At 72.3% G+C, this 41,418-nt stretch carries 36 protein-coding genes and 1 tRNA gene; 20 read left to right on the forward strand and 17 right to left on the reverse strand.

The window, feature by feature from the left end:
- Window positions 1–178: 178 nt before the first annotated feature.
- Both AB0I32_RS16765 and AB0I32_RS16770 read right to left on the reverse strand, forming a co-directional pair.
- On the reverse strand, window positions 179–1,228 hold the full coding sequence (locus AB0I32_RS16765; protein ID WP_357507931.1) for a mechanosensitive ion channel family protein: 1,050 nt from the start codon (window positions 1,226–1,228) through the stop codon (window positions 179–181).
- A 217-nt stretch (window positions 1,229–1,445) separates the two neighbouring features.
- Window positions 1,446–1,679, reverse strand: a complete 234-nt coding sequence (locus tag AB0I32_RS16770) for a PTS glucose/sucrose transporter subunit IIB (RefSeq protein WP_357452972.1) — start codon at window positions 1,677–1,679, stop codon at window positions 1,446–1,448.
- A 153-nt stretch (window positions 1,680–1,832) separates the two neighbouring features.
- On the opposite strand from AB0I32_RS16770, the gene AB0I32_RS16775 reads away from it, so the two are divergent.
- Together AB0I32_RS16775 and AB0I32_RS16780 are read left to right on the forward strand one after the other, a co-directional pair.
- Complete coding sequence (locus AB0I32_RS16775; RefSeq protein WP_357507933.1) at window positions 1,833–2,216, forward strand: globin; 384 nt, start codon at window positions 1,833–1,835, stop codon at window positions 2,214–2,216.
- A 25-nt stretch (window positions 2,217–2,241) separates the two neighbouring features.
- Complete coding sequence (locus tag AB0I32_RS16780; RefSeq protein WP_357507935.1) at window positions 2,242–3,198, forward strand: acyl-CoA thioesterase domain-containing protein; 957 nt, start codon at window positions 2,242–2,244, stop codon at window positions 3,196–3,198.
- On the opposite strand, the gene AB0I32_RS16785 is transcribed toward AB0I32_RS16780, so the two are convergent.
- Window positions 3,195–3,845 carry a hypothetical protein gene (locus AB0I32_RS16785; protein ID WP_357507937.1) on the reverse strand — a complete coding sequence of 217 codons (651 nt, stop codon included), beginning with the start codon at window positions 3,843–3,845 and terminating at the stop codon, window positions 3,195–3,197. The genes AB0I32_RS16780 and AB0I32_RS16785 overlap by 4 nt on opposite strands.
- Window positions 3,846–3,969: 124 nt before the next feature.
- On the opposite strand from AB0I32_RS16785, the gene AB0I32_RS16790 reads away from it, so the two are divergent.
- On the forward strand, window positions 3,970–4,464 hold the full coding sequence (locus AB0I32_RS16790; RefSeq protein ID WP_357507939.1) for a thioesterase family protein: 495 nt from the start codon (window positions 3,970–3,972) through the stop codon (window positions 4,462–4,464).
- A 6-nt stretch (window positions 4,465–4,470) separates the two neighbouring features.
- On the opposite strand, the gene AB0I32_RS16795 is transcribed toward AB0I32_RS16790, so the two are convergent.
- From AB0I32_RS16795 to AB0I32_RS16830, 8 genes are all read right to left on the reverse strand, one after another.
- Window positions 4,471–6,198 carry a GTPase gene (locus AB0I32_RS16795; protein ID WP_357507941.1) on the reverse strand — a complete coding sequence of 576 codons (1,728 nt, stop codon included), beginning with the start codon at window positions 6,196–6,198 and terminating at the stop codon, window positions 4,471–4,473.
- Window positions 6,195–8,201: a dynamin family protein gene (locus tag AB0I32_RS16800; protein ID WP_357507943.1), complete on the reverse strand. Its 2,007-nt coding sequence runs from the start codon at window positions 8,199–8,201 to the stop codon at window positions 6,195–6,197. Before AB0I32_RS16800 ends, AB0I32_RS16795 begins: the two co-directional genes overlap by 4 nt.
- 55 nt (window positions 8,202–8,256) lie before the next feature.
- Window positions 8,257–9,144 (reverse strand): hypothetical protein, encoded by an 888-nt coding sequence (locus AB0I32_RS16805; protein ID WP_357507945.1) that lies wholly within the window; start codon window positions 9,142–9,144, stop codon window positions 8,257–8,259.
- 146 nt (window positions 9,145–9,290) lie between these two features.
- Complete coding sequence (locus tag AB0I32_RS16810) at window positions 9,291–10,244, reverse strand: phosphotransferase (RefSeq protein ID WP_357507947.1); 954 nt, start codon at window positions 10,242–10,244, stop codon at window positions 9,291–9,293.
- A 209-nt stretch (window positions 10,245–10,453) separates the two neighbouring features.
- The gene (gene ettA / locus AB0I32_RS16815) at window positions 10,454–12,136 is read right to left on the reverse strand and encodes an energy-dependent translational throttle protein EttA (RefSeq protein ID WP_357507949.1); all 1,683 of its coding nucleotides are present in this window, start codon (window positions 12,134–12,136) and stop codon (window positions 10,454–10,456) included.
- A gap of 129 nt (window positions 12,137–12,265) precedes the next feature.
- Window positions 12,266–12,820 carry a single-stranded DNA-binding protein gene (locus tag AB0I32_RS16820; RefSeq protein WP_357507951.1) on the reverse strand — a complete coding sequence of 185 codons (555 nt, stop codon included), beginning with the start codon at window positions 12,818–12,820 and terminating at the stop codon, window positions 12,266–12,268.
- Between the two features lie 53 nt (window positions 12,821–12,873).
- Window positions 12,874–14,454: a GTP-binding protein gene (locus AB0I32_RS16825; protein ID WP_357507953.1), complete on the reverse strand. Its 1,581-nt coding sequence runs from the start codon at window positions 14,452–14,454 to the stop codon at window positions 12,874–12,876.
- Entirely contained in the window at window positions 14,451–16,130 is a 1,680-nt protein-coding gene (locus AB0I32_RS16830) for a GTPase (protein ID WP_357507955.1), read from the reverse strand. Before AB0I32_RS16830 ends, AB0I32_RS16825 begins: the two co-directional genes overlap by 4 nt.
- A 297-nt stretch (window positions 16,131–16,427) precedes the next feature.
- Here AB0I32_RS16830 and AB0I32_RS16835 point away from each other — a divergent pair, with 297 nt between their 5' ends.
- Entirely contained in the window at window positions 16,428–18,845 is a 2,418-nt protein-coding gene (locus AB0I32_RS16835) for a glycoside hydrolase family 95 protein (protein WP_357507957.1), read from the forward strand.
- A gap of 61 nt (window positions 18,846–18,906) precedes the next feature.
- Here AB0I32_RS16835 and AB0I32_RS16840 read toward each other — a convergent pair.
- Window positions 18,907–18,980, reverse strand: a tRNA-Arg gene (locus AB0I32_RS16840).
- Window positions 18,981–19,105: 125 nt separating this feature from the next.
- Between AB0I32_RS16840 and AB0I32_RS16845 the strand changes: the two genes are divergently transcribed.
- The 9 genes from AB0I32_RS16845 to AB0I32_RS16885 all read left to right on the forward strand — a co-directional run bounded on the left by AB0I32_RS16845 (window position 19,106) and on the right by AB0I32_RS16885 (window position 27,802).
- Window positions 19,106–19,990 (forward strand): alpha/beta hydrolase, encoded by an 885-nt coding sequence (locus AB0I32_RS16845; RefSeq protein WP_357507959.1) that lies wholly within the window; start codon window positions 19,106–19,108, stop codon window positions 19,988–19,990.
- Between the two features lie 113 nt (window positions 19,991–20,103).
- Window positions 20,104–20,802, forward strand: a complete 699-nt coding sequence (locus AB0I32_RS16850; RefSeq protein ID WP_357507961.1) for an RraA family protein — start codon at window positions 20,104–20,106, stop codon at window positions 20,800–20,802.
- Window positions 20,803–20,862: 60 nt separating this feature from the next.
- Window positions 20,863–22,008, forward strand: coding sequence for a winged helix DNA-binding domain-containing protein (locus tag AB0I32_RS16855; RefSeq protein ID WP_357507963.1), 1,146 nt, complete (start codon window positions 20,863–20,865; stop codon window positions 22,006–22,008).
- Window positions 22,009–22,197: 189 nt separating this feature from the next.
- Window positions 22,198–23,808, forward strand: a complete 1,611-nt coding sequence (locus tag AB0I32_RS16860) for an ATP-dependent DNA ligase (RefSeq protein WP_357507965.1) — start codon at window positions 22,198–22,200, stop codon at window positions 23,806–23,808.
- A gap of 23 nt (window positions 23,809–23,831) precedes the next feature.
- Window positions 23,832–24,281: a DUF6597 domain-containing transcriptional factor gene (locus AB0I32_RS16865; protein WP_357507967.1), complete on the forward strand. Its 450-nt coding sequence runs from the start codon at window positions 23,832–23,834 to the stop codon at window positions 24,279–24,281.
- A complete protein-coding gene (locus AB0I32_RS16870; protein WP_357507998.1) occupies window positions 24,164–24,664 on the forward strand; it encodes a helix-turn-helix domain-containing protein in 501 nt (166 codons plus the stop codon). Before AB0I32_RS16865 ends, AB0I32_RS16870 begins: the two co-directional genes overlap by 118 nt.
- 52 nt (window positions 24,665–24,716) lie before the next feature.
- Complete coding sequence (locus tag AB0I32_RS16875) at window positions 24,717–25,100, forward strand: TIGR03618 family F420-dependent PPOX class oxidoreductase (protein ID WP_357507969.1); 384 nt, start codon at window positions 24,717–24,719, stop codon at window positions 25,098–25,100.
- 168 nt (window positions 25,101–25,268) lie between these two features.
- On the forward strand, window positions 25,269–26,576 hold the full coding sequence (locus AB0I32_RS16880) for a hypothetical protein (protein ID WP_357507971.1): 1,308 nt from the start codon (window positions 25,269–25,271) through the stop codon (window positions 26,574–26,576).
- A complete protein-coding gene (locus tag AB0I32_RS16885; protein WP_357507973.1) occupies window positions 26,573–27,802 on the forward strand; it encodes a sulfotransferase in 1,230 nt (409 codons plus the stop codon). The genes AB0I32_RS16880 and AB0I32_RS16885 overlap by 4 nt, the downstream gene beginning before the upstream one ends.
- 11 nt (window positions 27,803–27,813) lie before the next feature.
- Here AB0I32_RS16885 and AB0I32_RS16890 read toward each other — a convergent pair whose 3' ends face one another.
- From AB0I32_RS16890 to AB0I32_RS16910, 5 genes are all read right to left on the reverse strand, one after another.
- Window positions 27,814–29,475: an ABC transporter ATP-binding protein gene (locus AB0I32_RS16890; RefSeq protein WP_357507975.1), complete on the reverse strand. Its 1,662-nt coding sequence runs from the start codon at window positions 29,473–29,475 to the stop codon at window positions 27,814–27,816.
- Window positions 29,472–30,314, reverse strand: coding sequence for an ABC transporter permease (locus tag AB0I32_RS16895; RefSeq protein WP_357507977.1), 843 nt, complete (start codon window positions 30,312–30,314; stop codon window positions 29,472–29,474). The genes AB0I32_RS16890 and AB0I32_RS16895 overlap by 4 nt, the downstream gene beginning before the upstream one ends.
- Complete coding sequence (locus AB0I32_RS16900; protein ID WP_357508000.1) at window positions 30,311–31,252, reverse strand: ABC transporter permease; 942 nt, start codon at window positions 31,250–31,252, stop codon at window positions 30,311–30,313. The genes AB0I32_RS16895 and AB0I32_RS16900 overlap by 4 nt, the downstream gene beginning before the upstream one ends.
- A 38-nt stretch (window positions 31,253–31,290) precedes the next feature.
- Complete coding sequence (locus tag AB0I32_RS16905) at window positions 31,291–32,946, reverse strand: ABC transporter substrate-binding protein (protein WP_357507979.1); 1,656 nt, start codon at window positions 32,944–32,946, stop codon at window positions 31,291–31,293.
- A gap of 151 nt (window positions 32,947–33,097) precedes the next feature.
- On the reverse strand, window positions 33,098–33,817 hold the full coding sequence (locus AB0I32_RS16910; protein ID WP_357507981.1) for a GntR family transcriptional regulator: 720 nt from the start codon (window positions 33,815–33,817) through the stop codon (window positions 33,098–33,100).
- Between the two features lie 61 nt (window positions 33,818–33,878).
- Between AB0I32_RS16910 and AB0I32_RS16915 the strand changes: the two genes are divergently transcribed.
- The 7 genes from AB0I32_RS16915 (at window position 33,879) to AB0I32_RS16945 (ending at window position 41,268) form a co-directional block, all read left to right on the forward strand.
- Entirely contained in the window at window positions 33,879–34,418 is a 540-nt protein-coding gene (locus AB0I32_RS16915; RefSeq protein ID WP_357507983.1) for a YbhB/YbcL family Raf kinase inhibitor-like protein, read from the forward strand.
- 222 nt (window positions 34,419–34,640) lie between these two features.
- Window positions 34,641–35,861, forward strand: coding sequence for a toxic anion resistance protein (locus AB0I32_RS16920; RefSeq protein WP_357507985.1), 1,221 nt, complete (start codon window positions 34,641–34,643; stop codon window positions 35,859–35,861).
- Between the two features lie 20 nt (window positions 35,862–35,881).
- The gene (locus tag AB0I32_RS16925; RefSeq protein ID WP_357507987.1) at window positions 35,882–36,460 is read left to right on the forward strand and encodes a hypothetical protein; all 579 of its coding nucleotides are present in this window, start codon (window positions 35,882–35,884) and stop codon (window positions 36,458–36,460) included.
- On the forward strand, window positions 36,457–37,833 hold the full coding sequence (locus tag AB0I32_RS16930; protein ID WP_357507988.1) for an AAA family ATPase: 1,377 nt from the start codon (window positions 36,457–36,459) through the stop codon (window positions 37,831–37,833). The genes AB0I32_RS16925 and AB0I32_RS16930 overlap by 4 nt, the downstream gene beginning before the upstream one ends.
- Window positions 37,830–39,152 (forward strand): hypothetical protein, encoded by a 1,323-nt coding sequence (locus AB0I32_RS16935; RefSeq protein ID WP_357507990.1) that lies wholly within the window; start codon window positions 37,830–37,832, stop codon window positions 39,150–39,152. The genes AB0I32_RS16930 and AB0I32_RS16935 overlap by 4 nt, the downstream gene beginning before the upstream one ends.
- Entirely contained in the window at window positions 39,149–40,168 is a 1,020-nt protein-coding gene (locus tag AB0I32_RS16940) for a glutamate ABC transporter substrate-binding protein (RefSeq protein WP_357507992.1), read from the forward strand. Before AB0I32_RS16935 ends, AB0I32_RS16940 begins: the two co-directional genes overlap by 4 nt.
- A complete protein-coding gene (locus tag AB0I32_RS16945) occupies window positions 40,165–41,268 on the forward strand; it encodes a hypothetical protein (protein ID WP_357507994.1) in 1,104 nt (367 codons plus the stop codon). Before AB0I32_RS16940 ends, AB0I32_RS16945 begins: the two co-directional genes overlap by 4 nt.
- Window positions 41,269–41,418 lie beyond the last annotated feature (150 nt).

The following is a 41,418-nucleotide window of genomic DNA, read 5'->3' on the forward strand; positions in this document are numbered from 1 at the left end:
GTCGCCAGCTCCGGCGGCACGGCGGCGCCGTCTCCGGTGGACCCAGGCATCGGTTCGTCGGTCACAAGGAAAGATCTTGCCATCTACCGGCGCTCACCGGGCGCAACGCGGGCGTGTCCGACGAATTGGCAGATGGCACGGGCAGCCGGCACGTTCGGGAAAACGGCTCCGGGCCGGGTCAGGCGGGGCCCGGACCGCCGTCCGTACCCTGCGAGGCGACCCCGTCGAGCGGCAGTGGCGCCGAGCGCGCGACGATCCCGGCGTTCAGCAGGGCCGAGTGGGCCGCGACGCGCAGCGCCCGGGCGACCACCCACTGCTGAGCGGGGCGCACCTGGGCGAACAGCGTGAAGGTGAGGCCCGCCTGGTCGACGGCGTCCACGCCACGCACCGACGGCGTCTCCAGCAGGCTGTCGGACAGCTCCGGGTCGTTCTTGACCCGGTCGACGGCGCGGCCGAGCGCGGTGCGGACGGCGTCGACGTCGGTCCCCAGCGGCACCTGCACCGAGGCGACCGCGCGGCTCCACTCCTGGGTGCGGTTGCCCGCGCGCAGGATCTCGCCGTTGCGGACGTACCAGAGGGTGCCGTCGAACGCGCGGACCTCGGTGAGCCGGAGGCCCATGGCCTCGACGGTACCGACGACGTCGCTCCCGAGGTCGACGTTGTCCCCCACGCCGAACTGGTCCTCGATGAGGAGGAGGATGCCGGACAGGAAGTCCTTGACGAGGCTCTGCGCGCCGAAGCCGATGGCGACGCCCGCCACGCCGGCGGTAGCCAGCAGCGGTGCGATGTCCAGCCCGATGGTCTGCAGGATGTACAGCATCATGATGGCGCCCACCACGATGTTGACCGACGAGTTCAGCACGGAGCCGACGGTCCGCGCGCGCTGCGCGCGCCGTTCGGCCGCCCGCGGGTTGGCCACGGTCAAGGCGTCGGCGAGGGCCTGCGGCGACATCAGCATGTTCTTGCGGCGCCGTTTTGCCTTCGCAGGTGCGGTGCTCGGCACGCCACCCGTGGTCGTACCGACGGGGTCGGCATTGCGCTCGACCACCGATCGCGGCTTCTGGCCGATGGCGATGCGCTCGGTGAGGGACGTGATGACGCGCCGCAGGACGTAGATCGTGATCAGGCCGATCGCGACGGTCAGGATCACCCTGAGCGGTCTGTCCATGAACCAGGACCAGAAGTCCTCGGCACCGTTGAACAGGGAGGTAGCAAGAGACTCGAACACGGTCGCAAACCTACTCGGTTCCGGGCCGCGGTCCGGACATCCCTGGCGGGGCACAGCGGACTCCTGCGCGACCTTCACAGGCCGTTCGCGTCGCGGTCGCGGACCGCGTCGAGATCGTGAGAACGGTCACGGGCCCGGGTTTCCCCGGGCCCGCTCCGTCACGCGGACGAGCTCACCATCGAGCTCGCCGTGTCATACCCCTGGCATCCGTACAGCGTCAGACTCTGAGCGTCTCGAGCTCCGCCGCGAGGCTGTCCGCCTCCGGCCCGACGATCACCTGGACCACCCGCCCGGACCGGACCACGCCGAATGCACCGGACGACTTCAGTCCGGACTCGTCCACGAGCGACGGATCGCTCACCTCTACCCGGAGCCGAGTGATGCACGGCTCCAGCTCGACGACGTTCGACGTCCCTCCGAGTGCCGCAAGGATCTGGTCAGCCTTGGTCATGTCTCAACTCCCACCGTGCGTCGCTGCAGGTCTCCGACCAGCCTATCGCCCCTGGCAAGCGATCCGCCCAGGCAATTGTCACCTTGCTCACACGAGACTCAGTTTCACGCGGCTGCCATCGGGCTGTCACAGTCGAGTGGCAGGATGACGGACGTGACACAGGAATCCTTCTTCGACGCCGTCGGCGGCCACGACACGTTCGTGCGCCTCGTCGACGCGTTCTACGACGGCGTCGCCGACGACCCGGTACTGCGCCCCATGTATCCCGAGGAGGACCTGGGGCCGGCCAAGGAGCGTCTGACGCTGTTCCTCGAGCAGTACTGGGGCGGGCCCAACACGTACTCCGCCCAGCGCGGGCACCCGCGGCTGCGCATGCGGCACATGCCGTTCAAGGTCAATCCCGACGCGCGCGACCGCTGGCTCGCGCACATGCGGACCGCCGTCGACTCGCTGGGCCTCGCGCCCATCCACGAGTCGCAGCTGTGGGACTACCTGGAGCGCGCCGCCTTCAGCATGATCAACACCTTCGAAGACTGACCGGACCTGAAGGAGACGCCCGCCCGTGGACGCCACCACCCCTGATCCGCTCGCCGGCAGCACGCCGGACCGCCAGCCCGACGCGCTCGACCGCCTGCTGCAGGTGCTCGACCTGCGGCACCTCGAGGGCTGGGGCCCGCGCGGTGAGGAGGACGTGCTGCGCGGCGACAGCATGCCCGGCCCGGCCAACCGCGCCTACGGCGGCCAGGTGCTCGCGCAGGCCATCCTGGCCGCGGACCGCACCGTCCCGGAAGGCCGTCTGATCCACTCGCTGCACGGCTACTTCCTGCGCGAGGGACGGGTCGAGGAGCCCATCGACTTCGCTGTCGAGCGGCTGCGTGACGGGCGTTCGTTCAGTGCGCGACGCACCCACGCGATCCAGTTCGGCAAGCCGATCCTGTCGATGATCGCGTCGTTCCAGGACGACCAGCCGGGCTACGAGCACGCGATGCCGATGCCCGACGACGTCCCGCCGCCCGACGAGGTCGGCTCCGCCTTCGACGAGCTGGCCAGCCTGCCGGAGGGCGTCGCCGTACGGGCCCAGTTCTGGACGGACTCCGCGTTCGAGCTGCGGCACGTGGGCGGCTCGCTGTACCTGCGCCCGGACGCCGCGGTAGCCGACGGGGGCACGCCGCCCGCCACGCAGATGGTCTGGATGCGCACGCGCCGTCCGCTGGAGATCAAGGAGCAGGCGATGCACCGCGCCCTGCTGGCCTTCGCGTGCGACCAGCTCATGCTCGAGCCCGCCCTGCGCGCCGCCGGCAAGTCGTGGCAGGACGTCGGCGCCTCCGTGCCGATGGCCAGCCTCGACCACGGCATGTGGTGGCACCGCGACGTGCGCGTGGACGAGTGGATGCTGTTCGTGCAGAGCGCGCCCACCGCGCAGGGCGGGCGAGCCCTGGGGACGGCCAAGGTCTACACACAGGACGGCGCCCTGGTCGCCTCGGCGGGCCAGGAGGGCATGATCCGCCTCCCGGCCTAGGCCCCCAGCTCGGCCAGCCGGTCCCGGGTCGCCTGGATCGCCTGCCGGGTCGAGGCGACCTGATCCGGGGGCACGCCCGCCTCCACGCGCAGGTCCAGGGCCTGCACGAACAGGGCCAGAGCCTCGCCGAGGAACGGCCGGGCCTGGTCGGCGTGCGCCTCCAGGGCCTGGTCGTACCGGCACTTGCCCCAGTGCTGCAGGGCGAAGCACTCCAGCCGGCGGGCGTGCTCGACGCTCGCGGAGTAGTCCCCGTAGTGGTGCGCTGCCTCCAGGGCCAGCCCGAACAACAGGTCCGCCTCGGAGAACCGGTGCCGCCACTGCAGCACGTGGGCCAGCCGCAACAGCGGTGCCACGGCGCCAAGAGGCACCTCCTCGGCGTGCGAGTGCGCGGCCTGCAGCTCGTCGCCCGGCCCACCGGCCTGCCGGACCGCGAGCCAGCCGAGGCGCTCGGCCTCGGCCAGCTCGGCGTCCGGGTCGTCCGCCTCGGGAGCCAGCGCGCGGGCCAACGGCACGCGCACGGCGAGGATCGCCGGCGTGTCGCGGTCCGGACGCCCCGCCAGCTCGGCGCGGTACGCCTGGGCGGCCGGGACGTCGTCGAACACCTCGTGCAGTGTTACCGGGTCGAAGTGGTGCCTGGGCAGATCCAACTGTTCCTCCGCAGCCAAAATCAAGAGGGACGAATCTACCAATTCGGACAGGCTGAGGACCACTCGGCCCGGCGCGCCACCGCGGCCGACCGGCGAGTACTTCGCGTGGAGGAAAATGGGCACCATGACACGCCTCCACGTCCCCGTCACGCTGCGCTGGTCCGACCTCGACGCCTACGCGCACGTCAACAACGTAGCGATGTTCCGCCTGCTGGAGGACGCCCGGATCACCGCCTTCTGGCAGCACCCGGAGGCACCCGAGGGTGAGGAGTGGCCGACGGCGGTGGTTCCCACCGGGCCCGACGCCGACTCACACACCCTCGTGGCGGGTCAGCGCATCGAGTACCTGCGGCCGCTGCTGTTCACGCGCACCCCCGTGCGCGTCGAGATGTGGCTGGGCCGGATCGGCGGCGCGAGCGCCGAGGTCTGCTACGAGGTGCACGACGGAGTCGCCGGCATGGCGAAGACGGGGCCGACGTCGGGCGGCAAGCCCTACGCGCGCGCCACCACCACTCTCGTGTTCGTCGACGCCGCCACGAACCAGCCCCGGAGGCTCACCGAGAACGAGCGGCTCGCGTGGAAGGGGTTCGAGGAGGAGCCGGTCACGTTCCGCCGCTGAGCGCGTCTAGCTCGCGGCGACCGTTGCCGCCGTCCGGCAGCTCGCCAGGCGAGCCAGCTCGTCACCCACGGGCGTGCGCACCAGCTCGTCCGCGACGACGCCGACCGACTGCCGGAGCCTGCGTCGGGCGCCCATCGCCCGACGGCGAGCGCCCAGCGTGCCGAACACCCGGCAGACGAGCGCGAGCAGCAGGCCGAGGGCCAACCCGCCGAGCACCATGAGCGTCGGCCACGGGATCCGGAACGGGTCGACACCGCCGAGCCCGTCGCCGGACTCGGGCGCCCCGGGAAAGACGATGCCCTCGCCCGACCACGTCGGCAGCGTGAGCACCGGCGTCGGCGGAGGCGGGAGCTGGAGGTAGGCGAAGCCGAACAGCCCCAGCAGCCAGAGGAGCCCCGCCGCGACCACGGCGATCAGGGTCCACTGGGCCGTGTTGACCAGCGACCACCACACCGGGCGCCGGGAGGCCTCCACGCGGGTCGTCGCCACTGCCTGGTCGAGCGCGTCCGGGAGCTTGTCGATCCCCGCCTGTCCGCGCGAGCGTGCGGCCAGGACCCACGGGTCCGCGGCTCCGCGCGTCACCTCCTCGACGTAGCGCCGCACCGCCGACGCGGCCGCCGACCGCACTGCCGGCCGAGCCGTCGGCAGCGACGTGCGCACCAGGTCGTCCCTGCCCGACGGCGCCCGGTGCTCCCGGTCCGCCGTCCGCAGCCCGAGCCGCCGCAGCGGGTCCCTGCGCAGCCGTCCGACCCAGCGGGTCAGCGGCCAGCCGGTCGCCGCACGCGCGTCCCTGCGGGCGGAGGCCCGCACGGCGTCGACCACCGTCGCCACTCCCGCCGCAGCCTCCAGCGCGGTCACCAGGTCGCCCTTGGCCTGGTTCCCCTGGCGCGACGGCGGCGGCGTCCCGCACTCGTCGACGATCTTCTGCGCGACCGCCCGCTCGTCCGCGGCGAGCCGGGCCGTCGCCGCCTCCCGCCTGGCGGCCGCCTTCGCCAGCAGTCCCCTGAGCTCGTCCATGCCCTGGCCCGTCTTCGCGGACACGGCGAGCACACGCGCACCCTCCAGGCCGTCCTGTGCCACCAGGCGCCCCAGGTCCGCGAGCATCGCCGACGTCTCGTCCGGCGTGAGGCGGTCCGCCTGGTTGAGCGCGACGACCACCACCTCCGCCCGCCCTGCGAGCGGACGCAGGAAGCCCTCGTGCAGCGCGGCGTCCGCGTACTTCTGCGGATCGACGACCCAGACGAGCAGGTCGGCGCGCTGCACCAGCCGCTCGGCCCGCATGCGGTGCTCGGTCACTATCGAGTCGTGGTCGGGCAGGTCCAGCAGGACCAGCCCGGAGTTGTCCCCCACCGGGGTCCGACGGCGGGGCGGTGCGGGGGTCTCGTCCAGCGACGGCGCGCCCACCTGGTGCCGGCGCCCCACCTCCAGCCAGTCCAGGAGCGGGTCCGCACCCGCGCCCCAGACCGCGGCCATCGGGTGCGACGTCGTCGGACGCCGCACGCCCGGCTGCGCGACAGCTACCCCGGCCACCGCGTTGAGCACCGACGACTTGCCCGAACCCGTCGCACCCGCCAGCGCCACGACGGTGTGCTCGGCAGAGAGCCCGCCCCGCTCCCGCGCACGCATCGCGACGGCACGCGCCTCGTCCAGCAGGGCCGGCTCGATACGACCCTCGGCGGCCCGGACGGCGGTCTCGAGGGCCGTGGTCCGGTCGCCCAGGTCGAGCCGGCTCATCGGTCGCCCTCGCCGAACATCCGCTTCCAGAAACTCTTCTTGGCGGGCTCCTCGACGATGTCGGAGCGCCCCTTCGCCAACATCTCGCGCCCCGGACGGACCCGCGCGCCCCGCAGGCCCCGACCCTCGGTGAGATCCTCGACGGGTGCCCCTGGAACGGCATCCAGCGCGTCGTTGACGGCACGCGCCCGGTCACGGCGCTCCGCCGAGGCCGCCGAGGCGACGGCATCCGCGGCCGAGCGCAGACCATCCCCGCCCGCCTCGGCCGAGCCGAGCGCGTCCAGCTGCGCCGTGTACCGGGCGGCCTGCCCGTCCATGACCGCCTGGATCCGGGCGCGCAGCCGGTCGCGCGCCTGCACGGCCAGGCGCCGCACGGCGTCCTCCCCGAACACGGCCTCCAGCAGTCGCTGGGCCAGCACCGCCGACCCGCCCGCGATGCCGACCTCGATGCCGGTGAGGCCGCCCGTCGAGGCGAACACGAAGATCATCAGGGCGACCCCGAGCCCGTTCACACCGAAGGACAGCACCCGCGCCGTGCCGCGCTTGGCCGCGCCCTGCTCACGCACGAGCTCAAGGACGTCGCCCTGCCAGCCGCGGATCTGCCCGGTCACCTCGGCGCGCAGCGACGCCGGCGTCCGTGACAGCTCCAGCCCTTCCAGGAGCACCGCACCGGCGGAGTCGCCCCGCCAGGCCTGGTAGGAGCGCTCGGCCGCGTCCTCCGCGGCGTCCAGCACCACCGACTCCAGGCCGTGGGCGATGGCCTGCTCGACCTGGGGCGCCTCCTTCGGCTTACCCCGGAAGAACCCGGCGACCGCGTCCCGGAACCTGCCGATGCCCTCCTCGACCGCCCGGAAGAACTCGCCGGTACCCACGAAGTCCTGCCAGCGGGCGAGCACCTCGCCGCGCAGCAGCGCGCCGTCCGACGTCGCCGCCGCCACGTGGGCCACCGCGTCCGCATAGGCGCGCTCGACGACGTGCCGCAGGCGGACGTCGGCGGCCTGCTGCTCGTCCGCGGCGTCGGCCAGGGCCGTCGCCCGCTCGACGAGGGAGTCCACGACGCCGTCGCGGGTCGCTGCGATGACGCGCCCACGCGCTTCCGCGTCGCCGCCCAGACCGGTGAGCCAGCGCGACACCTCCGCGACCGCCTCCTCCGGCAGCATCCCGTCGACGAGCTCGGCCTCGGGGATGACGAACAGCGCGCTCTCCGCCAGGCCCTGCTCGACCATCATGTCCCGCAGGTCGTCGGCGGTGGCCTCGGCGCCAGGGTCCACGCGGTCCAGCACCATCGCCACCTGCGCCTTGCGCCCAGCCGCCTGCAGCAGCAGGTCCCACGGCACCGCGTCCGCGTACCGGGCGGACGTCGTGACGAACAGCCACAGGTCCGCGGCGCCCAGCAGCTGGGCCGCCAGCTCGCGATTGGCCGTGTCCACGGAGTCGATGTCCGGCGCGTCCAGCAGGGCCAGACCCTTCGGCAGCGCCTCGCTCGGCACGAGCCGCAGGGTGCGGCTGGGTTCGGACGGCGTCGCGCCGTCCGCCGGCTGCCCCGTCGTCGCGGCGGCGGACGGCGTCCCACCGAGCCCCGCGCCGCCCGACGTCGTCAGGCGCGCCATACCCGGCAGCACCCGGTCCGTGGAGAACCAACGGGCGTCCAGCGGGTGGTGCACCAGGACCGGAGCCCTGGTGGTGGGCCGCAGCACGCCGGGCTGCGTCACGAGCTCGCCCAGCACCGAGTTCACGAGCGTCGACTTGCCCGCGCCCGTCGACCCGCCGACCACCACGAGCAGCGGCGCCTTCTGCGAGCGCAGCCGCGGCAGCAGGTAGTCGTCGAGCTGGTCCGTGGCGCGGCGCAGGTCCGTGCGTGCGGCCCCTACGCCCGACGTCTCCAGCGGCAGGCGCAGCGCCCCGAGCCGGGCCCGCAGCACCTCCAGGGCGCCGACCAGACCGGACTCGGCGCCGAGGTCCGGTGCGCTGGGTGCGGCAGAGCCGTCGGGCTGATCGGTCATAGCGCACAGTCTGCCGTAGACACCCTGGTCAGGCGCGTCCGTGCGGCAAAGAGAGTCAGCCGCCGAGGCGGGTGCGCAGCCATTCGAGGGCCGCGTGCGCCACCTCGCGCTGCACGGCGCGGCCGTGGGGCAGGCCCGGCTGCGGCGGTCGCATCGAGTCGAGCACGAGCGCCCCTGCGGTGACGGTGATGGCGCAGGTGAGGGCGTCGGGGTCGACGTCGGGCAGCGGGTGCCGGTCCATGACCACCTCGGGCGGCGGGGCGCCGTCGACCCGGAGGTAGGGCAGCAGCAGCACGACGTCGAGGAACGACGCGCCGCGTGACGGCATGAACCAGTCGACCGCATGGGCGCTGGTCGCGTCCCAGCCGTGGTCGGTGATCAGTATCGACTCGCGGCGAAGTGCGCCGTGCACCAGGCTCTTGCCGCCCATCGCCTCCCCGGCGAAGCCGGCGATCTCGGCCAGGTGGTCGATCTTGTCGGACAGCCAGGGCGTGAAGGCGGACAGGCCGGGCGGCCGCATCGCCGAGATGGTGGCCCAGGCCTGGCTGTCGATCAGGTCGAGCGTGTCGGGCAGCTCTGCCGGCGCCTCGCTGGAGCCGATCTGGATGGCGAGCTCGACCGCCGCGGCAAGGTCACCGTCGTCCCAGGGGTCGTGCGGCGGGCGGATGGGCTCGTTGCGGTACCCGAGCACCACCCAGCGTCCGGCCCCCGGCAGCACCTCGTCGACGAACCACTCGCGCGGGAGGTTCGGGATGTCGTCGGGCAGAGTGGCCACGGAGACGGCCTCGGCGGCCATCCGGTCCTGCGTCAGCGGCGCCTCCGGCCCGACGGCGCGGACTATCGACCGGCCCGACGCTGTCTGCAGCACCTCCAGGACGCCGGACTGCTCGGTCCCGCTCATCGGAGCGGACCCGATCACGCGTCCCCCCATGGTCTCGCTCACGCGGGAACGGACAGAGGGGGGGAGATCGGACCATGCCGGTCGCCGAACAGCACTCATGGCCGGAGTGTGCCCAACAGAAGTTCACCCTGCAAACCACAAACAGCGGTGCGTGCATCACGGCCAGCGGTCCGTGACCTGCGACGAGGTCAGAAACCGAGCCGGGTCTGCAGCCAGGAGACCGCGGTACGCGCCAGCCGGTGCTGGTAGGAACGCAGCTCCGGCATCTCGGACGGCGGCGGGTCCATCGACGACTTGAGGTAGTAGCCGGCGAGCACCGCGATCCAGCAGGTCACGGCGTCGGCCTCGGTGCCGGGCGGCAGACCGTACCGGCGCAGCGTCGCCTCGGGCGGCGGCCCGTCGCTGGTCCGGACGTGCACCAGCGTGGAGATCAGGTCGAGGTAGGGAGCCGCGACGCTGCCCCGGATCCAGTCCGAGACCAGCGGCTTCTCGTCCGGTGCGGCGGGCAGCATCACGCTCTGCACGCGCAGCGCGCCGTGCTGCAGGCTCTTGCCCGCGATCGCTTCGGGGGCGTGCGAGGCGATCTCCGCGAGGCCGTCCAGGCGGTGTGCCAGCCACGGCGAATGGTTCGCGAGCCCGGCCGGCCGGGTGTCCGCGAGGATCTCCCACGAGTTGGTGGGAAACACCTTCTCCTCGGGCAGGAACATCGGATCGTCGGGCGCCTCGATCTCACCGATCGAGCGGATCACGCTGATCAGGGACGCGACGTCCTCCTCCGGCCAGGAGAGGTCGATCGGCCGCACCTTGGGGCGCATCGAGTAGCCGACCGCCACCCAGGTGCCGAGGGTGGGCAGCACCTCGTCGATCGACCACATGAGCTCGGGGTGGGGCGCCTCGTCGGGCAGGAGGGGCGAGAGCGCGATCTCCTGGCGCAGAGAGCCCAGCGGTTCCGGCTTCTCCGTACCCAGCACTTTGACGAAGGTGTCGCCCTTGGTCGTCTGCACATGAAACTGCGCACCCGGCAGGATCCCGGACTCCCCCGGATGCTTGGCGGCGATCACGCGCGCGCCGAGCAGATGGGTGATGCGGTCTCGCAGCGGGGGCGGAAGGTCACGCCACCCGGGTCGTAGGGCAGGGCTCACTGCGGCATCTTGTCGAAGATGTCCCAATGCGGCAAGGATGACCTTTTTTGCATGGATCTCTTCACCATGGAAGAGGGCTGTAGTCGGCGTCCGGACGCCGACCACAGCCCTCAGACCTCACCCGTCAGTCGCGGTACCTGTCTCGCGGCTTCCTCGGGCTCGACGGGGAGGGAGCCTCGCTCCTCGCGCCCTCCCCGCCGACCGCGTCGTCAGTCGCGGGTCAGCTTGCGGTACGTGACCCGGTGCGGACGCGCCGCGTCGGCACCCAGGCGCTCGACCTTGTTGGCCTCGTACGACTCGAAGTTGCCCTCGAACCAGTACCAGTTCGCCGGGTTCTCCTCTGTGCCCTCGTACGCGAGGATGTGCGTCACCACACGGTCGAGGAACCACCGGTCGTGCGAGACCACGACGGCGCAGCCGGGGAACTCGAGCAGAGCGTTCTCCAGCGAGCCGAGGGTCTCGACGTCGAGGTCGTTGGTGGGCTCGTCGAGCAGCAGCAGGTTGCCGCCCTGCTTGAGCGTCAGCGCCAGGTTGAGGCGGTTGCGCTCACCACCGGAGAGCACGCCGGCCGGCTTCTGCTGGTCCGGGCCCTTGAACCCGAACGACGCGACGTACGCCCGCGACGGGATCTCGACGTTGCCGACCTTGATGAAGTCGAGCCCGTCGGACACGACCTCCCACAGGGTCTTCTTCGGGTCGATGCCGCCACGCGACTGGTCGACGTACGAGATCGAGACCGTCTCGCCGACCTTGAGGTTGCCGCCGTCGAGCGGCTCCAGGCCCACGATCGTCTTGAACAGCGTGGTCTTACCCACACCGTTCGGGCCGATGACGCCGACGATGCCGTTGCGCGGCAGCGTGAACGACAGGCCGTCGATGAGCACGCGGTCGTCGAAGCCCTTCTTCAGGTTGTCGGCGTCCAGCACCAGCGAGCCCAGACGCGGGCCCGCGGGGATCTGGATCTCCTCGAAGTCGAGCTTCCTGGTGCGGTCCGCCTCCGCGGCCATCTCCTCGTAGCGGGCCAGACGGGCCTTCGACTTGGTCTGGCGGCCCTTGGCGTTGGACCGCACCCACTCCAGCTCCTCCTTGAGGCGCTTGGAGAGCTTGGCGTCCTTCTTGCCCTGGACCTCCAGGCGCGCCTGCTTCTTCTCGAGGTACGTCGAGTAGTTGCCCTCGTACGGGTAGAGGCGACCGCGGTCGATCTCGCAGATCCACTCCGCGACGTGGTCGAGGAAGTACCGGTCGTGGGTCACGGCGAGCACGGCGCCCGCGTAGCCCGCGAGGTGCTGCTCGAGCCACAGCACGGACTCGGCGTCGAGGTGGTTGGTGGGCTCGTCCAGGAGCAGCAGGTCGGGCTTCTCCAGGAGCAGCTTGCACAGCGCGACGCGGCGGCGCTCACCACCGGAGAGCACCGAGACGTCGGCGTCCGGCGGCGGGCAGCGCAGCGCGTCCATGGCCTGCTCGAGCTGCGAGTCGAGGTCCCAGGCGTCGGCCGCGTCGATGTCCTCCTGCAGGGAGCCCATCTCGGCCAGCAGAGCGTCGAAGTCGGCGTCGGGCTCAGCCATGAGGGCGGAGATCTCGTCGAACCGCGCCTTCTTGGCCAGGATCGGGCCGACCGCCTCCTGGACGTTGCCCAGGACCGTCTTCTCCTCGTTCAGCGGCGGCTCCTGCAGCAGGATGCCGACGGTGAAACCTGGCGAGAGCCGTGCCTCGCCGTTCGATGGGGTGTCCAGCCCGGCCATGATCTTGAGGATCGTCGACTTACCGGCACCGTTCGGTCCGACGACGCCGATCTTCGCGCCGGGCAGGAAGTTCAGCGACACGTCATCGAGGATGACCTTGTCGCCGTGCGCCTTGCGCGCCTTGTACATGGAGTAGATGTATTCAGCCACTGCCTGTGTTCCACCGTTCACAGAAGGTACTTCGGATGGGGGCCGCTCACGCGGAGCGGGTGCCGGGTTGTCCCTGCGCGGAGGTTCTCCCCCGGCACCCGCGGTCCGCGGAGCACGACTGCCCCCAGCCTACGCGTTCACCAGCTCGCGCTGCCCGACGCCGGCGTCGTCGCCCGGGTCGCCCTCGTCACCCAGGAGTGCGGCGGCACTCCCGGAGCCCAGGGCGTCGAGGGCGAACGGGTCGCCGTCGCCCGGCCGCACAGCGGCCAGCTCACCGCGGTCCACCGGGGTGACCGGGGCGCCGTCCGGCACCGTGTCGTGGTGCACCACCCGCGTGAAACCGACCTTGCCACGCGTCGCGTCGACGCCGATCGCCGTCGCGACGATCACCAGCCCCGTGCGCTGCTCCCCCTCGGAGCCGATCCACTCCTCGACCTCGAGCCGTCCCGTGACGACCACCGGGATGCCCTTGTGCACGGACTCGACCACGTTCGCCGCGGCCGCCCGCCAGGCCTTGACCGTGAACCACAGCGTCGCGCCGTCGGTCCAGTCGCCGTTCTCGCCTCTGTAGCGCCGGGTGCTGGCCATGCGGAACGTGGACCACTGCAGATTCTTGGCCGCGTTCACGTGCAAGGCCGGGGTACTGCCGACATTGCCCGACACGGTCACCGTGACGTCGTTCATCTCAGGCCTCCTGGGTGTCCGGACCGGCCCGAGCGGCCGGTCCGTACCCAGCATCAGGCGCGGGCGATACGCAGATCCGACATCTGGACCGTGCCTGTGGACGGAACCGGGATCCGCTGCCCTGTGGTCGCGTTCTCTTCGAGGCGAAGCGGTGCGGAGGGTCCGTCGTCCCGCGCACTCTGTGCGAGCTCGCGCACCGCGCGGTGCTCGTCGAGCAGCTTCTGGGTGGGCACACCCAGGGTCTGCTGCAGCACTCGTTCGAGCGCCGCCCGGCCCGACGCGATGACGCCCTGCGCCCGCCGGGCTGCCAGCGCCCGGCGCAGCTGCACCGCCACGAGGAACACCACCAGCGCGGCCACCGCCGCCACGACGGCGAGCACACCGAGGACGGTCGTCCAGGTCTCGCCGACCGGCAGGAGGCCCATCGCGGCCAGCACCGTCGCGATCCCGAGCACCACGGCGACCAGCACCGACCCGAGCGCGAGCCGGCGGGTGAGCGGCTGCGTCGTCGGGCCGCGGGTGTCCAGGGTGACACCCTGCAGCGCCGTCGAGACGGCAGCCGCCACCTCCGACGCGCCCGCGACGCTCGCCCCGAGCGACCGGCGCCAGCCGGGCTTGAGCGACTCCCCCGCGCCGTTGAGCCAGCGCGCCCGCGACAGCGCTATCGAGTCCGGGTCGGGCGCACGGAACTCGGGCGAGCCGTACCCGTTGCGCACCGCGGCGCCGACCTGCGCAGCGACCGACTCCAGCCCCGCCGCCCGCGCCAGGGCGTCCACCTCGCGCTCGAGCACCGTGTCGATGTGCCAGGGCACCTCGGCCGGTGTCTGGCTCAGCAGCAGGGTCGCCGCGGCGTCCAGCTCGCCGGCGGCCCGGCCTGCCGAGACCGAGCGGCGCGCGACCGTCTGCTCGAGGAGCCCGCGCAGGTCGGCGATGCCGATGTCCGTCTTCGTCGACGCCGCGACCACCGGGACGTTCTCCAGACCGTCGTCCCGCAGCAGCCGCTTCACGTCGTTGACCAGGTTGTTCCGCTGCCCCACCGGCACCGTGTCGATCTGGTTGAGCACCACGACGGTCGAGGCCTGCATGCCCGACGAGTCACGCAGGTAGCCCGTGTGCAGCGCGTCGTCCGCGTACTTCTGGGGATCCACCACCCACACGAGCAGGTCGACCAGCGGCAGCACCTTGTCCACCACGTCCCGGTGACCGGGCGCCACGGAGTCGTGGTCGGGCAGGTCCAGCAGCACCAGCCCGGCGAGGCTCGCGTCGTCTGCCGCGTCGAGCTCGCCGGACCGGGTGATGCGGCGCTCGCGCTCCACACCGAGCCAGTCGAGCAGCGGCGCGGCGTCGTCGCTCCACGAGCACGCCGTCACCTTCGCGGTGGTCGGGCGCTTCACGCCGACGTCGGCGAACGTGAGGCGGGAGATCTTGTTGAACGTGCTCGACTTGCCCGAGCCGGTGCCACCCGCGAGCGCCACGACCGTGTGGTCGACGCCGAGCGCGAGCCGTTCCCGCACGCCCGCGACGGAGCTCGCGACCTTGCCGAAGACGGAGTCGTCGAGGCGTGATCCCGCGATCTGCAGAGCGCGGCCGAGGTCCTCCGTGCGTGCGCCCAGTGTCGCGTCGTGGCTCGTCATGTCAGCCTCCTGAGCTCGGCCAGCCGGACGCGGAGCGGAGCGGCCGCGTCGTCGGCTAAGGCGGGGACGTCAAGGGCACTCTGGACAGAACGGGCCTCTTCCGCAACCGCTAGCGCCACCTTCTCGGCAAGTTCGCCCTGAAGTTCCTCGATGGCTTCGCCCGCGGTCTCGCCGAGCACGCGGTCGACGAGGTGGGCGGCGTCCTCGTTCCCGAGCGCGGTGGCGAGCAGCAGGGTGGCGAGGCCGGTGTCGCCGAACGCCTTGCGGGCGCCGGCCGCGCGGGCCGGGGCGTCCGGTTCGGAGCTCTCGGCGGCAGTGACGTCCAGGCGCCCGACGATGTCGTCCGCCTGCCCGGACCACTCGGCGGCGGTCTCCTGGCCCCAGGCCAGGCGGTCCTTGGCGCGGGCGGTGCCGTCCGGGAGGATCGTCTCCCCGGCAGGTGGCGCGCCCGGTCCGGTGAGAGCGTCGCGCAGGCTCTCCTCGGTGCGGACGCCCGCCGCCACGAAGGCCCGTGCGGTGGTGGCCTCGACCTCCTCGCGCAGCCGGACGAGTGCTGCCTCGCGGGCCTTGCCCGCACGCTTGGTGGTCCGTGCGACGCCGTCGCGGACGGTGATGCGGGAGATGCGGTCGGTGCTGACGAGCTCCGCGAACCGTGCTGCGACGGTGCCCTCGCCCGCCGCACCGGACAGGACGGCGGTGCGGGCAGCGAGCTGCTCGTCCGGGACCACCGAGCTGACGGCGGTGCGCAGGTCGAACGCGGCGGTGCCCTGGTCCTCCACGGCCGCGACGAGCCCCATCACCCATTCGGGGAGGGCGCCGAGCGCACCCTTGAGCGTGCGCAGGATGATGGTGCGGGAGCGCTCGGGCCCGGCCATCAGGCCGAGCCAGCGCTGGATGGGTTCCACGAGCTTCGGGTCGAGCAGCCCCTCGTGCGGGCCGACGTCGGGCACGATGAACAGCGGGACGTCCTTCATGCCCCGCTCCTTCATCCGCGAGTTGAGGTCCGCGCGGATGGTCGTGAGGGTTTCCTTCGGTACCCGGTTGAGCACCATGGCGACGCTCGCGCCGCGCTCCTTCGCGCGGTCCAGGGCCTGCCACGGCAGGGCGTCGCCGTACCGGGCGGCGGTGGTGACGAACAGCCAGAGGTCTGCCGCCTCGAGCAGCTGGTGGGCGGTGGAGCGGTTCTCCGAAAGGAACGAGTCGAGGTCCGGCGCGTCCATCAGCGCGGTGCCGCGCGGCACGCTCTCGTGCTTGACTAGCCGGGCCAGCTCGGTGACGGGTCCCGGGGTGAGCGTGTCGACGTCTCGCGGGTGTACGCCCACCACCGGCTCGCGGGTGGTGGGCCGCAGCACCCCGGCCTCGGACACCTCCTCGCGCAGGAGGCTGTTGAACAGGGTGGACTTGCCGGCTCCGGTGGAACCCGCCAGCACGACCACGGCGGGGCTGGACAGCTCGGCGAGGCGCGGCAGCAGGTGCTCGTCGAGCTGCGCCAGGAGTCTCATCCGGGAGGCTTCTGCTTCTTCGGCGCTGTCGATGGGAAGGGGCAGGGTCGCGGCGGCGACGTCGCGGCGCAGATCGCGTACGACGTCGTGCACCGTGAAGCCGAGCTGCTCCGCAACGTTCGGGTCCACACCACCCCGACGGCCGAGCACTGCGGAGCGTGTTCCTGGAGTCACGGCTTCATCCTGATTGGTAAAGAACGTTCTGCCAAGCCGTGCACCACTGTTGGTATGCAAGAGCGCAGGTTTTGCAGGCACTACCGAGCCGTGTGGTACGGCGCGCAGGAAGGGGTGAGGCGGGGCCGCGATGGGCCCGGAGCTCGACGTCCAGAAGGTTGGATGTTTGACCCGCGGCATCTGGGGCGTATGGCTGGAACGGCTGGGGAAATGGGATGCTTGACCCCATACGTCATATCTTTGTAGGTTTGTCACGCTCGCGCTGATGACGTCCAACGGAGGACCCAGATGCCAGACGTGACAAGACGACAAGCCATCAAGGTCGGTGCCGTCGGCGCGGGGGGCCTGCTGCTGCCCCTGCAGTGGACGGCGACCGCGCGCGCGTCGTCCATCCCACCACCCGAGGTCCAGGCCGCCGCCGACCTGGCGCTCTGGTACGACGAGCCGGCGGGCGACGACTGGCTCCGCGCGCTTCCCCTGGGCAACGGCCGGCTGGGCGCCATGGTCTTCGGGAACCCCGGGACCGAACGACTGCAGCTGAACGAGGACACGATCTGGGCCGGAGGGCCGCACGACTCCTCGAACCCCGAGGCGCTCGCCGCGCTCCCCGAGGTGCGCCGGCTCGTCTTCGAGGACCGCTGGGCCGAGGCACAGGACCTCATCAACGAGCACATGCTGAGCAACCCCGTGGGCCAGCTCGCTTACCAGACCGTCGGCAACCTGCGCCTCACCGCGGAGGGCACGAGCGGCGCCACCGAGTACTACCGGCAGCTCGACCTCACCACGGCCACGGCCCTGACCAGCTTCGTCGCTGGTGGCGTGCGCTACCGCCGGGAGACGTTCGTGAGCTCGCCGGACCAGGTGGTCGTCATGCGGCTGACCGCCGACGCACCCGGTTCCGTCTCGTTCACCGCCACGTTCGACAGTGCCCAGCGGACCACGACAGCCAGCCCCGACGCCGCGACGATCGCGTTGGACGGGATCTCCAGCGATCAGGAGGGGGTCCCCGGCCAGGTCAGGTTCCTGGCGGCGGCGCGAGTCGTCGCCGACGGCGGGAGCGTGAGCAGCGCGGACGGCCGGCTGACCGTCTCCGGCGCGAACGGCGTGATGCTCCTCGTCTCGATCGGCAGCAGCTACGTCGACCACACCGACGTCGGCGGCGACTACCGGGGGATCTCGTCGCGCCACCTCGAGGCCGCCGTCGGCAGTTCGTTCGACGAGCTGCGCGACAGGCACGTCGCCGAGTACAAGGAGCTGTTCGACCGGACGACCCTGGACCTCGGGCGGACGGCGGCCGCCGACCAGCCGACCGACGTCCGGATCGCCCAGCACGGCACCGTCGACGACCCGCAGTTCTCCGCACTGCTGTTCCAGTACGGCCGGTACCTGCTGATCTCGTCGTCACGGCCGGGCACGCAGCCGGCGAACCTCCAGGGCATCTGGAACCACGAGCTGTTCCCCGCGTGGGACTCCAAGTACACGATCAACGCCAACCTGCCGATGAACTACTGGCCCGCGGACACGACGAACCTGTCCGAGTGCTTCCAGCCGGTGTTCTCGCTGATCGACGACCTCTCCGTCACCGGTGCACGAACGGCCGAGGTGCAGTACGGCGCGGGTGGCTGGGTGACGCACCACAACACGGACGGCTGGCGGGGTACGTCGGTGGTCGACGGCGCGTTCTGGGGGATGTGGCAGACGGGCGGGGCGTGGCTCGCCACCACCATCTGGGACCACTACCAGTTCACCGGCGACGTCGACTTCCTCCGCGAGCACTACCCCGCGATGCGGGGCGCGGCACAGTTCTTCCTCGACACGCTCGTGGAGGAGCCGAACCTCGGCTATCTCGTCACCAACCCGTCGAACTCGCCCGAGCTCGCCCATCACGCCGACGTCAGCGTCGCGGCCGGCCCGACGATGGACAACCAGATCCTCACCGACCTGTTCACCGGGTGCGCGCGGGCGAGCGAGGTCCTCGGGACCGACGCCGACTTCCGTGCGCGGGTGCTCGCCACGAGGGCTCGCCTGGCCCCTATGACGATCGGCTCGCGCGGCAACATCCAGGAGTGGCTCCACGACTGGGTCGAGACCGAGCGCACGCACCGCCACGTCTCGCACCTCTACGGCCTGCATCCCAGCAACCAGATCACCAGGCGCGGCACCCCAGAGCTCTTCGAGGCGGCGAAGCGGACGCTGGAGCTCCGCGGCGACGACGGCACGGGCTGGTCCCTGGCCTGGAAGATCAACTTCTGGGCCCGGCTCGAGGAGGGCGGGCGCGCCCACGACCTCATCAAGTACCTGGTCACACCCGCCCGGCTCGCGCCCAACATGTTCGACCTGCACCCGCCGTTCCAGATCGACGGGAACTTCGGCGCCACCGGCGGGATCGCCGAGATGCTGCTGCAGAGCCATACGGGCGAGGTGCACCTGCTGCCCGCGCTGCCGCCGGCGTGGCCGGACGGCAGCGTCGACGGCCTCCGGGCCCGCGGCGGCCACACCGTCGGGGCGACATGGAGCGACGGGCGGGCCGACGAGTACCGGATCGCCCCTGACCGGGACGGCAGGATCACCCTGCGCGGCGAGCTCTTCACCGGCCGGTTCGCGGTGCTCGACGTCACCAGGGGCCGGCGGGCCAGGACCAGGCGGACCGCCGCCGACGTGATCGAGCTGACCGGCCAGGGCGGACACACCTATCGCGCCCACGCCCTGCGGTGAACGCGCCGGCTGTGGCGGGGAGCCGGGACCCCGCCACAGCCGGCGTCGCCACGTTCTTGGGTGCCCCCGGCAGGATTCGAACCCGCGACCTAGTCATTAGAAGTGACCCGCTCTATCCAACTGAGCTACGGAGGCAAGCCTGCCGAGTTTAGCCCAGGTCGGGCTCGTCTTGACCATAACAATTCACGCACCAGGCAGTAGCTGTCCGGCCGGACGCCGTGCCGCGCGACAATGGCACCCGACCTGCTGAAGGAGCCCTCGTGACCGACCTCTTCGACGCCCGTACCGACCTGACGGTCTCCGGAGGCCCGGTGCGGCTGTACCGGGCAGGCGAGTCGGGGCCGCCGCTCCTCCTGCTCCACGGCGCGATGCTCGACACCGCCCGGGGCGTGTGGCGCCGCGTCGCGCAGGCGCTGGCGACCGACTACCGCGTGCACGTCATCGACCTGCCCCGGCACGGCGGCAGCCGGCCCTGGCGCGGCGTGCTCGACGACGCCTTCTACCGCCGCTTCCTCGACGACCTGCTGGACGCCCTGGACCTGCAGCGGACGGGGATCATCGGGCTCTCGATGGGCGGTGGCATCGCCACCGGCTACGCGCTGGACCACCCGGAGCGGGTCAGCTCCCTGATCGCCGTCGGGCCCGGGGGAATCGGCGCCCGGCGTCCGGCGCAGCTCCTCACCTGGCTGTTCCTGCGCGCTCCCGGAGCCATGCGGCTGACCAGCCGGTACCTCGCCCGGCGTCCGGAGCTGGTCCGGCGGTCCATGACCACCAGCCTCAGCGCCGGCGCCGACACACCGGACTTCGAGGACATCGTCCGGCTGGCCGTCGAGGAGGCCAGGGCCAAGGACGAGCACGGCGAACCAGGGCTCGACGACTGGCAGACCCACGCCTACGGGCCGTTCTCCATGCGGCTGAACCTCCTGCCCGACCTGTCGAGGCTGGCCGTCCCGACGCTGTGGGTCCGGGGTGACCAGGACACGCTCGTGGGGGAAGCCGAGCTGACCGCGGCGGCCGCGGCGGCCCCGGGATCGCGCCTGGTCACGATCGCGGACGCCGGGCACATCGTCACCTACGACCAGCCCGAGGAGTTCACCAGGCTGGCCCGGGAGTTCCTTGCCTCGACGCTCGACCCCCGCCCTTAGCCGCCTCCTGGCACCGGCCCGCGACCACGGTCCGGCAGGAGGCGCGGCGATATGGTTGCGCGGACGAGCGCCGGGAGCCCCGTCGGCGCGCCTGACCAAGGAGTCCGACCGACGTGCTCGATCTGCAAGGTGCGTACCTCGACCTCACCACGCCCCATGTCGCCGATGCGATGGTGCGCCTCGGTGTTCCCGTCCGGCAGGCGCCCGCGGACGTCCGCCCGCTCTGGGAGGGCGCGCGCGTCATCGGTCGCGCTCGGCCGGCGCGGCATGTCGGCAGCGTCGACGTCTTCCTCGAGGCGATCGAGCAGGCAGAGCCCGGCGAGATTCTCGTGGTCGACAACGACGGTCGAACCGACGAGGCATGCGTCGGAGACCTCATCACCCTCGAGGTCCAGCGCGCCGGACTCGGCGGGATAGTGATCTGGGGCTTGCACCGCGACTCCCGCGACCTGCGCACGATCCGCCTGCCGGTGTTCAGCCAGGGCGCCGTCCCCGCCGGGCCGCAGCGCCTCGACGCCCTGCCCGCGGACGCCCTGACCGCCGCACGGTTCGGTGACCACACGGTCACCGGCGACGACCTCGTGCTCGGCGACGACGACGGCGTGCTGTTCCTGCCTCTCGATCGCGCGACCGAGATCGCGGAGCTCGCAGCAACCATCCGCGACACCGAACGCCACCAGGCGATCCGCATGAACCTCGGCACCAGCCTCCGCGAGCAGACCCGGTTCACCGACTATCTCGCCGCACGCGACCGCGACGGTACGACCTTCCGCCAGCACCTCCGTGCCATCGGCGGCGCTATCGAGGAATAGGGGCGCGGCCCCCGGACGGCTGACCCGGTGAGTGTCAGACGTGCCACGTAGCCTTCCCGCATGTCTTCCGGACCGACCGAGCTCTCGCCCGCAGCCGCGCGCCGGCTTCGCCTGCGCATGCAGGGCCTCACTCTGCCCGACGGCGGCGCGGGTACTCCGGACCGGTCCCCCGTCGACGTCGTCCGCCGGATGGTCGCACTCCAGGGCCAGGACCTGCCGGCCGTGCTGCGGGCGATCGCCGTCCGGTCCCGCCAGGGCACCACGCTGGACGACGTCCGCGCAGCGTTCGACGCCGGCGAGCTCGTGCGCGGGTGGACCCAGCGCGGCACCCTCTTCGCGACCACACCGGGCGACCTCGCCGCGCTCCTCTCGCTCACCGGCGCGCGCATGCTGCGCACGGGCCGCCGGGTCCGCGAGACCGAGGGTCTGGACGACGACGTGGTGGCCCGCGCCGAGGCGGTCGCCCTCGACGCGCTCAGGGCGTCGCCCGCCGACGGCGGCATCTCGCGCGCAGCGATGGTCGACCTGTGGCAGCAGGCAGGGCTACCCATCGAGGGGCAGCGGGGCTATCACCTGATCGCCACCCTCGGGGTCCAGGGAGTGCTGCACTGGGGTCCGTTCGCGGGGGCGCAGCAGCTGATGGTCGAGTCACCGGGCGCCGGGCTCGGCGAGGTTCCGGCCGAGGAGCCGGACACGGCGCTGCGCCGCATCGCGCGCTCGTACTTCGCCAGCCGGGGGCCGGCCACCACCGAAGACCTCGCGTGGTGGCTCGGCCTGCCCAAGGTTCCGGTGCGCACCGCCGTCGCCGCGCTGCGTGCGGAACAGCCGGAGGCCGTCGCCGAGGTGGTCGTCGACGGAAAGGTGATGCTCGTCGGGCAGGCGCCGAGCGGCCCTGGCGCCGAGCCGGCACCCGGCCCCGGCAGCGATCTCGCCGAACCGTCCGGCGTGCTGCTCGTGCCGGGGTTCGACGAGATCGTCCTGGGCTACCAGGACCGTGAGCTGGTCGCGGACGCCGAGGCGATGCGCACCGTCGTCCCGTTCGTCAACGGGATCTTCCGCCCGGCGGTCCTCCTGGACGGGCACGTGGTCGGGACCTGGCGCCGCGCACCGAAGTCGGGCGAGGCGCCGTTCGAGCTCGTGCCGGGAATCCAGGCAGACGCCCGCGCTGCGATCGAGGCAGCGGTGGCCGCCTGGCCCCTGGGCTGAGGTTCAGGACCGGGGCAGCGGGCCACCTGACCTGGTGGGCACCCCAGGAGCGCTGACCCGGCGAGAGCCCGCGACATGACCATGCACCTGCTGCCAGGATCCAGCCCAGCCTGGCAGCAGGTGCATGGTCATCCGTGCGGTCGGCCGCAACAGAGCGGCGCCCCGACTGAAGACGCGTCAAGATGGAGCATGCTGCTCGCCGAGGTCGCCGCCACGTCCGACGCCGTCGCCGCCACGCGCTCACGTCTCGCCAAGCGCGCGGCCATCGCCGACCTGCTGCGCCGTACGGCTGCGGGAAGCCAACCGGAGCCCCGGGACGGCGGAGGCGGCACAGCCGGCACAGCCGACGACCTCGAGATAGTCGTCTCCTACCTCGCAGGCGCGCTCCGCCAGCGGCGCACCGGCCTCGGTTACGCGGCGCTGCGCGACCTGCCACCCCCTGCGGCAACGGCCACGCTCACGGTGCGCGACGTCGACACCGCCTTCGCCGAGATGGCAGCCCTCGAAGGTCCGGGTTCCGCTCAGGCCCGCTCCACCGCGGCCGGAGAGCTCTTCGGCGCCGCCACCGAACGCGAGCAGGCGTTCCTCCGCGGCCTGGTCGCCGGCGAGCTGCGCCAGGGCGCGCTCGACTCGGTGGTGGTCGACGCCGTCGCCGAGGCGGCGGGCACCCCCGCCGACGCCGTCCGCCGGGCCGTCATGATGCGCGGCGCGACCGGCCCCGTGGCGAGCGCCGCCCTTCTCGCGGAGGACCCGCTCGCGGTGCTGGCGACGTTCACGCTCGAGGTCGGGCGGCCGGTGCGCCCGATGCTCGCCGCGTCGGCGCCGGACATCGCGGCAGCCTTCGAGAAGCTGGGGTCGGGCGATGCCTCCAGCGAGGACGGCCCCAAGCTCTGCGTCGACGTCAAGCTCGACGGCATCCGCATCCAGGCGCACCGCCTCGGCGACGACGTACGCGTCGTCACGCGATCCCTGGACGACATCACCGAGCGCGTGCCCGAGATCGTCGAGGTGGTGCGCGCACTGCCGTCCGACCGTCTGGTGCTCGACGGCGAGGCGCTGGCCGTCGGGGAGGACGGCGTGCCCAGGCCGTTCCAGGAGACCGCCGCACGGTCCGCGACCAAGGAGACGACGTCGGAGGTGGAGCTGGCCGCCCAGCTGCAGCTCACCCCGTACTTCTTCGACGTGCTGCACGCCGACGGGCGCGACCTGGTCGACGCCCCGCTCCGCGAGCGCCTCGCCGTGCTCGACGAGATAGCCGGGCCCCACACGGTGCGCCGTCTGGTCACGGCGGACCCCGAGGCCGCCGCCGAGTTCTTCGCGGGTGCGCTGCGCGAGGGCCAGGAGGGTGTGGTCGTGAAGTCGCTCGACACTCCCTACGCGGCCGGACGCCGGGGCGCGGGCTGGGTGAAGGTCAAGCCGCGGCAGACCCTCGACCTCGTGGTGCTCGCGGTCGAGCGGGGCTCGGGCCGCCGGCAGGGCTGGCTCTCCAACATCCACCTCGGTGCGCGCGACCCGGAGGGCGGGTTCGTGATGCTGGGCAAGACGTTCAAGGGCATGACCGACGAGATGCTGGAGTGGCAGACCGCGCGCTTCACCGAGCTCAAGACCGACGACAACGGCTGGGTGGTGACCGTCCGGCCGGAGCAGGTGGTGGAGATCGCGTTCGACGGGCTGCAGCGCTCCACCCGCTATCCGGGCGGGCTCGCGCTGCGTTTCGCACGGGTGCTGCGCTACCGCGACGACAAGAGCGCCGCCGAGGCCGACACGATCGAGGCGGTGCGAACCCTGGCGGGTTTCTAGCGTCAGCCTGGAGGATGACCGGCATGGAGTCCTACGTGGAGCGTCCGCCGGTACCCGCGCTCGCCGGGGTCGTGCGGACGGTCTGGATCCAGCGCACGGGCGAGGCACCGTACGTGCAGCGGCATCTGCCCACCGGAGGGGTCGAGCTCCATTTCCCGATCGGTGGCCGTCCGCGGCTGGTCGGTCCCCTGACCGGCCCGAAGGTCGAGGTCATACCGGCGCGCACCACCATCGTGGGCGTACGGTTCCGGCCGGGTGCAGCGCCGAGCCTTCCGACGGTGCTCGACGACCTGGTCGACCAGCACTGGGGCTGGCGGACCTGTGGGGTGGTTCCGAGGAGCGTCTCGTGGAGGAGATGGCCCGGGCGGGGACGCCGGAGCGGGCGCTCAGGCTCTTGCAGGTGCACCTGCTCCAGGAGCTCCGGAGCGGCACCCGCACGGACCCGCTGGTGGGTGCAGCGGTGCTGGCACTGATGCCGTGGCACCCCGTCAGCATCGACGCCCTGGCCAACCACCTGGCGCTCTCCCCCAGCCAGCTGCGCCGCCGCTGCCTGCACGCGGTCGGGGTGAGCCCGAAGGTGCTGCAGCGGACGCTGCGCTTCCAGGGATTCCTCGCACTGGCCCAGGCCGGCGCCCCTGCCACGGGCCGGCGCGGCACGGACGGGACGGCCGGGCTGGCGGTCGACGTCGGGTACTCGGACCAGGCGCACCTGAGCCGGGAGTGTCTCCGCCTGACCGGCCGCACCCCGCGGCAGCTCCTTGGCGGCGACGTCGAGCGGTGCGTCTGCGGCCACGAGCACGCGGCGTCCTACCGGCCCTTCCTGGCTACCCGGACCGGGCGACCGCTGCGGCTCTGAGCCTGCGCGATTCGTTCAAGAACCGCCTGCCCGCCGCTCGTAGTCTCCCCACATGCTGAACCGTGAAGTACGCCGCGTGCTCGACGGCGTCTCCATCGCCCACCTCGCCACCGTCCTGCCCGACGGATCACCGCATGTGGCCCCGGTCTTCATCGGTACCCACGGCGACCGGATCGTCTTCTTCACCGGACCGACCATGCGCAAGGCACGCAACCTGCGCCGCGACCCCCGGGTGGCGCTCTCGATCGCGCCGGTCGACAACCCGTTCGAGCCCGTTGTCGTCCGTGGCCGGGTCGTCGAATGGCTCGACGGCGACGCCGGCTGGGAAATCGTCGACCGGCTGGCCGTGAAGTACACCGGCGAGCCCTACCCTCGCGGTCAGGAACGGATAGTGGCCGTCATCGAGGCGGGGCGACAGAACGTCGGCGTCGGCTAAGGTCCAGGTCAGACCGCATGGAACCGACCTCGGCGACTCTGCCGAAGCCGGTTGGCCGCTCCGCCATCGGTTCTCGTCGGGATTCTCGAAGGATCTCGACATACAGGTATATATCCGGCAAGGTTTGGCCGGAACCAGGAACCTGTACCCGACCCAGACGGGGACTCGATGAGCTCGACCATGATCGACGGTATCGCCGGCATCGGCGACACCGTCAGCGGTGATCCCGCCCACCGGCCCTTGAAGCTCGACGACCCGGCCACCGTCATGTCCATCACGGAGGTGACCGCGTCGCCCGACGCGGCAGCCGCGCACGCCCGGCTTCGCGAGGAGTGGGGGGACGTCGCCCCCGTCGGGCTGGAGCCTGGTACCCGCGCGTGGCTCGTGACGGAGTACCGGACGATCGTCGCGATGGCCCGCGGCCAGTTCCCCCTCGCGACGACCACCGGGACCTGGAACGGCCACGAGCAGCTGGGACCCGACGCGAACTCGCTGCTGCTCCGCCCGCTGGCGCCGGTCAGCCGGCCGACGGTCGAGCAGGCCGACGGAAGCACGCACGGCCGGCTCCGTACCCCGCTCGACGAGGTCCTCGGCGTGATCGACGACGCGGAGGTCGCCCGGACCACCCGCGAAAGGTGCGACGAGCTGATCGACAGGTTCGCCGCGACCGGCGTCGCCGACCTGGTGCGCGAGTACGTCGCGCCGATGCCGCACCTGACGCTGGGCGCGCTCCTCGGGTTCGACGCCGCGACCGCGAAGCAGGTGTTCGAGATCGCGACGCGCCCGGCGTCGGAACGCTACGCCGCGGCGACCGTGCACGAGGTGAGCTTCCTGCTCAACGGGCAGACGGCGGCCCGCCGGCCGGACGGCACGCCCACCCCCGCCGGCAGGCTCGCCCGGCACGCAGCCTACGAGAGCACCGCAGAGGCGGCGCTCGGCATCGTGTCGCTCACCGCCACCGCTGCCCTCGGCCTGCAGGCCTGGCTGGCACAGACGCTCTACCTCTCCCTGACCGACGCGCAGTTCGCCAGGCGGCTCGCGGGCGGACGGCTCGGGACCGACGAGGCGCTGGACGAGGTGCTGTGGAGCGCGCCGCCCGTGAGCTCGCTGGCGCCCCGGATCGCCGTCGAGGACTTCCTGCTGGACGGCAAGCTCGTGCAGAGCGGCGACGCGATGCTGCTCGCGGTGGGCGCCGTCGGCTCGGACCCGAGCATCCGCGGTGAGGGTCCGTGGGACGGCTCCGGCAGCGGCGCCCACCTCGCCTTCGGGGTCGGCACCCACGCATGCCCTGCGCCACACCTCGCCCGCCTGATCGTCCGCACCGCGGCCGAGACGCTGCACCGCCGCCTCACACCCGCTCTCGCACTGCGCGCGGACGAGCTCCGGTGGGCACCCGACTTCCGTTTCCGTCTGCTGGAGGCGCTCCCGGTCGCCTTCCGCCCAGAGCAGGACTCCGCACTCGAAGGGACATCGTGAGCAGCAACACCCGAGCCTCCAAGGTTCTCAACACCGTCCTCGCCCCCGCCATCCGCGGGCGGGAGGACCCGGCGGGCGCCTGGGCGAAGGCTGCGACCGATGTCGAGAAGGACGCGGGCATCCAGGACCGTGAGCTCGCCGAAGGTCTCGGCAGGGTGTTCGGGAGCATCGCCGAGGAGCCGCGGCTGACGCCCGTCGGCTGGTTCTTCGCGCTCGGCACGATCAAGGAGCGCTACGCCAACCGGCTGCGCATCAAGAGCCTGATCGCCGAACGGCCGGAGATCGCCGCCGAGCAGATCGTCAACCCGGTGTTCGTGCTCGGGCTGCCGCGGACCGCGACCACCCTCGCCCACAAGGTGCTCGCGGCGTCGCCCGACCACCGCGGGCCGCTGGCCTGGGAGATGCAGCACACGACTCTTGCCGACCCGGCCGTCGCCAAGCGGGAGATCAAGAAGTTCAACCAGAGCGCGCAGATGCTCACGAAGGTCTTCGCGCCAGGGCTGAAGCACATTCATCCGCTCGACGCCGAGAACCCGGAGGAGTCGCTGCTGCTCATGCCGCACGGCACCTTCTGGCCGCTGTTCCACGGCAGCATGCCCTCGTACCGTGCCTGGTACGCGCAGCGCAGCGAGGCAGAGCTGGCCTCCGACTACGAGTGCCTCAAGCAGGGCCTGCAGGTGCTGCAGCACGGACGTCCGTCCAAGCGGTGGATCGTGAAGTACCCGGCGCACCTGAACGACATGACGGTGATCCGGAAGGTCTTCCCGGACGCCACGTTCGTGTGGACGCACCGCGACCCGGGCACCGTCGTCGGCTCGGCGTGCAGCCTCGTGGAGACGCTGTGGGCGCCGTACCAGAAGGACCCGGACCCGCTCGAGGTCGGGCAGCTGATCATGGACTCCATGGTCAGCTGGGTGAACAACGCGCTGGAGGCGCGGCTCAGCCTGCCGCCGTCGTCCATCGTGGACGTGCCGTACCACGCGCTGAGCGCCGACCCGCACACGGAGGTGCCCCGGGTGTACGCGGCGATCGGGGCCACCTGGACGGCGAGCGACCAGGCGCAGCTCGACCAGGTGCTCGCCCGTCCGGCGGGGTCGAAGCCGCACCAGTACGACATGCGGCGCTACGGGCTGGAGCCGGACCAGGTGGACGCGGCGTTCGCGCCCTACCTGCGCCTGCTGAACACCTTCGACGTGCTGGACGCCGAGCCCAGGGTGGAGATGTAGAGCAGGCCGGGTCAGTCCCTGTCGGCTCGCCCGACGGCGATCGGCGAGGCCTCCCGCAGCAGCCGCACGTAAGAGTGCTGCGGGTCGTCGAAGACGGTCGCCGCCGGGCCGGACCCGACGATCCGGCCCTCCTGCATGACGGCGATGTCGTCGCTCATGTGCAGCGCGACCCCGAGGTCGTGCGTGATGAGGAGGTAGGCGAGGTTCCGCTCGCGCTGGAGCCGGTCGAGCAGGTCGAGCACCTGCGCCTGGACCGAGACGTCGAGCGCGGAGACCGGCTCGTCGAGGATCAGCACCCGGGGGTCGGCCGCGAGCGCCCGCGCGACGGCGACACGCTGCCGCTGGCCTCCCGAGAGGTGCAGCGGACGGCGGGTGGCCACCGCCGCATCGAGGCCCACCGTGTCGAGCAGCTCGGCGATCTCCGCGCGGAGGGGTCCCTGCCGGGTCGTGCGGCCGCGGGTGAGGGCGTCGGCGAGGACCGTACCGACGGTCCAGCGCGGGTCGAACGAGCTGAGGGCGTCCTGGAACACGGCGCCGACGAGCGGTCGGCGCGAGCGCCGTCGGGCCTCCGGGAGGGGGACCCAGGGCTCGCCGAGCAGGGTGACCTCGCCGGCGTCGGGCCGCTCCAGCCCGAGGAGGAGCCGGGCGCTGGTGGACTTGCCCGAACCGGACTCCCCGACCAGCCCGAAGGTCCGCCCCGCGCGCAGGGAGAACGACACGTCGCGGGCGGCGACGATCTCGCGCCCGCCGACGTGGAACGTCCGCGCGAGCCCCCGTGCTTCGAGAAGGATGTCGCCGAACGTAGGCCTCGTCGCCTGATCAGCCGCCGTGCCGCGACTGCTCGTACGTTCGGCGCCGACGGCGGAGCCGGCCGCGGCCGACAGCGGCGTGCCACGGGGGACGCCCGCCGGGACGGCGGCCACCAGCTTGCGGGTGTACGGGTGCCGGGGCCGCTCGAAGACCTCCGCCGGGGTGCCCTCCTCGACCACGGCGCCGTCGGTCATCACCAGCACCCGGTCGGCGATGCCCAGCACCACCGACAGGTCGTGGCTGATGAGCAGCACACCGGTGCCGTCGTCGCGCAGCTTCCCCAGCAGCTGGAGAACACCGGCCTGGACCGGCTGGTCCAGCGCGGTGGTCGGCTCGTCGGCGATGACCAGCCGCGGCTCGCCCGCGATCCCTGCGGCGATCAGGGCGCGCTGCCGCTGGCCGCCGGAGAGCTGGCCGGGGCGCTGGCGGGCCCGCAGCTCGGCGTCGGGCAGGCCGACGCGGTCGAGGAGCTCGATGGTGCGCGCGCGGCGCGCGGCGGCGTCGAGCCCGGTGTGCAGGGCGAGCGTGTCGCCGATCTCGCGGCCGACGGGCCGCAGCGGGTCGAGGGAGACGAGCGCGTCCTGCGCGATCAGGCCGACCGTGCCGCCCCGCAGGCTGCGTAGGCGCCTGCCGGACAGCGAGAGCACGTCCTGCCCGGCGACGGTGAGCTCCCCGGCGGTGACCCGTGCGCCCTCCCCCGCGAGGCCGACGATGCTGCGCGCGGTGACGCTCTTGCCCGAGCCCGACTCGCCGACGATCGCGACGCACTCGCCGGCCGCCACCCGGAAGCTGACGCCGTCGACGACGCGCCGTCCGGAGAACTCCACGACGAGGTCCTTGATCGACAGCACCGGATCGCTCACGCCGCGCTCCTGTTCCGCTTCTGGATGCCGCGCCCGATGACGGTGGCCGCAGCGGCGCTCGCGACGATCGCGAGGCCGGGGAAGAACGTCATCCACCAGAAGTTCGCGATGTAGGTGCGGCCCGCGGCAAGCATCGCGCCCCACTCCGCGGCGGGCGGCACGGCCCCGAGCCCGAGGTAGCTCAGCGAGGACACCCAGATGACCGCCTGCCCGAGCCCGAGGGTCGCGAGCACGAACAGCGCGGCGGTCACGTTCGGCAGGATGTGCCGGACGATGATCCAGAGCCGGCCGCGCCCCAGCACGCGCGCGGCCTCGACGAACTCGGCGGCCGCCGTCCGGCGCACCTGGGACCGGATGATCCGCGCGTAGCCGGGTGCGGTGGCCAGGCCGACGGCGATCGTCGAGCTCACCACGCCCGGCCCCGTCACCACGATGAACAGCAGCGCGAGCAGCAGGCCGGGGAACGCGAAGAGCACCTCGACGAGCCGCGTGGTGCCGAAGTCGAGCCAGCGCGGGCCGAGGCCGGCCGCGAAGCCGAGGACCGTCGCGAGCCCTATGCCGATCGCCGTCGCGAGGACACCGATCCGGAGCGATTCCGCGGCCCCGTGGATCACCCGGGTGTAGATGTCGCGGCCGGACTCGTCGGTCCCGAAGAGGTGCGCGAGCGAGGGCGGCTGGAAGGCGTCGGTGCGCGAGACGGCGAGGGGGTCGCCCGGGGCGAGCAGGTTCGGCCAGAGCGCCGCGACCAGCAGGAGGAGCAGGACCAGCCCGGCGAGGGCCTCGGCAGCCGTAGGGCGGAACGCGGTGACACGCTCGACGGCGGAGCGCGGACGGCTCATTCGGCCACCGCCCGTCCCCGCGGGTCGATCGCCCGGTCGGCGAGATCGGTCACGAGGGTCATCACCGTGTACGCGAGCGCCACGACGAGCACGATGCCGGTCACCAGCGTGACGTCCCGCAGCTGGACCGCCGACAGCAGGCTGCGGCCGAGGCCCTGCCGGGCGAACACCGACTCCACGACGACCGCGCCGCTGATCAGCGACCCGAAGGCCCAGCCGGACAGCCCGACGGCGGGGATCGCGGCGTGCCGCAGCGTGTGCCGCCAGAAGATCCGGACCTCGCTCTCGCCGCGGGCCCGTGCCGTCGTGACGAACGGCGACTCCATGGCGGTCAGCAGGGACTCGCGCATCACCTGCCCGAGGAACCCGGCCAGCGGGATCGCCATCGTCAGCGCGGGCAGCACGATGCCGAGCGGCCCCGGCACGCTGACCGGCGGCAGGATCCCGAGCGTGAGGCTGAAGAACAGGATCAGCACCGTCGCGAGCCAGAAGTGCGGCACGGCCGCCGCGACCAGCTCGAGCCCCGACCCGATGGCCCAGGCGACCCGCCCGCCCCGCACGCTCCAGGCGGCCAGCGCGCACGCGAGCACCCACGCGAGCACGAGCGAGCAGAGCGCGAGGGTGAGCGTGGCGCCGAACTGCTCCCCTATCGCCGTCGCCACCGGCTTGTGCAGGGAGTACGACCGGCCGAGGTCGCCGGCCGCGAGCCGGCCGAGGTAGGTCAGGTACTGCACGACGAGCGGCTGGTCGAGGCCGTACTCGCGGCGTACCTGCTCCAGCGCCTCCGGCCCGGCCTGCGAGCCAGGCCCGCCGAGGATCGCCTCGGCGGGGTCGCCCGGGACCAGCCGGAGCGCGAAGAACGTGATGGTCGCGGCGGCCCAGAGCACGAACACGACCCCACCGGCCCGCAGGAGGAGCCAGCGCCGGTTGCCCGGCACCGGCCTCCTGCGTGCCCCGGTGGTGGGGACGGGAAGCGTCAAGACGTCAGCCAGGCCTCGGTGAAGGTCGGCGTCGAGACCGTTGGCATCGCCCGCAGGCCCTGCACCGTCGTCGAGTAGAGGAAGTGGTTCTGCTGGTCGTACAGCGGCAGGATGTAGTAACCCTCGAGGATGATCCGCTGCGCCTGCTCGTACAGGCTCTTGCGGTCGTCGGGGTTGCTCGTCGCGGAGGCGCGGGTGAGCAGGTCGTCGAGCGCGGGGTCGTCCACCTGGGCGAGGTTCGCGAAGTAGCCGCTCGGCGCGGGCTCGATGCTCGCCGAGTGGTACAGGATCCGCAGCACGTCCGGGCCGACCTTCGTGTACGGGGCGCTGACCAGGTTGTAGTCGTTCTCGGCGAGCGCGCCGTACCAGCTGGACAGGTCGAGCGGGTGGAGCCTGACCTCGAAGCCCGCCGTCTTCGCGTCCGCCTGGATCTGCTCGAACAGGGACTGCTCGGCGGGGATCGACTGGTTGGTGCTCACCGGGAAGTCGAGGGTGAGGCGCTCGCCGTCCTTGACGCGGTAGCCGTCGGCGTCGCGCTCGGCCCAGCCCGCCTCGTCGAGCAGGGTGGCAGCCGCGTCGGTGTCGACGGTGAAGAGCTCGGGCTCGCTCAGGCCGAGCGGCTCGACGCCGGACAGCGGCGAGTACGAGCGCTCGGCGGTCCCGAAGAACAGGCTGTCGATGCCGTCGTCCACGTTCACCGAGCGGATGAACGCCTCGCGGACCCGCTCGTCGTCGAACGGCGCCTTGCCCGAGTTGAGCTCTATCCGGTTCGACGCGCCGGGGCGGGGTGCGTCCAGCTCCTTGATGGTCTCGCTGGTCTCGGCCGACCGGATGGTGTCCGGCTGCGCGTTGTCGATGACCTGCACCTCACCGGACTGGAGAGCGGCGTAGCGGCTCGCGGAGTCGGGGATGAACCGCCACACGATCGACTCGAGGTACGGCAGGCCGGTGCCCTCGGCGTCCGCCGGCGGAGAGCTGTAGGCGTCGTTCCGTACGAGGGTCACCGAGTCCTGGCGCTCCCACGCGTCGACGACGAACGGGCCGGTGCCGACCGGCGAGGCGCAGTTCTCCTCCTGGCTGCGCTCCAGGGCCTTGGGCGACTCCATGGCCACCCAGATCTGCGAGAGCGACTCCAGCAGCGCGCTGTCGGGCGTGGTCAGCTCCAGCCGGACGTGGTGGTCGTCCACGGCCACCACGTTCTCGATCTTCGCCAGGGCGAGGTAGCCGGTCGACGACGCCGTCGCCGGGTCCTGCACGTGCGCGATGTTGGCGGCCACCGCCTCGGCGTCGAACGGCGTGCCGTCGGTGAACTCGACGTCCTCCCGGAGCGTGAACTCCCAGCTCAGGCCGTCGTCACTCTCCTGCCACTCGGTGGCGAGCCACGGGATGACCTCGCCGCTCTCATCGAGGGAGACGAGCGACTCGAGGTACTGGGTGGCGATGAGCGCCTGCGGGTAGTTGCCGCCGACGTGCGGGTCGAGGCAGGAGGGCTCCGCGTCACCCGAGGCGTAGGTGAGGGTCCCGCCCGCGACGGGTTCGCCGGAAGCTTCCTCCGGCGTCCCTCCCCCGGGTGAGCAGGCGGCGAGCAGGAGAGCGACCGTGGCCGTGACGACGACGACGGCACGCGGGCGGGAGAACCGACGCAAGGGCATGGCTACGTGTGCATCCTGTCTGGAAGGTGTTCCGAACGACTACGTTCATGCTCCCAAACCGTGCGCCCGGCCGGGCGTATTCCGTCCAGCGGCCCCAGGTGAGGCGCACCACACCGGCCAGGTGGGTCATTCCCCTCGGCGGCCGCGAAGCTCAGCCGTTCGGTGCACCGTGACCATGACCGGCACGCAGACTCTCCGCTGTCAGCGTGAGGTGCTGGACGAGCAGGTCGACGGCGCGGTCGGCGTCGCGCGCGAGCACGGCGGCCTCCAGCGCGGCATGCTCGGCGACGCCGTCGCGGGGCTGGACGCTACGGAGCGGGACGCCACGGGGCATCGCAGACGTGGACCAGCGGCGGGCGAGCTCGCTGGCGACCCACGTCCGGTCGAACAGGTCGAGGAGGATGTCGTTCGCACAGCCCTCCAGGAGACACCGGTGGAACTGGCGGTGGGCCTCTGACCACTCGTCGGAGTAGAAGGGGCCGCCCTCCGTCCAGACCGGGGTGCGTCTCAAGCGGTGGTGGGCCGCGTGGACCCGCGCCTCCCAGTCGATGTCGCCCCGGGCCATCGACATCCGGAGCATGACCGGCTCCGTCGCGATCCGGGCCTCCGCGATCTTCTGCCACCGGTCGGCGTCCATCGACGGCACCGCGAACCCGCGATTGTGCAACCGCACCGCCAAGCCCTCGCCGACGAGCCGCAGCAGGGCCTCCCGGGCGACCGCGAGGCTCACACCCTCGGCGTCTGCCAGCTCCCGCGGCTTGAGCGCCGCACCGGGCCCGAAGTCTCCGTGCAGGATCCGCGTGCGGACCCCGGCGTACAGACGTTCCGACGGCGAGCGATGCGTCGGTTCGATTGCGCTCTCGGCTTCCATCGGGCTAGCGTAGCAAATAATCGATCATTCCTTAGTTGATCGATCTTCGATTGGAGCGCAGATGAGCAACGACCCCTTCGCCAGGCTCCCACTGGTGCCGACGTTCACGCTGACCAGCCAGACCGTGCACGACGAAGGCGAACTTCCCGCGGCGCAGCTGTCCGGTCTCTTCGGCATGCCCGGCGGCCAGGATCGGTCGCCCCACCTGACCTGGACGGGCGCGCCGGCCGCCACGAAGAGCTATGCGGTGACCGTCTACGACCCCGATGCCCCCACCGGCTCCGGCTTCTGGCACTGGGCGGTCGCCAACATCCCGGCCGCGGTCACGGAGCTGCCCGAGGGCGCGGGAGACGAGACGGGTTCAGGGCTCCCCGAGGGCGCGACCCAGCTGCCGAACGACGCCCGCGCGCCCCGCTACCTGGGGGCCGCACCGCCCGCCGGCCATGGCGCGCACCGGTACTTCATCACCGTGCACGCCCTCGACACCGAGGACCTCGGCGTTCCCGACGACGCCACCCCCGCGTTCCTCGGCTTCACCATGGCGTCCCACATCCTCGGCCGGGCCACCCTTGTGGCCACCGCCGAGACCCCGGCCGCCTGACTCCCCGCCCCTGCAGCACGTGGCCGTGCGGTGTGGGCCGGGTCTCCGCCTGGCCCACACCGCCGCGCCCGGCGGAGGGCGTGGACAACCGTCCGTCGGCTCCCGGGAACTCCCCGGCACGCCCCGACGTTCTCACCCCGCACCCAGGCGTTTTCCCTCCCTGCGACAGCGGCTCCCCGCATATACTCGCCGCGTTCGGACGCCCTATCACGAGGAGCACCGATGACCGAGCCGATGCCGCTTCAACCGCCTGCTCCCGCAGCCGAGCCCCTCGTGCTGAGCGCGCCCAACCCGGTCCAGGCCGTCGCCACCACGCAGGCCCCCAAGATGGCCCCGAAGGTGGACCCCGCCGTCGCGCCCGCGCTCGACCAGAAGGTGGCTACCTACCTGGACGGCCTGCTGAGCGCCGACACCAAGAGCCCAGAGTTCGCCAAGCGCGCCGACGACGTGCGCACCATGGGCGACCAGGACATCCGCCAGGCCGCTGACTCCAGCAACCGGCTGCTCGCCACGCCGGTCCGAGCCCTGAAGGAGGGCGGGCTCGCCGACGGCTCCAAGGTGGGCCAGACCCTGCTGGAGCTGCGCCGCACCGTCGAGGACCTCGACCCGTCCGAGGCCAGCGTGGGCCGCAAGATCCTCGGGATCATCCCGTTCGGCGACAAGCTGCAGGACTACTTCCGCCGCTACGAGTCCGCGCAGGGCCAGCTCAACGCCATCATCCAGGCCCTCTACAACGGGCAGGACGAGCTCCGCAAGGACAACGCGGCGCTCAACCTGGAGAAGCAGAACCTCTGGGACACGATGGCGCGGCTCAACCAGTACATCTACGTGGCCGAGCGCCTCGACGCGCAACTCTCCGCGAAGATTGCCGAGCTCCAGATCGCCGAGCCCGAGCGGGCCAAGGCGCTGTCCGAGGACGTCCTGTTCTACGTGCGCCAGAAACACCAGGACCTGCTCACCCAGCTCGCCGTCTCGATCCAGGGCTACCTCGCGATCGACATCATCATCAAGAACAACGTCGAACTCACCAAGGGCGTCGACCGGGCGACGACGACGACGGTCTCCGCGCTCCGCACCGCCGTCATCGTCGCGCAGGCGCTCGCCAACCAGAAGCTCGTGCTCGACCAGATCGGCGCGCTGAACACGACGACGTCGAACATGATCGCCTCGACCTCCAAGATGCTCGCCGACCAGTCGGCGACCATCCAGGAGCAGGCCGCGAGCTCGACCGTCGGCATCGAGCAGCTGCAGTCCGCGTTCGCGAACATCTACGCCACCATGGACTCGATCAGCGACTTCAAGGTCCGGGCGCTCGACTCGATGTCTCAGACCATCGGCGTGCTCCAGACCGAGACGACCAAGGCCTCCCAGTACGTGGAGCGGGCACGGCGCACCAACACCGACGGCGTGGCGAGCGGTTCTCTCGACCTCACCACCCCGTGACCGCAGGCTCGGAGGCAGGCATGAGCTGGTGGCGGCGACTCCTCGGCGGCGGGCGCGCCGCAGAAGAGGCGCGGCCCGTCCCCATCCCGGCCCCGCCCACGACCGAGCAGATCGTGACGTCCGTCGACGCCGTCCTGGCCCGCACGTCCGGCAAGGCGCCGGCGGCCGTCACCGCCCGTGTCCAGCGGGTCGCCGAGACCGTGCACGAGATGGCGCCGCGCCTGGACCGGCTCGGCGCAGGTTCCCAGCAGGCGCACACCGTCGTCGCCACCGCGACGAGCTACCTGCCCGAGGCGGTCGACGCCTACCTGCGCCTCCCCCGCGACTTCGCCGACCGGCGCGTCGTGGACCGTGGCAAGACGTCGCTCATGATCCTGTGCGACCAGCTGGACCTGCTGGGCGCCACGATCGACAAGATCTCCGACGCCGTCTCCCGCGCCGACGCCGTAGCCCTCGTGGCCCACGGCCGCTTCCTCGAGGAGAAGTTCGGCACGACGTCAGCCCTCACCCTCCCGAACGCCACCCCGGGCTCGCTGCCCGCCCCGGGATCAACAGGCCAGGGCCAGGCATCGGGCCCCGCTCCTCTGGAAGCACCATGACCACCCCGGCGCTCGCCACCGCCCTGGACGCCCTCGCCGCAACAGCCACCGCCGCCGGCCTGAGCGCCGCCGCCGCGCGCACCGAGGCCGAACGTCTGGCGGCAGCGGTAGCCGAGTCCTCCCCGGGCGCCCCCGCAGACTGGCTCAAGGCAACGTCCAGCCGGACGACGGCGTCGGGCAGCCTCCAACCCTTCTTCGACGCCGCGGTCAGCGCCCGCCGCTGGCGCAGCGCCCCGACCGACCTCCTCACCGAGCTCATCACCAGAAACTCCCCCCACGCGCAGCAGTACGCAGAAGCCCTGGCCACGGTCGTAGACGCCGCAGCAACCCTGGGCGACCCCAGCATCAGCGCCATAGCCGCAGCCGAGGGCACCAAGGCAGTCCACCGCAGCGCCGCCGCAGGCCGGGACAGGGCAGCGTCGCCCCCGACGGCACGCCCCCTGCCAACCACCCACCACCTGGACACAGGTCCCCCCACCCCAGGTGACCTGGCTACGAAGGCCGCGGGGTCCGAGATACCGCGCCGGCCCGAGCCAGAGCCGGAGCGAACCCTCGAAGAGCTGCTCCAAGAGCTCGACGACCTCACCGGCCTGGCACGAGTCAAGGACGAGATCCGCCGCCAGACCGAGCTCCTCCGCATAGAACGCCTCCGCGGCGAAGCAGGCCTGAACGCGCCGACGCTCACCCGCCACCTGGTCTTCGTCGGCAACCCCGGCACCGGCAAGACCACGGTGGGCCGCCTCGTCGCCGGGATCTACCGCGCGCTGGGCCTGCTCGACAAGGGCCACCTGGTCGAGGTCGACCGCTCCGAGCTGGTCGCCGGCTACCTGGGCCAGACCGCCGAGAAGACGACGGCGGTGGTCCAGCGCGCCCTCGGCGGCGTCCTGTTCATCGACGAGGCGTACGCCCTGGCTGAGGACCAGTACGGCCGCGAGGCCGTCGACACCCTGGTCAAGGACATGGAGGACCACCGCGACGACCTCGTGGTGATCGTGGCGGGCTACCCGGGCCCGATGGCGCGGTTCGTGGGCACCAACCCGGGTCTGGAGAGCCGGTTCGCGCGCACCATCACGTTCGAGGACTACTCCCCCGACGAGCTGCGCCGGATCTTCGAGAACATGACGAGGTCCGCCGACTTCGAGCCACGGCCGGAGACGCTGGAGCGTTTTGACCGCCTCGCGGCCGACCAGGCGCGCGGCGAGGGCTTCGGCAACGGGCGCTGGGCCCGCAATGTGCTTGACTCCGCGATCGCCCGGCACGCCTGGCGCCTGCGGGACGTTGAACGACCGACGCTGGACCAGCTCCGCACGCTGGTCCCGGAAGACCTGGAGGATGTCGTGGACATCGGCACAGACAGCGAGGCCACCGCGTGACCGCACCGCCGACCACGAACCCGTCGCTGACCGAGCCCGGCGAGGTCCCCGGGCCGCGCAACGACGTCCTGCTCCGTCGACGCAGCCGCTTCTCGGCGGCGCTCACGACCACCCCGGGCCAGCTCGCGCTGGCCACGACCGTGGCCGTCGTCGCCTGCCTGCTCCTCGGCGTCACCGGGTTCCTCGCGGGAAACGGCCAGTCGGCGGCGCTGCACGACGCGCAGCGTGACGCGGCCCAGCTCGTGGGCACGCAGGAGCTGCGCAACGACCTGGTCTCGGCCGACGCGACGGCGACCAACGCGTTCCTCGTGGGCGGGCTGGAGCCCACGGAGGCGCGCGAGCGCTACGAGGCGAGCCTGTCCGAGGCGGCACAGGCCGTCCCGTCCCTTGCGGCCACCGCGCGGGGCGCCGGGGAGGCGGCGGACCTCGCCGCCGTGTCCGACTCGGTGCAGCGGTACGCGGGCCTGGTCGAGTCCGCGCGCGCGAACAACCGGCAGGGCTTCCCGGTCGGTGCGGCATACCTGGACCAGGCGTCGGCGGCCTTGCGCGACGAGGTCCTGCCCACCATCGACGAGGTGGCGATCTCGACGTCGGAGCGGGTGGACGCCGACATGGGCTCCATCACCCTCGCCCAGGCGCTGCTCCTGTTCGTGCTGCTGGCGCTCGTGGCGCTGGGCGCCGTCCAGCTCTGGCTCGCCCGCCGCACGCACCGGGTCCTGAACACCGGGCTGGCGGCCGCGAGCGTCGCGCTCCTGGTCGGCGGCGTCGTGACGGTGGCGGCCGTGCTGGGTGGCAACGGCGTGGCCCGGTCGGTCGCCAGCGGCCCGTACGCGGCGACCGTGGCGACGTCGGAGGCGCTGTCGCTGGCCACCGACGCCAAGTCGATGGAGTCCTTCACGCTGATCAAGCGTGGCTCAGGCGCGGACTTCGAGGAGTCCTACCAGACGTCGGTCACCGACGCGAAGGCCCTCCTGGCCGAGGCCGCCGAGGCGACAGGCAACGGCTCCGGCCCCCTGTCCCTCCTGGACGAGTGGGACGCCAAGCACGCCGAGATCCGCGAGCTGGACGACGGCGGCCGCTGGGACGACGCGGTCGAGGCGGCGACGGCCACCGGGGACGGCTCGGCGGGTGCGGCCTTCGCCGCGTTCTCCGACCGGGCCCACGAGGACGTCGAGGCCACCAGCAAGCAGGCCGTCGACCGGCTCGGCTCCGCGGCGACCACCGCGCAGGCAGCCGCCTGGATCGCCCTCGTGCTCGGTGTGGCAGGGGCAGTGGCCGCTGCCGCCGGGATGAACGTCCGCCTGAAGGAGTACCGATGAGCACCGTTCGCAGACCACTGGTCGCCGTCCTCGTCGCGCTCGCCGTCATCGGCTCCACGGCGGCGTGCGCGCCCGAACCGACGACGCACCTGCTCACCGGCGCGGCCGGCGCTGGTTCCGTGGCGCAGGACTCCACGCAGGAGTCAGCCCCTGAGGCCGCCGCCGGTGGAGCGACGTCGGGCGTCGCGGCCGCCGCAGAGGACTGCGCCGACGGGCGGCCCGCCGTCGCGTCGCTGGACCCTGAGGGCAACCCCGAGGTGACGTCCGGCTCCACCATGGCAGCCATCCGGGAGCACGGCGCCCTCAGGGTGGGGGTCTCTGCCGACACCCTGCTCATGGGTTCGCGCGACCCGTTCACCGGCGACATCGAGGGCTTCGACATCGACGTCGCCCGGCAGATCGCCGACGCGATCCTGGGGGACCCGGACAAGATCGAGTTCCGCGTGATCACGTCGGGCGACCGCGAGACCGTGCTGGCCGAGCACCAGGTCGACATCGTGACGCGCGCCTTCACCATCAACTGCGACCGCTGGGAGAACATCGCGTTCTCGGCGGAGTACTACCACGCGGGCCAGAAGCTCCTGGTGCCATCGACCTCGAAGGTCGCGGGCGTCGACGACCTCGAGGGGCAGCGGGTCTGCGCACCCGAGGGCACCACCACCCTGGAGCGGCTCGGGGGGTGGGAGGGCGTCGAGGCGGTGCCCGCCGCCACCCACACCACGTGCCTCGTCCTGTTCCAGCAGGGCGAGGTGGACGCCATCACCGGCGACGACACCGTCCTGGCCGGCTTCGCCGCGCAGGACCCGTACGCGAAGGTCGTCGGCGACGCCGTCAGCGACGAGCCCTACGGCGTCGGCATCCCCGCCGACCAGCCGGACATGGTGCGGTTCGTCAACGGCGTGCTGGAGGACATGATCGCCGGCGGGCAGTGGGAGGAGTCCTACGACCGCTGGCTGGGCGATGCGCTCGGGCCCGCGCCCGCCGCGCCGAGCCCGGTGTACGGACGGACGCCGTGAGCAGGACCCAGCGTGCGCCGGCGCCACCCGGTGCCCTGGGGATCGCCGCGGAACCCACCGACCTCCTGACCTACCTGTCGGACCTGCAGGCCTGGCTCGACGCACGGCGCGCCGACCTGGACCGGCTCGACTCCGCGGCGCGCCAGTCGGGCGCGGAGGGTGTCACCGCCGACGTCGTGCTGGCGCTGACCCTGTGGCAGGCGGTGCGCACGCGCACCGACGAGCTGGTCACGGTATGGGACTCCGGCCGCGCGGACGCCGTCGCGCGCGAGCGCATGTCCCAGCTGATCTGGGGCCGCCTGGGCGGCGACCCCGCGACCTCGCTGCTCTCCCTGGTCGACGCCGCGCGCCTGTGCGACGCGCAGGCCGACCAGCTCGCGGCCCGGCTCTCCTTCGACCCGCACGCCGCCGACGTGACCGCCCGCCTGCGCTCCCTGGCCGCCGGCCTCGTCCGGGCCGAGGACGCCGCGCTCGCCTCCGCGGACACCGAGGACGACGCGGTGGTCGCCCGCCTGCGCGACCGGCACGCCCGCCTCAGGTCCGACGCCGCCCGCGGCGCCGACATCACGGGGCCGCTCGCGGCACTCGAGGACGACACGGCGCGCGTCGAGCGCGACCTCATCGTGGCAACGGCCCGGCGCCGGTCGCTCGCCAAGGACCGGGACCGCGCCGTCGCGCTGCGCACCACCCTGGCCGACCGGGCGCCCGTGCTCAGCCAGGTCGCGGAACGCTGCCGCCGGGAGATCACCGACCCGCCGCGGCTCGCGATCCCGGACGTGGCCCGGCTCGGCGAGGTCCCGACCGAACCCGACCACCTCAAGACGTACGTCCAGCGGCTGGGCGCCGTCGAACGGGCGATGGCGAGGGTGGAGGACGCCTACACCGCGCCCCTGCGCGAGCGTGCCGAGCTGCGCTACCGCGTCAAGCAGCTGATGACAAAAGCCCAGGGCAACGGGCGGGCGGCGTCGTCCACCGTGAAGGCGGGCGAGGACGAGGCACGCGAAGCCCTCGACGCCACGCCCTGCGACCTGGCCCTGGCACGGCACTTCACCGAGCAGCTCGAGACGCTAGTGCGTGATCTCCCGGAGGGACACCGATGACGACACAGGCCTGCGCCGAGCCCGGCTGCACCGGCACCATCGAGGACGGCTACTGCGACGTGTGCGGCACGCCCGCCGGGGGCAACCCCGCAGGCGACGCGCTCGCCGAGGTCGCGGCGTCGTGGACCAGCGAGGACCCGGACGCCTCTA

This window comes from Promicromonospora sp. NPDC050249 (genome assembly GCF_040656015.1).
Classification (GTDB): domain Bacteria; phylum Actinomycetota; class Actinomycetes; order Actinomycetales; family Cellulomonadaceae; genus Promicromonospora.

Coding starts and splice junctions, on each gene's coding strand:
- AB0I32_RS16910 (WP_357507981.1), bottom strand. CDS start 33,817: ATGGAAGCCGAGAGCGCAATCGAACCGACGCATCGCTCGCCGTCGGAA.
- AB0I32_RS16905 (WP_357507979.1), bottom strand. CDS start 32,946: ATGCCCTTGCGTCGGTTCTCCCGCCCGCGTGCCGTCGTCGTCGTCACG.
- AB0I32_RS16865 (WP_357507967.1), top strand. CDS start 23,832: ATGGAGTCCTACGTGGAGCGTCCGCCGGTACCCGCGCTCGCCGGGGTC.
- AB0I32_RS16915 (WP_357507983.1), top strand. CDS start 33,879: ATGAGCAACGACCCCTTCGCCAGGCTCCCACTGGTGCCGACGTTCACG.
- AB0I32_RS16800 (WP_357507943.1), bottom strand. CDS start 8,201: ATGACCGATCAGCCCGACGGCTCTGCCGCACCCAGCGCACCGGACCTC.
- AB0I32_RS16790 (WP_357507939.1), top strand. CDS start 3,970: ATGACACGCCTCCACGTCCCCGTCACGCTGCGCTGGTCCGACCTCGAC.
- AB0I32_RS16825 (WP_357507953.1), bottom strand. CDS start 14,454: ATGACGAGCCACGACGCGACACTGGGCGCACGCACGGAGGACCTCGGC.
- AB0I32_RS16860 (WP_357507965.1), top strand. CDS start 22,198: ATGCTGCTCGCCGAGGTCGCCGCCACGTCCGACGCCGTCGCCGCCACG.
- AB0I32_RS16820 (WP_357507951.1), bottom strand. CDS start 12,820: ATGAACGACGTCACGGTGACCGTGTCGGGCAATGTCGGCAGTACCCCG.
- AB0I32_RS16880 (WP_357507971.1), top strand. CDS start 25,269: ATGAGCTCGACCATGATCGACGGTATCGCCGGCATCGGCGACACCGTC.
- AB0I32_RS16940 (WP_357507992.1), top strand. CDS start 39,149: ATGAGCACCGTTCGCAGACCACTGGTCGCCGTCCTCGTCGCGCTCGCC.
- AB0I32_RS16930 (WP_357507988.1), top strand. CDS start 36,457: ATGACCACCCCGGCGCTCGCCACCGCCCTGGACGCCCTCGCCGCAACA.
- AB0I32_RS16870 (WP_357507998.1), top strand. CDS start 24,164: ATGGCCCGGGCGGGGACGCCGGAGCGGGCGCTCAGGCTCTTGCAGGTG.
- AB0I32_RS16920 (WP_357507985.1), top strand. CDS start 34,641: ATGACCGAGCCGATGCCGCTTCAACCGCCTGCTCCCGCAGCCGAGCCC.
- AB0I32_RS16875 (WP_357507969.1), top strand. CDS start 24,717: ATGCTGAACCGTGAAGTACGCCGCGTGCTCGACGGCGTCTCCATCGCC.
- AB0I32_RS16895 (WP_357507977.1), bottom strand. CDS start 30,314: ATGAGCCGTCCGCGCTCCGCCGTCGAGCGTGTCACCGCGTTCCGCCCT.
- AB0I32_RS16925 (WP_357507987.1), top strand. CDS start 35,882: ATGAGCTGGTGGCGGCGACTCCTCGGCGGCGGGCGCGCCGCAGAAGAG.
- AB0I32_RS16855 (WP_357507963.1), top strand. CDS start 20,863: ATGTCTTCCGGACCGACCGAGCTCTCGCCCGCAGCCGCGCGCCGGCTT.
- AB0I32_RS16795 (WP_357507941.1), bottom strand. CDS start 6,198: ATGAGCCGGCTCGACCTGGGCGACCGGACCACGGCCCTCGAGACCGCC.
- AB0I32_RS16770 (WP_357452972.1), bottom strand. CDS start 1,679: ATGACCAAGGCTGACCAGATCCTTGCGGCACTCGGAGGGACGTCGAAC.